The sequence below is a fragment of the Streptomyces sp. NPDC045967 genome, from assembly GCF_056430495.1.
On sequence record NZ_JBWKLE010000009.1, the window covers coordinates 170,561 to 225,428 of the forward strand.

The window sequence follows — 54,868 nt, forward strand, 5'->3', positions numbered from 1 at the left end:
TCCGCGGCGGCCTGACCATCGAATCCGGTCTGAACGACGGCCTGGCCCTTCCGTTCTTTGTCCTGGCACTCGCGGCGGCGGGGGAGGGCCACGACCATCCGAGCGTGGCCGAGACGTTTCTGCGCGCGCTGCTGCTGAGCAGCGCGATCGGAATCACGGCCGGCTGGACCGGGGCAAGCCTGTTGCGCTCGTCGCTCGCCCGGAGGTGGAGCAGCTCCGACTGGCGGCAGTTCCTGGTACTCGCAGTCCCAGTCATCGCGTACGTCCTGTGCGCAATGGTCGAGGGCAGCGGCTTCATCGGCGCCTGGGTCGCCGGCCTGGTCTTCGGTATCCAGCTGCGCCGCACCCCTGCCGACCTGGGCATCCCTCCCCAGAACTCGGACCCCGCGCAGAGCACCGAGTTCACCGAACGCCTCGGCCTCCTCCTCGCCTCACTGAGCTTCCTCGTCTTTGGCGCCGTCATCCTAGGACCGACACTGCAGCACCTGAACTGGCGCATGGTCCTCTACGCACTGTTGAGCCTGACCGTCATCCGGATGCTGCCCGTCGCACTCGCCCTGGCCGGCACAGGCCTGCGGCTTGCCACCATCGCGTACATCGGCTGGTTCGGTCCGCGAGGGCTCGCCTCCCTTGTGTTCGGCCTGCTCGCCCTTGAGGAACATCTGCCAGGGGGAACTCTGCTGAGCGAGGTCATCGCCGTGACCGTGGGTCTGAGCATCATCCTCCACGGAGCATCAGCTCCGACCCTGGGCGACCGCTACGGCGCATGGTTCACCAGGACACTCCGCGAGGAACCGAACCTGCGGGAGAACACCCTCGCGCAGGAAGGCGGCCCACACTGATGGGGGCAGCGGCCTTCTGGGGAAGGGACGCTGGCCGACTGCGAGGTCAAACCGCCGCCGAGCGGGCCGGAGCGGCCCGTCCCGCCCATGGCGAGGAGGAGTGCCGGACCGAGACTCCGGAGGCGACCGACAGAGCCACACCCCCGGAGAACAAGTCCCAGGGGCCTGATGAAGCGTGCCGCATACGCGGGCGAGTACCGATGGCTGAGACGGCGGCGATGATCGACGGGACGGACAGCAGCACGAAAAGCGCTGGGTAACCGCCGAGCGGCCCGGCTAGGACCGCGCCGGCGAACGGGGCGAGGGCTGCTGCGCCGAGGAGTCCGGAGAGTCACCCGTAGTGGGTGGTTCCCCAGCGGTCGGTGACAGAGGTGGTGGTCGATCCACCACCCGGGGAGCGGCAGTCCCAGAACCTCCAGAACGAGGCGCTCAGCGTCACTGACCGGCTCGGCCCTCGGCTGGTACGCCGATGACACGCGGAGGGTGAACCGGTCCCACTGGTGGGTCTCTTGTTCATGGGGCGGACGAATCGGTCCCGCAGGTGGTGCAGGAGGGGCGCAGGGGCCTGCTTGCGGACCGATAGAGTGTTCGACGCTCATGGCGGCGCACGCGTGCCCCACGGAGCGTACAGAGCACACGTGTTACCCGGGGGGGGCATCAAGTGAGCGGGAACAGAGCGGTATACGGGAACCGGTCGGCGCCCGGCGGCGCGCTGAGGGCGTTCTTCCGGGCCTGGGTAATGGATTTCGACACGGCGCCCATCGCCGGGCGCGTGGAGGACAAGATCATCGCCGGGATGCAGCTCGCGCGGACGGTGCTTGGCCTGGTCGCCGCCGTCTGGCTGCTCGTGGCCTATCCGCTGAGCAACGGCGGGCAGGAATTCGTCCTCGGCAAGCTCGTCGAACTGGGCTTCTCCTGCGGCATCCTGGCGGCCGGATGCGTCATCGGCATCACGGCCTTCCTCGTCGCGAGCACTCCGGACAGGCGCCGTGACTTTGCCGAGCGTCTGCGCAGGCCGATCATGGCGGGCGTCATGCTCGTCAGTGGCCCCGTCTGCATGTGGCTGTCCGTCAAAACGCTCAAGGGCGAACTGGTCAGCGCCGAGGACATGGGGACTTCTTCGCTGCGACCATCGGCCGCGGAGTCCTCTCCGCCGTGCTGGGCTTTCTGATCCTGGTTGTCGGCTGGCTCGCCGCCGTCGCCGTGCTGATCGGCTCGATCCCCTTCTCGCTCTTCTCCGCCTACGCCTGTGTCTTCACGTGCCTACGGGCTTCGGACGTGCACCAGCTCCTTCCGGCGCTGCTCTCGCCGCTGCTGGTCTGGTCGCTCTTCGGCTTCCAGCTCTTCAACGGTCCTGATGTCGCCGCGCCTCCGGAGGTGCTGTACACGTTCATGCTCGGCGGCCCGCTGTCGGTGACCGCGCTCTCGGTCTGGGAAGTACGGCGCCTGCGCAGCCACCACGGGATCACCCTGCGCGGCGCACTGGGCCGCTGAACGCCAGGGACAGTTGGGCCCGCGGGCGATGTTCACTGGCACTGCGCCAGGTGTTGCGCCCTTAGAGGTTGTTGTCTTTCCGGGCTTGAGGACTGCGTTCTCGATGGTCAGGCATAGGGGCGGCGGTCTCGTGGCAGCGGTGTCGTGTCGTTGCTTTGGTGGAGGTCGAGGATGCCGTCGGTCGTGGGACTGCTGGAACAGCGTGAGCTCACCGCTCGCCGTCGTGTCGACGATCTGCGGGAGGAGGCCGACCGCTTCCAGGCGGAGCTGGCCGTGGCTGAGCGGGAGTGGAACGAGTGGGTCATCGCCCGCTCACGCGTTGGCGAGGTACTGGCCCCGGGCAACGACGCCGTCGTCGGCCCCTCCGCCTCCGAGGGTCTGCCGGCTCCCGGTGTGCAGCCGGCGCGGCCCGAACCGGCGGAGGCGGCGAAGCCGAAAACAGTGGTGCGCGGGGCTGGCCTGGTCGGCGCTGTCGGTGGACTACCAGCGCATCCTGCAGGCCCTCCGTGACCGTAACCGACTCGGTCAAGGAGCTTTGACGTGCCAGGAGATGGCCGCCTGCTTCGGCCTGGACCCCGTACCGGGAAAGGTGGAGGCACTACGATCGAAGGCCAAGCGGCTGTCGGCGCGCGGCTGGCTGATCGAGCCGGCACCTGGCCGATTCACGCTCGCGAAGGACGTGCCCGGGCAACGCGGCGGCTCATGAGCATCGTCATCGACCAGTAGACCATCGCCTCCGCGCTGGCGATGGAACGCTCGAAGGCGCGCACGAGACGGCGACTTCGCATCAGGTGAGCGAAGAACCGCTCGACGATCCAACGCTTGGGCAGCACGACGAAGCCGCGCATGTCGTCGCTGCGTTTGATGATGGCGAGGACCAGGGCGAGGGCCGCGAGGCAGTACTCGACGAGGCTGCCGGTGTATCCGCCGTCGGCCCAGACCAGGGCCAGCAGGTGGTGCGCGGCAGTGACCTGGGTGAGCAGGACCTGGGCCGCGGCGCGGTCGCCCACATCCGCTGCGGTGACCATCTGGGCGGTGGTCCGGCCACTGCTGCCGGTGCCGGGCTGGCTGCGGGGCCGGGGCGGGCAACCGGAGGCATATTGCCACTGCGCGATGCTGGACGCGATCCGCTACCTGGTCGACAACGGCACGAAGTGGCGGGCCATGCCTGCCGACTTCCCACCGTGGGACCGGGTCTACTCGTTCTTCCGGCGCTGGCGCAACCACGATCTGGTCCGCGAGTTCCACGACCGGCTCCGCCGCCTGGTCCGCGAGCGGGCCGGGCGGGACTCGGAGCCGGGGGCGGGCGTGATCGACTCGCAGTCGGTCAAAGCGGACGCGGTCGTCGGCTCTGACAGGCTTCGACGACGGCAAGCTGATCAACGGGCGCAGGCGGCACGTCGTGGTCGACACCCTTGGCCTGCTGCTCGCGGTGTGATCGCTAGGACGGACAAATTCGCACTGCCATCCAGGTAGACGGTCGGCTTGGTGACGCCCCGAGGCCGCCTCGCGGGTTTGAGCCCGGTGCCGCGACTGACGAACCTGGCGAAGAGTCGTGTCCTACCAGCTCGAGGCGCGGCCAACCGCCCCCGCTACGTCCTACTTCTCCGCCGGCTCCCAGGCGCGGAGCAGGTCGAGCAGCCCTGCTTCTCCGTCAACGTGCAAGGAGTCGGCCTTGATCCGGTCGTACAGGTACAGGACCAGCTCGCTGGCCGTGCCGTGGACGGATGCGCCGGCTGCGTCCGAGTCTTCGCCGGTCGCGGCGGTGGGCGCGGGGATGCGAGTGATGCGTGCGCCGTCGCCGTCGACGGTGAGGCGCCAGGAGCGGCCCTCGGCGGCGTGGAAGTCGAAGGCCGTGGGCTTGTGCGGCCAGGCACTCGGCGTTGCGCAGACGGTGAACAGGAACTCCTCCACACCGTCGAGTGCCAGCTCGACCGGCAGCGGCTGCGGGGAGCCCCCGGCGAGCTGGGCGTCGTAAGTGTGCACCGCGGTCTCCTGGACCCGGTGCCGGGCGGTGCCGCCGGCGGTCTGCGGTGACTGCGACGCGGGCCACCACGTCCAGCAACCGCTCTCCGGTCCCGCCGCGCGCAGGGCGCCCAGCAGAAGCTGCGTCGACGCGTCCAGCCAGGCCAGCAGGGCCTCACGCTCCTGCGGCACTTCCAGCGCGGCGCGCGCGGCGACGGCCTCGGCCGGGGGAGCGTCGGCAGGTCCCGCGCCGACGATGGCGGCCCAGAAACGGTCTCCCCCACCCAGGTGCTTCACCAGATCGAACAGCGTCCACCCGGGGCAGGTCGGCACCTGCGCGTCGAGACCGGGCGCGGCGGCGACCACGGCGCGGAAGGCGGTCGACCGTTCGTCGATCAGTCGCAACAGGTCAGGGAACTCAAGATTCTTTTCCACGCCGGATGTCTATCACCGTGCTCCGGTGATCGGACAGCGGTTTTATAGTCGCCGCCGGCTGGCCATTGCGGATGTCCTCGCCTCCCACCGCTCGGGTGACAAGCTGCGCACTGCTGCGAGGACGCTGGTGGTGGCGGTAGGTCAGGCGTCGTGCCTGTGGGTGCTCTGGCCTCGCCTTGCGGCCGGGCACCTCGGCGACGTGACGTCCACCCGGTGCGCGCGGTCATGCTGCCGCTCGATGTGACGGACGCGGAGGTCACGATGGCGAGGGAGGACCGGTCGGGTCGGGAGTTCAGGTGACTCCCGTTCGACCAGCACTCCTCAAGTTCGGAACAACAACAGCCACTTACTTCGGCGTGGGCAACGAATGCAGGTCATGTCCCTTCGCGGCTGGCGGCTAGGGCAGGCCGACCAGCCCCCAGCCGCGGAGCGCAGCCTCCGCGGTCACGGCGCCCCATTCGCGCAGAAGCGCGGTGAAGTCCTCGAAGGTGTCAGGGCGGCCTGCCCAGCCCTCACACTCGGCGGCGAACGGTTCGCGCAATTCCACAAGGCGCGACTCCACCCGAGTCCAGGCGTGGGCCTTGCCAGGCAGGGCCTCGGGCGGGCATACCAGCAGGACGCGGGGGTGCCAGCGGTCGGTTGCCGGCGGGAGGAATCCTCCGCCGCCGGTCAGCGCAGGATCGTCGGCAGGGTCTGCATCCCAGATCAGGCCGGCGAGGAAGGTGTCCATCGCCTCGCGCATGAGTGCGTCGACGAGGGGGCGTATGTCATCCCACGCGTCACCCGCGCGGGCGTGGGGGCGATAGGTGCCGGTGGTGGTGAAGAAGTCGTACTCGGCGCACCATGCGGACTCCTGGTCCGGGAGCCATGTCCAGCCCCCGCCCAGCGTGCCCCTGTGGTCTTCGCCGTCAAGCTCCGATGACCAGACGGCATCCTGCAGTGCCTTGGTCCGTGCCTCGACGGGCATGGCACTCAAGTGCTTCCAGTCCGCCATGAACAGCGTGAGATCAAGACCCATGGCGGCAGCATAAGCATGCTCGGCGCAGGAATCCGAGATCGGCCGGCGCTCGCCGCGCATCCTCCCCAGGAGGACCCATGCCCAGCTGGCGTGCTCAGTCCCATGCGTTGTGACACTGCACGATAGTTGGCCCTTGGGGCCAGGTACGTGCTCAGCCCCCGAGAGGTCAGAGTGTGGGCGAGGCCTCGGTGAGTGCCATCCAGTCTCGGACCGTCTCCTGGTGTGAGCCGCTCGTCGTGCCTGCAGCCACTGCTTCAGCGTCCTCGGCGGAGCACGGCGTCCCTGCTCGGGTGAGCAGGACGAGTGGCCACGAAGGGCCCTCACCGACCGGCTCTCCATCGAAGGCAGTCCAGTCCCAGGGGCCGTCGAACCGCCATGCCCGGCCGATGACGTCGGCGACTTCGTCGCCCACCTGGAGAGACGTGTAGGGACGCATCAGCAGTTCGAAGGTGAAGGGGATCCCGTCGCCGGGGTGGATGGTGTACCCCGAGCCATCGAGATGGCTCTCATGGGGGAACTGTCGATGGGACAGGCCTCGGCGCAGCACGGTCACGGACTGGGTGGGGTGGGGCAGCCAGGCCGTCTCCAGCGGGGGATCGTGGTGGTCAACGGCCGTTACGTGCACCACAGGGGGCGGCACGCCGACCCGGCAGAGGTCTCCGGCCCTCAGCTGTTCGGGCGGAGGGTCCGTTCGGAACAGCTCGGCCTCCGCCTCAGGCGCGACGTGCCCGCTGCCGTCCACGCCGAGGGCCACGATTCTGTTCCACTGCGCGAACTCGTTGTCGCCGTCGATTTCCCACCACGCCATCGCACCGACACGTGATCCCACGTGACACCCTGCTGGACCCTGGTGTCCGTGAAAGGGCACGCGACCGACAGCACGTCACCGACCCGGAAGTCCCCCCTGATCAATCATTTGCCCAGGGTGCACAGGTCCCTTCAGCGGTCCCCAAGGGCTGACCAGCGAGGCGCCTGCTCGAGCGCATGGGCCACCTGCCGCGCACATCGGGCCAACCGGCGTGCTCATAGGCCACCTGAATGCTCAGATCCGCAGGCGCCAGCGAGGCATCAGCCACCGTGAAGGCCCCACTCGTCGAGGCCGCCGCAGACGTGCGTCTCAGGGCATTGAGGTGCGTCAAGGCCGATGGCCTCGCCGCGGTAGAGGGCGATGTGAGTCGTTTCCCGCCACTAAGCGTCAGTGAGGCCGTGCACTTCAAGCACCTGCTCGTACCCGTCGAGGTTCAGGCAGTCGACTGCCTTGCCGGTGATCTCGTGATGGTCTTGGCCCAGCGACTTGCGTGGGCGGCCAGCGCCCGGGACCCTACCCAACCGTCCGTACTTGCATGAGCGGTACCTATCGGGGCATGTGGATCCCGAACTCGCCCCGTGGTCCGACCGTGAATCCCTAGGCCATGGACACCGGACCGTCCTCAGCCGGAATCCACCAGCCCTCGGCAGCCGAGCTCTCGGGAACGTCCGCACCCGATGCGCGGGCCGCTTTCGTAGAACGGGGCCGGGGGGCAGCGCGAGACCGCCCCACCGGCCTTGGAAGGACGCGGCACGGGCGATCTCCGCAGCCGGGATCCCGCGCTTGATCCACACGTCGCGGGGACGCCCGAGGCCCTGTTGAGGAACGCGGATGCCGTCCAACTCCGCGAACCTCTAGGCCCTGCGGGTCAACCCGGCAGGCGGGACCGGAATCGGCGACATGGGAGTGGCGGACGTCAAAGCGCCGGAGTCCAGGGGCGAGGTACTGCGTCACCTCGGCTGGCGATCCCACCCGCCACCCTGCTGTGACTGAGCGCTCCAGCTGGGGGGACTCGCCAAAAGGGGTGCGCAGCCTTGAAGCCGTACGTCAGCCGGGTCGGCGGAGATCGTGTGGTGCTGTGTCTTCGCCGCGCCGACGAGCTGGCGCAGGAGGGGAGGCGGAACCGATCTTGTCCGGGCGATGTCTGACCAGGAATGGAGAGATTTCTGTTCCTCGTCGTGTTCTTCGCTCCGATCCTGGTGCCCTGCGTATGGGTGGGCGCTGCCGTCGCACTCGTCCGGCGGGTCCGTGAGCAACGGTCAACCGTCGGGCATCTGCCGAGCTTCGCCATCTGCGCTCTGGTTGCCGTCATGGCTGCCGCGCTCTCGTTCGGCGCCTACTCGTGGGGCGTGATGTCGGGGTTCTACATCCTGGACCCGGACCAGATGTGCGCAGCGCAGGGCGTGCAGGGCGATCGCATCGTGACGCGGTGGACGCTGCCGGTCAGTGCGCAGTGCGTCACGTCAGGTGGCGTGGGCACGGAGTTGGCGCCGGTTTGGGTGAATCCCGTGATCTTCACCGGTCTCACCCTGTTCCTGCTCGCCCTCCTCACAGGAGCCCTCGCAGGCGTACGGCGACGCCTCTCCCCGAGATGAAGCACTCACTCGCGCCGCTCGCCCATGAGGGCCACTGGTTTCTCATGCCGGGCGCGACCCTCGTCATGCTGTACCTCACGCCCCTGGGGATCCGCGTGCGCACCCCGGCGTGGACGGTGGAGTGGCCCTCCTGCTGGGCTGCACCGCCGTGATGGCTTTGCTGGGCCTGGCAGAACGTCTCACTGTTCCCACTGGCCGACGGCCGCTCGCTGACGACCCGATCCTGACACGGCACGGTCGCAAGAGCCTGTTGGATCAGCTCGTCCAGGTCTTGATCTGAGCGGCGACCTCCCGCACCGGAAGCCCGTCCCGGGCCGCACGCGCCAAGGGCAGAACGGAGTCCAGACCGGGGCTCACCGGGAGCCCGCACGCCGAGAGGTAGGCCGCAGCCACCGTGGCGGCGAACAACAGGTTCCTCACCTCCAGGCTGGGGTTCCTCGCCAGCTCGCACAACAGTGCTGCGGCCTTGTGATGGGGCTCGGGATAGACCTCATGATCCAGGACCTCCGCGCGATGACGCGCTTCCGCCGCCACCGGCACGCCGTAGTCGACGACCTGAGGATCGCCGGGGATCTGCTGCGCCACGGACAAGATCCAGGCGAGATCGACACGGAGATTCACGCGGCGTCCCTCGGCGCGCTCGGCGCCAGTCCGTCCGGAAGACCGGGGTACCGGTCCTCACCGACCTCCGCCTCGAACGCGTCCGCGTACCCGGCCAGGAACGTCGTTGCGCCGGCCATGAAGGCGGCACGTGTCTGGTCCACATCGGCCTTGATCAAGTCGGCAACGTACCCCTGCAGGCTCAGACCGCGGCGCTTGGCCCGGTCCTCTGCGGCGGCCTTGACGGCGTCGTCCAGTCGGATGTTCGTCTGCTTTCCCATACGCACACCATAGCTAGGTAGTGGTACCAGGGCCTAGCAAGCACGCGGTCCTCGGGCTCGGATCGGCCGGGAGCCCCTTTTTCCTGGCTCCGGCCGAATGCGAAGAAGGTCCCATTTCGACGTTCAGTAGCGGGGACAGGATGTGAACCTGCGACCTCTGGGTTGTGAGCCCAGCGAGCTACTGAGCTGCTCCACCCCGCGTCGGTGAACCCCGATCTGCGCCGTACTGCTTGACGAATATGGCGACGGCTTCGCGGGCCTGCTCCTTTGGGTCGACTTCGGCAGGGAATCGAGAGCATGTGAAGTCGCAGCGGGCGGGTGAGGGCCTCCCGTCGGTCGACGCGGCACCGGCGGTCCCGCCGGAACCCCGGACGGGGCAGGCCGTCAGCGCAGGTCGAGCCGCATCAGGCTCCGCGGATGGCCGGCCAGCACCGAGGTGGTGTCGGCGGCGTGGGTGAATCCGGCGCGTTCGAAGTTCTTCCGGATCCCGGCGTACGCCATCGTCAGGTCGACCTTGGCGTCGCCGCTGTCGAGGGGGTACGCCTCGATCGCCGGCGCGCCGTGCTCGCGGGCGAAGGCGACCGCGCCGGCGATGAGTGCGTGCGAGATGCCCTGCTTGCGGTGCCTCGGGCGCACGCGGATGCACCACAGGGACCAGACCGGCAGGTCGTCGACGTGCGGAATCTTCCGGCTGTGAGCGAAGGCGGTGTCCGAGCGCGGTGCCACGGCGGCCCAGCCGACCGGCTCGTCGCCGTCGTAGGCGAGCACCCCGGGCGGGGTCTGCGCCCGGCACAGCCCGGCGACGTACTCACCCCGCTCCGGCCCGCGCAGCTCGTTGTTGAGCTTCGACGGGATCCGGTAGCTCAGGCACCAGCAGACGTTGGCCGTCGGTGACTTCGGGCCGAGCACCGCACGCACGTCCCCGAACTCCGAAGCGGGCCGTACCTCAATGGTCATGGCACCACAGTGGCACGCCGGCGCCGCCTTTCAGAGCACTCCGGCCAGCCGGTCGGGCGGCGACAGGCGCCGTTCATGAGATGGAGTTGGCCCTTCCGGCCACTGGTAACGGCTCGGCCGTGCGTCGCGGGTGGTTCAGCCGCCGTTCGCGTGCGGGCGGGCAGTGGGGGCAGGCGGGGACGCGCCCTCGGCAAGCAGGGCGCGTACCTGCTCGGCGGTCGCGGGCGCGCAGCGTTCTGCGACCGGCCGCTCCTGAAACCTCTGTGCCGCCCGCAGAGTGCGGTCTTGGGAACGGCACTTCTGATCTTCCCGGCCTGCGCGGGCGCACCGTGGTGGGTGTGGGGTCCGCGGGGGAGGGCTTTTCGGTGGGTGAGGTGGGTGAGGTGGGCGTGTGGGGTGAGGTCGCGGCCGGGTGGGTGTTCGCGGCAGGTGTTGGTGGCGCGGCTGCTGGAGCTCGATGCTGTGGGGGCGTTGCCCCGCCCCCGGCGCATGTGCGTGCGGGTGCCCAGGTCGGTGGGCTGACTGCGGGGACGGTGTGGCGGTGGCTGGAGGCGGCGCGGGCCGCGGGCCGTGTGGAGCGCAGGCACCGGGGTGGCTGGAGTTGTCCGAGCAGGCGTGGGAGGTGCTGGCGCGGGCGGGCAGGAGCGTGTCGGTGCTGTACCGGTATTCGAAGGCTGCCGGGGGCGAGGTGCCTTCGCTGGCGTCGCTGTACCGGGTGGTACTCCGGGACCTTCAGGTCGGCAGGGTTTTGATGGATCGCCTGGTGGTGCCGGGGGTGTGGGAGGAGGAGCAGACGCGGCGGGCGCTGGCTGACGTCGTTGTATCCAGGCCGCGGGAGGGGGTGGTGTGGCGAGGGCGGTGGTGTGCCGGCCACCGTGGTCTGCGCCGGCGGCGGTCGCGGCCGCGTGGTCGGGGGTGGGCAGTGCGGCGGCGGGTGTGGTGTTGCCGGCGGTCGCGAGGCTGTTAGGGCGTCGTCGGTTGGGGCGGTGGCCGAGGCGGTCGGGCAGGCGGAGGCGGTCGGGTAGGCGGAGGGGGTTGGGGGCGCGGTGTGCGTGTTCGGGGACAGGGCCATCCGCACGGCGACGGTCTTGCCCCGGCCCGGGTCGCACGGATCACCCAGGGCTTGCCCGGGGTGATCCGTCAACTGGTGACAGGAGCCACGGGTGCTGATCGAGCCACTGCTGACCCGCCCGGGCTTCTGGTGGGCCTGACGGCTTCGTCAGGGGGCACTACCCCTGGGGCACGCTCAGCCCGTACCACATCCGCATGGAGGGGCGGTTGCGCACGTAGAGGTGGGGTCCGCGGCCGACAGGGCGGGTGTACCGGCGCACGGGATCGCCGTTCGGCCAGGTCAGCTCGCCCCTTCCGGTGATGATCGCCCCGCCGTCGGTCAGCCGGCAGTGGTGAACCTGCCGCAGGTGGGTGTGGGCCGTGCCGCGCTCGGAGCCTCCGAGCAGCAGCAGGCGGTCGTCCCGGACGGCGAGGCCCCACGCATCGGCGACGGGCAGCGTCCGGAACCGGACCGGCTGCCCGGCCCGCAGCTCGGCCAGGGGCGAGCCGGGGCCGTAGACGGCCCGGACGACCGAGTCCGTAACGTTGAGCCCGTCGATCTCGACCACGATGTGGTGGGGCTTCGGCGGGTGGAAGCCGTGTTGGTAGTTGCCATGGGTGTCCCACCGGACCAGGGCGCCCGCCCCGATGGGGTCCCCGTAGACGCCCTCGTCGTTGTAGCCGGTCCAGAGGGACGCCCGGCCGTCCGCCACCATGTGCACGATGCCCGAGCCCAGCGAGAAGCGCCGGCGAGAACGGCCCCGCGGGCTGAAGATCTGACCGTTGTGCCGGTCCCGGCCCACCGGGCCGAAGCCGTACAGGACGAACTCGTCCCGGGTCAGCGCGTCGATCTGCCACGGTGCCGAGGCCACGCCGTACAAGGTCTTCTCGCAGACGAGGTCCCCGTCACGGATGACGAGGAGCGCGTCGAAGGGCAATTGCGGTGGCTCGACGGAGCGCCAGCCATGGGGCCCGAGCTGGAATCGGGCGTCGTCACACATCAGCCAGAGGGCCCTTCCCCACGCGTCGATCGTGGAGGCCAGCACCTTCTGTTCGTCGTACTGCCGAGGCAACAGTGCGTAAGGCCGCAGCGCCACCTTGGTCAAGAAATCACCTCGCGGGCGAAGGAACAAGTAAGCCCATGATCACATACGCCGCATCGGGGTAGCGCCGGGTCGGGTGCCGGTCACGGCACAGCGATGTGCAGCGACGGGTGCCGAGCGGCCGATCCCGGAGTGGGCGACTGCTGCTTGAAAGGCGACGGTGCCGCACAGCTGGAGCCCGCAGAGCACGTCACCCGCCCAGCCGTGCAAGCGACTGAGCATCCCGGTTCCGCCTGTGATCCACATAGGACGGTCGCAGGCGAAACCAGGTCGACGGAGCTCCGTGCGGTACCCGATCATGCGTTCATGCCGGCGCGAAGGTGGACATGGCCGGGAGCGTAGGAGTCCCCGCTGACACGGTGTCTCCCAGACGGCAGACACCGCTGCTCCTCAGAGTGAGAAAGGTCCCCCCATCAGCCTCACTGGCCAGCCGGGGCTGCTACCCGCTGCTGATAACGACGCGGAAGCACCCTCGTCACGCCTCCGTGCCGCTGGGTCCTTTTCTCGCAGGCCACGTATAGGGCGGTCGCTTGGCCGGCGGTCCGGTTGAGGGCGAACCAGTCAGGAGCAGCCCGGCCGGTGGGGCGGTGACGCTCCAGATGGCCGGTGTGAAGGGCGTCCTCGCGAGTGGGGTGACCGCGGTCGTCATGCACGTGACCGCCGTCAGCCCCACCGAGGCCGGACACGTGGCGGTCTACCCCAACGGCCAGGCCGCGCCTGACGTCTCGAGCCTCAACTTCACGGCCGGGTGGATCGTGCCGAATCCGGTGACGGTCCCGGTGGTGGACGGAAGGGCGACCTTCTTCAACAGCGCCGGTTCCGCCGACGTGATCGCCGACCTGAACGGCTACTGCATCTCCTGAGGAACCCGGGAAGTGACACGGGGTCCGTCCGATCACATGATCGGACGGACCCCGTGCCGTTGCCGCGCGCCCCGCCTCGCCGGGGCGCTCAGGACCGCCACGGCGGCCCGTGCCTGCGCACGTACTCGGCATGGAGGTCGCGGTCCGAGCGGCGGCGCTGGCCGGCGGTGAACATCGTGCCGCCGACGAGGAGGAACAGAGCGCCGGTGATGCCCAGCCCGAGCGGGTCGAGCGCCCGGCTGCCCGTCTGCTCCATCCAAGGATCCAGGGCGCCGATCCTGTCCTTGAACAGGACGACCTGCTCGCCGGACGCGACCTGGCCGCGGCAGTTCTGGACCGCTTCCAGATCATGGCGCTCGCCCGTGGTGTCGACGACGCGGCAGGAGTACCGCACGTCGCCCTTGGCGTTGGTGCGCTCGTCGAACTCCAGCACCACGGCGCTGACCCGCTCGCCGAACAGCTTCATGTAGGACTCGTTCAGGTTGGAACCGGCGAATATGCCGAGCGCCATGGTCCCGAAGCCCACGATCGCCGCGGCGCCCGCCCGGTTCCAGTTCGAGCCCGCGACGGCCGCTCCGAGCCCCGCCGCGGCCAGGACGACGAGCACGCCGACGTACAGCATCCACGGGAACTGCGAGACGAAGCCGCCCAGCGTGCCGCCTCCCGCCACGAGCACGGCCCAGAACAGCGAGTTCCGGGTCCGCCGGAACCCCGATGGCGATGCCTTTCCCAAGGGTCCCGTTGTCCGGGCCGTGTCCATACCGATCTCCTCCGAGCCCCGCCGTGTACCGTCCCGCCCACCCTACGCAGGGGCCCGCGACGTCTGTTCAGAGATACTGGGCGAAGTCGTGCAGCGTGCGCAGGACCTCGTCCCGCGGCGCGGAGGGGAGCTGGAGGACGGCCTCCTCGATGCCCAGGTCGGCGTAGTGGGCGAGCTTGCCGGGACTTGGGCTCCACGGCGTACGCGACCACCTGGAGGGACTTGGGGTCGCGTCCGGCGGTCTCCCAGACCTGGGGAAGCACCGGCAGCGACGCGGTCAGGTGACGGGCTGGTGGTCGGGGCGGGCGCCCCCAGCAGGCCCAGGGCGCGCTGCACGGCGGGGCGAGGGATTCGCTGCGGGTCAGTCGGTGGACGATCACGGGGAGGGTGCCCGCCGAGAGGTGGGCGGTGGGGCGGCCGTGGCTCTGCGCGGCGCACTCCACGGCGAGAGGAAGGCGCGGTGTCCGGCCACGCCTGCGTTACGTGGACCTCGCGCAAGGGGTCGATGAGGTCGGGGAAGCGTTCCTCGCGGCGGGCTCGCCGACCGGTGGGCGACGGCCACCGCGGAGCAGTCGACACGGGATGCCGGTCAGCCCGGCGTACGGTTGCGCTGCTCACTGGACCTGCGCCGGCAGCTCACTGCGGCGCGCCGTGGTCGGCTCGATCATGGAGCCCGACCACGGCCCGGCCCTGACGGTCCGGGCAGCCCGCTGCCGGGCAGCCCGGGACCTGGGTCTGCGCTTCGCGACTGACGCGCTGAACAACATTGGCCGAATGGCCAGTGGGCGCCCACGGCCGGGCGTGGGCGGCGGCGGTGCCGTTCGCGGGCACGTTTCGAAAGCCTTCGAAAGGCTGTCGGGCCGGAGGGCCGCCCCGCGAGACTTTTCGGTACCGGGCAGGCCGCGACCGGTTCGCGGCCGGAAGGCATCGGGCCCTGGTGACCCACGTATGTCAGGAGCACATCAGTGATGAGGAGAGCGTTCTCCCGACGGCCGGGCCGGATCGGCCGGCGCCGGCTGACGACCACGGCGCTGGCGGGGACGGCCCTCCTCCTCGCCGTCACCGGCTGCGTAAGCGCCGGGGCACCGGCAGGCGAGGGCGGAGCCCCGGCACCAGCGGGGACGGGCGCCGCCACCACCGCCGCTGGCCGGAGCCTGCTGCACGACGCGGAACAGGAGCTCCAGCGCCGGTGCATGACGGCGGCCGGGTTCCGGTACTGGGCCAAGCCCGAGAACCCGCTGCCCGAGGCGCGCGACTTCCCGTACGTCGCGACGACGCGCAATGGGCCGGGCGGTACGGCTACGGCAGTGTCCTCGAACCGCGGGTAGAAGCACTCCACCGCCAGGACCCGAACCGGGTGCACCTCGGCGGCCTGTCCCCGGAGCGCCGCCACGCCGCCGTGACCGCCCTCAACGGCACCACCGACGGGCAGGGGCTGCGCGCCGAACTCCCCGGCGGCGCGGTCGTGGGACACAGCGGCAACGGCTGCCGGGTGACGGCCTGGCGCGCCCTGTACGGAGACGTCGCCGGCTGGTACGCGGCGAACACCCTCGTCGGCAACCTGGGCGGCATCAGGAGCCAGCGGGTCGCTGCCGAACCGGAGTTCGCCGGAGCCGTACGGGCCTGGTCGGCGTGCATGCGCGAGCACGGCTTCCCGTACCGGACCCCGCGCGAGGCCAGGGACGCCTTCCTCGGCGGGAAGGGCGCTTCCGACAGGGCCCGTGAGGTGCGCGTGGCCGTCCGGGAGGCGCGGTGCGCACACGACAGCGGCCTGGCGGCCGTCGCCCAGCGCCTCGACCACCACCACGACCGGGAACTCCGTCGTGAGCACCGCACCGCCGTGGAGCGGGTGGAGCGGCTCCGGGCCGCCGCCCTGCCGCGGGCGCGTGCCGTACTGGGCCGCTGACCGGCGGTCCGCCACCCCATGGCCCCCGTGCGCACCAGCGCGGGTCGCTCACCCCTGCACCGACAGCCGACATCACACGAGGAGAGTCCATGTCCAAGAACCGCATCACCCACCTCATGGCCACCGCGCTGGCCGCGGCCACGATCGGCCTGTTCCCGGCAGCGGCGCACGCCGAGACCGCGCCGACGGCCGACACCGCGGTGGCGGCCGGTACCGCGGTGGCAGCGGGCACTACCACCACCACCACCGCGGCGGCCGACGGGTACCTGTACGCGTGGGAGCACTCGTGGAAGGGCGGGCGACAAGCCACCTGGTCCGGCTACAGCGACAACTGGGCCGACCGGAACATGCGCAACCAGGCGTCGTCGGTGCACAACAACGGCTTCGCCGGCGCCTATGAAGACGTGCGGCTCTTCTGGCACACCGACCAGAGCGGGGCCTGGTACTGCCTGGGCAACGGCAGCTACCTGATGGACATGCGCTACGACCGCTTCCCGTACAACGGAAACGGTGGCGGCGAGCCGCTGAACGACAACATCTCATCGCACGACTGGGTCAACGCCTGCTGATCACCCCCACCACTCACCGGGCCCGACCGCTCACCGGCCCGCCCCCCTGCCCCCGCCGCCCGCGCGGCGGGGGTTTCGGTCGTTCGCCCCCACCATCCGGCCAACGCCCTTCCGGAAAGAAGCCGTTCCCCGAGGCTCCCAGCCGACCGGGGACGACCGGTCACCCAGGGGACCCATCGGGGGATGGCCATGCCCAAGGAACCGACCGTGCCCGTCGGCCGCACGGAAGACCTGCGACTGTCGGTCAGCAGGCTCCCGGGCACGACGCTCTTCTCCGTCATCGCCGACACCTTCGGCCACGCCTCCCACGGGATGCCACCGGAGTGGCGGCGCGTCATCCGCGGCGCGGCACCTCCCGCGGCCGCGGCGACCCTGCAGGCACTGCTCACCTCCAGCCATCCTTGGGCACCCGATTCGCTCGCCCTGACGTCAGGCGTCGGCACCGGGGGCGGAACGGGCACCGCGACCTCGATCACCGACGAGCTGGACCGCATCGAGCCGGACATCCTGCTCGGTGAGGTGGAGCACCGGTTCGGCAGCGCCGTCCCCGCGCCGTGGCAGCACGTGGCCGAACGGCCGGGGGAGTTCCTCGACACCTACCGGACCCTCACGCGCGCGGTCTGGGACGCCTTCGCCCCGTTGTGGCACCAAGCGGACGCACTACTGGGCCGCGAGGTGGAACGCGTCGGGGTCGCCTCCGTCACCGGCGCGCTCGACACGGTCATCAACGACCTCGGCGCCCCCGTCCGGTACGCCGACGGCCGGCTCCACCTGCCCCACCCGTGCCCGCAGCACGCCACCGGACCGGGGCGGCGCCGGTTCGTCCTCGTCCCGCTGGTGTCCGGGTTCGGCGCCTGCACGTACAGCGCGGAGGACCCGGACCTGATCTGGGTCGGCTACCCGCTCCCGGGGCTGGGCCGGCTCGCGCACCGGTCCACCGAACCGCACCCCGCGCCCGCGCAGGACCGCCTCGACCTCGTACTGGGACCGGTCCGCGCCGCCCTCCTGCGCCACGCGCGCCGGCGACCGTCCGTGTCGGAAGCCGCGAGTCTCGCCCACATCACCGTCAGCACCGCCACCTACCATTGCGACCGGCTCGCCCGCTCGGGCCTGCTGCGGCGCCTGCGCCACGGCCGGGAGATCCGCCTGTGCCTCACGGATGACGGTGCGGCTCTGCTCGACCTGCTGGCATGAGCGTCATCGGCGGGACGCGCGGTCCAGTTCGAGGAGCGCCGAGTGGTAGGAACGGCCCGGGGCGTGGTGCATGCCGAGCTCGCACATGCGGTTCGCCGAGAGGTACGCCTCGAACGTCCGGGCCGTCGCCTCCGCCGCCTCCCGGGCCGTCGCCTTCCGGCAACTCCGGGTGCAGCATCCCCCGGCACCCGCGAAGGCGCGGCATCCGGCGTCGTCCGGGACGACCACATCCTCGGCGCACGCCGCCGCGATCAGGGGCAGCCGGTCCTGGTCGTCGAGGTGCCGCATCGCGCGCGTGGGGTGGACGACTGCGGAGGCCGCGGGCGGTCATCCCGCAGCCGTCTGACCAGATCGCGCACCGCTTGCGCCGAGGCCGGCAAGGCGGCCGTCCACCCGGCTTCGACCGCGAGGCCTACAAGCAGCGGAACACCGTAGAGCGGTGCATCAACCAGCTCAAGCAGTGGCGCGGCCTGGCCACACGAACCGACAAGCTCGCCATCGCCTACGAAGCCTCCCTCCGCCTTGCCTCCGTCCTTGTCCGGATCCGAGGGACCTCAACGCTGGCTTGAGGTGTTGCGACGGCCAAGTCCTACATACCTCGCGGTGGACCGTGGACGACACGCGTCTGCTGCCCTGGTCCCGTGGGGAGGTGTTCGCGATGTACGGGGCCGGGATGGAAGACCGCGCTGTTCCCGCCGCACATCTCCTCACCGGTCAGGTAGCGGTACAGCCATTCGGCGAAGGGCAGGGCGTAGCCGGTCCACTCGCCTACCCTGTTCAGGACGGCGATCCCGTCTGGGACCTCGTGGACCTGCGGTGCCAAGAAGACGAGGTGTCCCTGGTCGGTGCCGGCAAGAGGGATGAGGCCCTGGGCTGTGCCGAAGGTGATGGTCGGAAGGCCGCGGATGACCCGAGGGTCGAGATGAGGTTCCACTCCCTGCCTCACCACCTCCTCCTGTGACCACATCTGGGAGGTACGCCGCATCCACGTGCCGAGATCCTGCCAGCCATCCGTCGGGCGGTCCAAGTAAAGGTGGTGGTTGATCTGGCAGGCCCCGTACCTATCGGCGATCGCTTTGTAGTCCGCAGGCAGCGACCGCCCCAGCTCACCCGCCAGCCGCAGCCAGGCGGCAGCGTCGGTACAGCGGTTATCCGAGGGGCCGATCATGTCGATGACTGCCCGCAAGTAGTCGGTCATGGCGCCTCAAACTGATGGAACGATGCAGGGCGCCCAATCATCGATCATTTCTCGGGTGGGACCGGCTTCCGGGGTCGGCAAGCCAGGCATCTCCTTGGTCGACATCAGGGCCGGTGCTGACCAAGGAGACAAAACCTAGGCGCCGGTGGGGGCGGCCCTCGGGTGTCGGCTACGCGAGCCAGAGCGCGCTACGCCGGTGACGCGCCGGCGGCACGTCCACCGCGTCCGCGGCGTCGTGTACGAGTGCGTCGGCGGGGGAGTTCACCAGCCGCAGGAGAAGTCCTATGCGGGCACGCAGTCGCTGCCGCGCCCGGCGTTCCTCCGTCGCGGCCGACAGAGCGACGGAACGGTCCTGCCGGTAGCGGGGAAGCGAGTAGACGTCCACTGTGCGGCGGACCGTACTAGGGGTGGGCCTCCTGGACTCCTGGGTCGCCTCGGTGACATCGCGAACGCTGTACCTGCGATCGTGCAGAACCACAGAACTCCAGGGACTCCCCGGCGACCAGTCGTACCTGTCCAGGCTGCGGGAACGGCGGTGGTGAGCGGTGCGTGCCATGGGACTCCATCGGTAGCGACCGCCAGGCATTTCCTGGCGGGGCTACCTGAAGCCCCTCGGCCCGATCCAACGTGCGTTCCTCATGTGCGTAACCGTATCCGTCAGTGCAGCGGTGATCCATAGGGTGAGAACGATCAGCGACCGGCCGGTGCCAGGGCGGCGCGGATGTCGGCGGCCGGAGCGGGATGGCGGCAGAGGTGATCCCGCCCGCGGATCTGCTGGCGGGCGGGGTGGCATATGAGCAGGAGTGCGACAGCCACCGGATGCTGGTTGCTCCAGACCGGGCGCGGTTCCCTGGTCCAGGACCGGTTCCCCGATCTCGTCGCACCCGCGGAGCAACTCCCTGTCGGCATCGTCCTGGACGGCGAGGTACTCGTCGGGGATCCCGAGACCGGCCGGCTGTCGTTCGAAGGGTTGCAGCGCACGGGCTGCTGCCCGCGCCCGCACCGCCACCGCGCTGGCGGCCCGCCTACTCGTCTACTTCGTGGCCTTCGACGTTCTCCAGAGCGAGGGCGATGTCGAGCTGCTCTCCCTGCCGTACCGGGAACGCCGGCGCAGGCTTGCGGTCCTGTTCGCGGCGCGGGAGCTGACTTCGCCGTGGACGCTGCGCCCGATGACCACGGACGCCAACAGCGCGGGAGTGGCTCGAGGACTGGACCGTCGTGTCCGGCGTCGAAGGACTCGTCATCAAGACACTGACCAGCACATGTCTCCCGGCATATCGAGGCTGGACCAAGGTGCGCCGCCGCGACACCACCGAAACGATCGTGGGCACACTCACCCGCCCGCGGTTGCTCATCCTTGGCCGGCCACGAGCAGGCCGGCCGCTTGTGCCCCGTCGGCCGCCCAGTGCCTCTACGCGCCGACCAGGCGCGCCAGGTCGCGGAGCACCTGACCCCGCCCGCCTGGGCACCCGTGGGAGGAGGCCCGGTTCACCGCAGCGTGGGGCTCCCGTGACGTCCTCGATGTCACCGTGGTCCGCCCCATGCCGGCGACCATGTGGTTGATGCCACGGCTGTCGTCGGCGTCGATCGAGGCGTGATGCTGAGGCTGGTCCGGCCGGGCCTCGATCGCGACGTAGGCTTCGCGGCCCTCGCCGTACGGGCGCTGGGCGTAGCGGCAGAACAGCAGGCTCGCTTCGTCCGTCTGCCGGCGGCGCTCTCGCAGGTCGAGGTCGACGGCATGCTGAAGGTCAACGAGACCGGCCTCCTCGACCGCCTGGTCACCAACCTTCAAGACCCTGGCCGCACCGGACCCCCGACCTCCACAACCTGACCCCTGCTCCCCGGCCGACACCGGCGCCGCAGTCGTCCTGACGCTGCTGATCGCGCTCGTGTGCGTGCGGGGGCGGTGGAGGCCGCCGACGCACAGGAGGTGGGGCGCGGGCGACCCCGGTTCCTCGGCTGCGCGGGCTGGTGCAGCGGTTGTGCGGCCTGCCGCCATGCCTGCCAAGGCATGGGCGGTGGAGGGCCGTGGTCTTAAGGCTGCCGGGTCACCGCCCGGTGCGGCGCACCTCCCACCGTGAGACGCCGCCGCGTTCCTCGGCAACGTACAGCGTGCCGTCCGGGCCGAAGACCAGGCCGTGGGGCTCGCGGTCGGGGGCTGCGAGCGGGTGCTCGGTGATCTTGCCGTCCGGAGCGACGGAGCCGGTCCGGCCGGTGCCCCACTCGGTGAACCAGCAGGTCCCGTCCGGGGCGACCGCGACGGCGTGGGGGCGGCAGTCGGACTCGGGCAGCGGGAACTCCGTGATCTCCACGCCTGCCTCGCCTGTCGTGAGCCGCCCGATCCGGCCGGCGCCGATCTCGGCGAACCACAGGCTCCCGTCCGGGCCTGCCGCGAGCCCGACCGGGGCGCCGCCAGGGGTGGGCAAAGGGTGGAGCCGGACCTCGCCGGAGACGGTGATCCGGCCGATCGCGTTCGCCTGGTTGAGGGTGAACCACAGGGCTCCGTCGTGTCCCGCCGCGAGGAACGACGGGAATCCCCCCTCGCACGGCAGCGGGAACTCGCGGACCTCGCCGTCCGTGCCGATGCGGCCGATGCGGTCGGTGTTTGTCAGGGTGAACCACAGGGCCCCGTCGGGCCCGGCCGCGATCCCGTACGGTCCGCCCGCGCCGCCGGGAAGCGCGTACGAGCGGGTTTCGCCGGCCACCGTGATCCGGCCGATCCGGTGGTCGCGGTACCGGGTGAACCACAGCGCGCCGTCCGGTCCGGCGGTGATCAGGGTGGGGCCGCAGTCGGAGGAGTCCAGCGCGAACTCCTCGACGCAGCCCGTCGACGGGGTGAGGCGGGCGATGCGGCCGCAGTGGACGAGAGTGCACCACAGGTGGCCGTCCGGCCCGACGGCCAGCGCGTACGGGCCGGAGCCGCCGGTGGGGAGGGCAAGGGTGCCGAGCGGGCTTACGGAGGTGGTCAAGCGAGGCGTCCTTTCGACGGCAGGGGGAGGAGGGGCGGAGCGGCTGTCGGTCGTCACGGGCAGATGCCGGCCGCGGCGGCCACCGGGGCGTGCAGTGCGAGCCGGTCACCCGGCCAGCGGGCGCACAGCCGCCGGTCGTGGCTGACGACGACCACCGCGCCCGCGAATTGGGCCAGCGCCTCCTCCAGCTCCTCCGCCAGCGCGGGGGAGAGGTGATTCGTGGGCTCGTCCAGCAGCAGGACGTCGGCCGGTTCGGTGACCAGGCGGGCCAGGGCCAGCCTCTGCCGCTGTCCGACGGACAGGGAGCCGACCGGAGCGGACAGCCGGTCGCGGGTGAACAGGCCCAGCGACAGGAGCCGTTCGGCGTGCTCCTCGGGAGTTCCGGGGCGGCCCTCGGCGTAGGCCGCGAGCAGTGTCCCGCGGCCTGCTCCCACGTCGGCCTGCTGGGCCAGCAGGCCGACCCGGCCGTGCCGTCGAACGACCTGCCCGAGGTCGGGGGCCAGGACGCCGGCCAGAACCTGCAGCAGGGTGCTCTTGCCCGCCCCGTTCGGGCCCGTGACCAGCAGTCGGCCGCCCGCCGGCACGGTCAAGTCCACCGGCGCGAGCCTCCCCTCGACCGCGACGCCCGCTGCGGCCAGCAGCACCCGTCGCGCGTCGCCGGACCGGGCCGGCCCGGCGGGCGTCCCGGGTTCGGCGGCGCCGGCGGTGGCGGTGCGCGGTACTGCGGTGAACCGCAGGGGGTCCACGGGCGCGGGCACTGGCCGGGCCAGCAGCCGGGCGAGCCGCTCTTCGGCGTTGCGGACCCGGCTTGCGAGGGACTGCTGGACCCGGCCGGCGGCGCGGTCGTACGCCATCTTGTTGCCGTCTCTCATGGCCCGGCCGGGTGCCACCCGTCGGGCGGTGACGGCGGCGGCCTCGCGCAGTCGGGCTGCCTCGGCCCGCCAGGCTGCGTGGGCCTCGGCGCGGCGCCGCCGCTCGGCGGCGCGCTCCGCGAGGTAGCCGGCGTAGCCGTTGCCATACCGCACGGTCCGGTGCATGTCGCCGTCGACCTCCAGGAGGGAGGTGGCGACACGTTCCAGGAAGACCCGGTCGTGGGAGACGACGACCGTGATGCCGCGTCGGGCGCGCAGGTGGTCCTCCAGCCAGGTCAGGGCGGAGCCGTCGAGGTGGTTGGTGGGCTCGTCGAGGAGCAGTACATCCGGGGCGGCGGCGAGCAGTACCGCGAGGCGCAGGCGTACGACCTCGCCGCCGGACAAATCGCCGACGGCGGACTCGCGGGGCAGGCTCAGCAGACCGAGGCCGTGCAGGGACCGCTCCACCCGGGCGTCCGCGTCGTACCCGCCGCGCAGTTCGAAGGCGGTGAGGGTGTCGGCGTACGCGGTGAGGGTCTCGGCAGTGGCGTCGCCGCCGGCCATGCGGGCCTCCAGCCGGCGCAGGAGCCGTTCCGACGCACGCAGCTCGGCGAGGGCGCGGTCGACCACCTGCTGGACGGTCATGTGCGGGGCGAGGTCTTCCTGTTGCGCGAGGTAGCCGACGCCGCCTTCGGCGCGCAGGACGACCTCGCCGCGGTCAGGCCGCTCGGCCCCCGCCAGCAGGCGGAGCAGGGTGGACTTGCCGGAGCCGTTCTCGCCGACGATGCCGAGGCGTTCGCCGACGGGGACGGAGCAGTCGACGGAGTCGAGGATCAGGCGGCCTTCGTAGGACTTGGTGAGATCAGACGCGGTGAGCTGTGCGGTCACAGGGCGGCTCCAGGAGTTCGGGGGCGGGGATCGTCGTCGCGACGGTGAAGGGGTGGGTGGGGACGCGGTGAATGACCACGGGAGCTCTCCTTTAAAGCGACAGAAGTTGCGTTAAGATTTTGGCATGCATTCCCGTACGCAGGCAAGCGAAGATTCCGGCCGACACGAACCGGCCACGAGGCGACGCCGGACGGGCGGCCGGAGTGCCCGCGTCCGCAGCCAGGTCCTGGAAGCGGTGGGCGCACTGCTTTTGGAGGCGGGGTACGACGGGCTGACCGTCGACGCGGTCGCGGAACGCGCCGGCGTCCACCGCACGACCGTCTACCGGCGCTGGCGCGACGTCGGGTGCCTGCTCGCCGACGTACTCGACGCCGCGTCCGACGACCCGTGGAGCCCCCCGGACACCGGGTCGCTGGAGGACGACCTGACCGCCCTCAACCAGGAGGTGTTCGAGGCACTGGCGGGCGGCGGGCCGAACCTGACCACGGCCCTGATCGCAGCCGGGTTCCGGTCTGCGGAGGCGGCGACGGCGCTGTCGCGGTTCTGGGAGGACCGCTACGCCCGGTGTGCGGTGGTCGTCACCCGGGCGGCCGACCGGGGGGAGCTGCCCGGTCCCACCGACAGCCGCGCGCTGCTCGTCGCCGCGACCGCCCCGCTCTACCACGAGCTACTGCTGCTCAGAGCATCCCCCGACCCGACGCTGCCGCGCCGCGCCGCCGCGGTCGCCGCCGCGGCTGCCGGCGCCGGCGCCTTCGGCACGCCCCACTGACCCCGGACGCCGCGCTGCCGGCAGTGGCCTGGACCAGCTGGAGCAGACGCTCTCACGTCCCGTCGCCCGACCACAGCCGGTGCCGTTCGTAGACGGTCTTCCACGGGCCGAACCGTTCGGGCAGGTTACGCCAGTGAACGCCGGTCCGGACCCGGTGCAGAATCCCGTCGATCACCTGCCGATGATCCCGCTACCTGCCACAACGCCTGTTGCTGACCGGCAGGAACGGCCGTAGCCGTTCCCACTCGGCATCGCTCAGGTCACCCCGCCCCATGTCCACATCAACGCCCCGGACACGAAGTAGCTACATGATCGGCCGGACAAGTCCCAGACGACGCATGACCACGAGGACCGTAGCTATCAGCCAGACAAACGCCCACCCAATTGCATGGCCGCTCGACCGAGGTCGCTGACGCATGGCAGGAAGCGCTGCAGGATCCCGCCGGTCACCTGACACGCGCCACGACTTCACATGGGAGGAGCGGTGAACGGTGGGGCGCAGGTAGGCCGGTTACCGATTCCACAGGCTGCGTTCCGATCCGCTGCCTGGCCTCCTGGGGCAGCTCAGAGCACCAGGGAGCCGGAGCCGGCTGAGCGGGTGTCAGTGGCGGATGCCAAGCTTTGGCCTGCACCTGAGGGCTGACGAAGGGAGCAGGCCGTGCCGGGACTATATCCCTGATCGGCCGCCTGTCCTGCGGTGTGTGTCTGACCAATCCGACAACGGGGAGCGCTTCTTCCGATGCCTGTACAGCCCACACGTCCCGAGAGCACTCCTGCGCCCGTATCGGGCATGGATGTCTTGCCGTTCACGCCTTCTCTCGTCAAAAGGGTCTTCAGGGACGTGACCGCCATGCGCGTATCCCGGTCGGCCGCGTGCGCGGCTGCGTCGGTGGTGCGCACAGTGCTGACGGAGATCGTCGATGGATGTAGAAGGGCGGCGGCTGAGCAGGCGCGGACGAAGCTGCTTCCCGTGGACCTTGTCTCATCGCTCGGCCGCAACGTCGAAGTCACGGTGGGGGACAAGTGGTACGAGCACAGCCCGACGTTCAAGGGCCTGAACGGTGTCACCTACGACGCCGAGGGTGTCATCGTGCGTGCCCCCCGGCGCAGCCAGTCGCGCAAGCCGAGTGCCATGGTCGGAGCTCACAGGTTCGAGGCCGAGGTCAAGAAACTGCTGCGAAGCCGGGGGGTGACGGCCGTCCCTGCGCTGGTCCGCGACCTGGACGGACTCGCAAGCAACTTCCTGACAGACCTCGCCCGGGACGCGGTGATGGTCGTCCGTGAAGGCGGGGTCAAACGGTACGGCACGGTGACCCTCGTCCTGCCCGGAGAGCCGACCCCACCCCCGTTCCTCAAGGAATCCATCCCGGCCCTTTACTCCCGCAAGGGGGATGCCCGGACCGTCGGCAGGGACGACATCCTGGCCGCCACCACGATCCAGTTGTTCGGAGACATCCGACAGCAAGCCCTCACCGAGGCGCACGAGGCAACGCGGAACACTTCGGCCGTCTGACCGGCAGCCCCCTGGCCATCCACTGCCAGATCACGCCCCGCCCCGCCCCTGGAGCTGCTGGTCAGGTGAGCGGGGGCCTGGCGATCCTCGGGCAATCCACGACAGATATCAAAGCCAGGTCGTGGTCAGACTCAAGATCCGCAGGTTCTTCTGCGACCGAAAGTCCTGTCCGCGTCTCATCTTCGTTGAGCAGGTCGCAGGACTCACTGAACGACCCGGGCGTCTCGCCGACGACCGCACCTGCTGCGCGGGCTTCTGACCCGCCAGCCAGGGACAGGCCAGACGGGCGGCCTCTATCGAGTGGCCGGAGCATGGGTAGCGGGCACTACGCACGCGTCAGCCCTCCGCCGCGTTTCCACAGGTCAGAGGCGTCTGAGATTTAGGGTTCTGGTTGTCCGGCGGGGCCAACTACAGCGCTGAGTCACATGGGCGTACACGTCGGGACCGCCACCGTCTTGCTCGATGAAGCCGAAGCCCTTTTCTGAGTTGAACCACTTCGCAGTTCCGGTAGCCATGTGGTGCGTGGTCCCAGTCCCAGCGGGCATGGTGACCAGGCCGTAGAGGTGTGACGACCATGGCGTCGGTGGTGGTGCCGCCCGTCACCGTTGCCTCTGGAGGGATGGCCCTACTGCTGGCGGGCGATGGGCCCCGCCGCATCGACCACGACCTCAACAGCGGATGATCATGTGATCATTTCGGGTAGCACGCTCGTGACGGAAGGCTTCGATACCGATGAACATCCCCATGCAGGAGGGCCAGCACGAAGGGTTGGCCCCCACTCGGAGCAAGTACTCGCCCTCCGTCCAAATAGCCGGCTATGTGTTGGGGACCGTCGGGTTCACCCTCCTGTCCCTGTCGGACGAACGGCCCGGCTGGCTGAGGGCGGCCTACGCCGTTGTGGCACTGACATTCGCCGTTGGTGCTGCCGCGACCACGGTCAAGTGTTTTCGGGACGGGCGCCGCGAGGGCGGCACCGCCTGCTGATCTTGCGGCAAGACGGCTGCAGCGGGACGGCCCGCCGGAAGAACCGGCGGGCCGTCCCGGGAAGAGCGGGATCAGAGAGTCAGGCGGCTGGCCAGGGAACTGACGGGTGCGAGGAGCGCAGACGCTGTGCTGGTCCCCAGGAGGTTCCCGAGATTGATGGCGCCAAAGCCTTGGTACGCCTACGTGTTGTTGTTGATGTTATTGATTTCGGTCTGACCGCTGTCTTGGCCCTGGTCATCGGCATGGGCCATGGGTGCGCTCATTGTCGCGATTACCGCTCCGCTGACGATCAGTGCACGAAGCATTAGGTTCGCAGAGTTTTTCATTTCCTTACCTCCTGTGATCGTGTGAATTTGAGATGAGGTGATCAGTCGCACCGGGTTTGGGGGCATGGCTATTTCGGTGGGCACATCGGCATCATTGTCTTTCCGGCCGTATCCGTTGATCGCCGTCCGGTAGTGCTTCGGTGGCGGGCGGCGTACCCGCTGAGGCAGCACCCGGATCAGGTGGCCCGGATCTCGTCGAGCGGTCGATAGCCCGTCCAGCAGGGCGTGTCCAGGCGCAGTGTGCCGGTGCCGCCCGCGCCGCCGTCGCAGTAGGCGGAGGGGGCGGTGGAGTTCAGGAAGACCCCGTTGGGGTCGATGTCCGTTCCGCGGTACGGCGCTCGGGCGAAACTGAAGGCGCCGAGGTTGAGCGCGTCGTATCCGCAGCCTGGGTCGGAGGCGTAGCAGGCGGTGTCGATCAACGAGGCCTGTCGGCGAGTGTCACGTCGCCGAGTGCAGCCGCGTGCACTACCCGAGCAGAGTTCACCCGCATGCCATGCCATCCACCTGTCTGGAAGCGACGGACTGTGGGTGGTCGCGTGCGCTGCTTGGTGCCATGGTGGGGGTAGCGGCCGTGACTGGGTGCCGTTGTTTTCCGCGCGCGGGAGGTGCCGGGTATGGCGACTGAAAAGGATGCCGCCCAGGCCAAGACTCCGGGGCAGCGTGTGGGCGACAGCCGCGCCATGGAAGTTGCGTCCCGGGTCGGGCTCTGCGCGCGGGGAGTGATCTACGTTCTGGTCGGTCTCCTCGCCGTGCGGATCGGTTTCGGCGGCGGCGGTGGTAAGGAGGCCGACCGGTCCGGGGCGGTGCGGACCATCGGCGAGCAGCCCTACGGACAGGTGCTGTTGTGGGCGCTGGTGGCGGGGTTGGCGGCGATGGCGCTGTGGCGCCTTTCCGAGGCCGCCTTCGGGCAGGCGACGGAAGGCGGTGACAAGTGGACCCGGCGCCTGGGCTCCCTGGGGCTGGCCGTCTTCTACCTGGTGATCTGTATCGGCGTGGTGCAGACCGCGCTGGTCGGCGGGTCCGGCGGCACCCGCGCCAGTGACCAGGCGTCGAAGGACTACACCGCCCGCGTGTTGGAATGGCCCTACGGCCGGGTACTCGTGGGCGTGTTCGGCGCCGTGCTGGCCATCGTGGGCGTAGTGATCGTGGTGCGCAGCCTGATGCGCAAGTTCGAGAAGAACCTTCGCACGGAGCGGATGAGCCGGACGACGCGTCGCATCGTCGCGGCGCTCGGCATCATCGGCGGCGTGGCGTGCGGGGTGGTCGCGGTGGCGACCGGCCTGTTCGTTCTCCTGGCCGCGGTGCGCTTCGACGCCAGCGAGGCAAAGGGGTTGGACGAGACGCTGCGTTCGTTCGCAGGCACGCCGGCCGGGCCGGTGCTGCTGATCGCCGCGGCGGTGGGTCTTCTGCTGTTCGGCCTCTACTCGTTCTGCGAGGCCCGCTGGCGCAAAGCCCCTGAACACGACGCCTCGGCAGAGCAGCCGATCAGCCGCGATGCCGGCTGATCGTCCTGCTCGCGCCGCCCCCGCCCCACTGCCGACCGCTCAGTGCACCACGGGCCGCCTGTCCGTCCTGAACATCCTCTGGCTCGGCTGGTACTCGCTACGGCGCGCACCGGCTGCGGCAGATGGGAAACCGTTCGCCCTTCTTCCCAGACGGCGCGGCGCGCCTCCACGACCGCCGCCCCCATGAGGAAACGCGCCGTGACCGCTGACACCTGCCCACAGCGGCTTCGCCTCAGCGGCAACGCCGGGTCGGCCCCGGCCGGCGTCCGGTCGCCGGGAGTGGGAACGGAAGGGATGAACCGAGGTGTACGTCGATTCCGTTATCCCGGGTATGCGCGGTATGGGGAGCGCCACCCGCGCGCCGGGTGGCGCCCCGGGTAGGGCTCTCCGCCCGCGCACCTGGCCCCCTCTCCCGTCCGACGGAACGGAAAGTGGCTTCTGATCATGAATTCCTCCGAGACGATGCGTCTCCGTCCCGTACGGGCGGATAAGGGGAGCGACTTCGCCCGGCTCTCCCGGAAGATCCAGGAGGCCGGGCTCATGGCCCGACGCCCCGGCTATTACGCACTGCGCATTTCGGCCGTGACGGCCCTGTACGCCGCCGGGTGGACGGCCTTCGTTCTGATCGGCGACAGCTGGTGGACGCTGCTGGTGGCCGGTTTTCTGGCCTTCGTGTTCGGGCAGGTGGCGTTGCTCGCGCACGACGTCGCCCACCGGCAGGTCTTCCGGCTGCGCAAGGGCAGCGAGGTGTCCGGGCGCGTCGCCGGCAACCTCGGCATCGGCATGGGGTACGGCTGGTGGCAGGACAAGCACACCCGTCACCACGCCAACCCCAACCACGAGGACCTCGATCCCGACCTCGACCCGGACATCTTCGTCTGGACGCAGGACCAGGCCCGCGCGGCCAGGGGGCTGCCGCGCCTGCTCGGCCGCTCGCAGGCGTTCCTGTTCTTCCCGTTGCTCACGCTGGAAGGGTTCAACCTGCACGTGTCCGGGGTGCGCTCGCTGTTCGACCGCTCGCTCAAGCACCGCATGGGGGAAGGGGCCCTGCTCACGGCGCACCTCGCCGCCTACCTCGGCGCGCTGTTCCTGGTGCTGCCGCCCGGTAAGGCGGTCGTGTTCCTCCTCGTCCACCAATGCCTCTTCGGCGTCTACCTCGGCTCGATCTTCGCCCCGAACCACAAGGGCATGCCGATCCTGACGGGCGCCGAACGGCCCGACTTCCTCAGGCGCCAGGTCCTGACCTCCCGCAACGTCCGCGGAGGCCGGTTGACCGACATCCTTCTGGGCGGTCTCAACTACCAGATCGAGCACCACCTCTTCCCGAGCATGCCCAGCCCGCACCTGCGCAGGGCTCAGACCATCGTCCGCGCGTACTGCCAGGAGCTCGGGGTCAGCTACCTGGAGACCAGCCTGATCAACTCCTACCTGCAGACCCTCGCCAGCCTCCACGCGGCGGGAGCCCCCTTGAGAAGGCCGCGGACCACCTGACGCCACCAGCAGCCGACAGGCGGGTGGCCGGCTGGTCGGAGGGACACCGGCCGGAGCCAGGGGCACAGCGGCCGGCGCGGGTCGGACAGGAGACAAGGAACACAGGTGGTTGCCGCCGGACGGTCTCCAGGCGCTCGGGCGCAATCGTCCAGCCCCGTTCCGTCGCCGGGACGTCTCGCTGGAAGGCCGGCTGGAGGACAGCACGCCGGGCGGTGAGCGTCGGGGCCGTTACCGTACGCCGGTGATCAGCCACCGGGCCGGCCCCGGTGCTCTCGCCGATTCGGTCCTGTTCCTGGACTGGCACGGCGACGGCCACGGATACCGGCGCCACGACTACCCAGGCTCCCCCGTCGTCTGACCCGCTCGGGCCGGCCGGCCCGAGCGAAGTGGGGTCACCCGCGGTCGGGGTGCCAGTCGGCGGGGCCGCCCCCGCGCCATTCGATGATGTCCCCGCCCCCTGCCGTGACGTCGTCGAGGTCGAGGCCGGCCCGCCGCAGGAATTCCAGGACGTCGGCGGGGCTGTAGGCGCGTCCGAGACCTATGCCGTCGCAGCGGACGCGGCGGGCGCCCTGCGGGTCGGGCGGAAGGACGGTCACACGGCGGGTGTTGCCCGCTTGCTCGGGGTGCTGCGGGCAGTTCATTCGCGGACTCCCAGGATGGTGTCGGGGCGGCAGTGGGGCAGGCGGGGATGCCTTCGCCAAGGAGGGCGCGTACCTGCTCGGCGGTGGCGGGCGCGCAGCGTTTGCTGAGGTCCCAGCAGCTAGCGGCCTGGACGCAGACCGGTCGCATGCCCGCGCCGATCCCGCGCACTACCAGCCATGCGGGGGGCTCCGGCGGGGGCAGCCGGCGGGCTGCCTGGGCTCCGGCTTCCTCGGCCTCGATCAGCGCCCTCTCCGCCCTGCCCGGCTCGCCTCGCAGGTAGGTGACCAGCGTCCGCAGACGCGGCGGGTCAGGCGGCAGCACAGACACGGGTTCAGCCCCCGTACTGGGCCTGCCATACGGCCCCGCACGCCTGACACAAGGGGTTGGCGGGGGCCCCGTACCGCGCGCATGGCGAACCGCATCGCGCGCATGGGCCGGTCTGCGAGGGCGACCAGGTGGCGACCTGCGGTCTGGCGGTGGGGGCGGGGGAGGTCATGGCGCTGCTCCTCGGTACGGGGGTCTCCCCATTCCACCACGTGTTCGAATCTTTGTGCGAACGGAGGGCCGCAGGTCAGCGGTAGGGGTGGTGGCACAGCGAGGCGACGGCGGGGCTCGTCTATAGCGACAAGCGACCGCAACGCCCTGCCCGGCCGTGTTACACCGGCGCTGCGACGCGCCTGCGCGTTGCGCCGTTGACCCGCACAAACGCGAACCAGCAGCCATTAGTTGCTACCGCTGACGTGGGGCGTGTGTTGCCGAAATTCGAGGCAAGAGGGCCCGTGTGTCATCTGCACCCTAGGAACTCGTGTCACGGGTGCGGCATGCCCTGATCCAAGCGGGATGCCACCTGGTCGGTGAGGTGCAAGGCGGCAGGCCCGGGCTTCAGGTGGTGGAGGACCCGTCGGGGGCTTTGATCAGGTGGACCACGTCGGGCGGGTTCGCTTCGCCGGCTGCTGGCCAGCCGGGAGCTTCGGGGGACAGTGTGTAGGCCATCGTGCAGGCGGCGGTCTCGGGCTTGCTGGTGCAGCTCGGACACACGGTCACAGAGCCGTCCGGCGACGGGGACCGGTTTGTTTTCGCCGTCGGGCATGGGTCGGAAGAGTAGGTCAAAGCCGCTCGTTGTAGCGCTCTGGGAGTGTCGGGCAACAGGGCTGTGTCGGGCGCCGAGAGCAGCAGGCGCCTGGTCAGCGCAGGGGTGGGAACGGTTCGGGGGTCTTGCGTCCCTTGGTGAGCCTGCGGTCACGAGCGTGATGGCTGCCTAGGTGATGAGGGTTTCAGGGTGTTGAACGAGTCGTGTCGGGGCTGCCTCAGCTCGATGGGCGAAGGGTCTGGACTGGCTTCCGCTGCCTTCCTCTCCATGCGTGGGTGGACGGCCGAAACATGGGCAGGCGCTGGCTGGGCGGGGGACTTCGATCCTTCGATTGACCAGGAGGAGCCTTGAGTGACTTCCAGGAATCGAGCCGCCGGCAGGAAAGCAGCAGGGCGGCGGTAGGGCATACGGCTCAGGACAAGGCGAGCGAGGGTGCCGCACTGGTCGGCGGGAAGGCCGCCGAGGTGGGCGGAACGGCGAGGGAGCAGGCGGCCAACGTCGTTGGCGAGGCCACCGCCCAGGCACGGAGCCTTGTTGGGGACCTGCGTGGTCAGCTCCAGGGGCAGGCGCAGTCCCAAACCGGGCGGCTGGTGGAGAATGTGCGTCGGCTTGCGCAGGAGCTGCGGGAGATGGGTGAGGGCGGCAAGCGCGATTCCACGATGGCGGGCGTGGCCCGTCAGTTGGCTGATGGTGGCGACCGGGTCACGGACCGCATCGAGCAGCGCGGTCCCGGCGGGCTGGTCGACGATGTGAAGAACGTTGCCCGCCGCCGTCCGGCTGCCTTCCTGGCGGGTGCGGCTGTTGCCGGGTTCCTCGTGGGTCGGGCCGAAAAGGGGGTAATCGCGGCCGCCTCCGCCGGCAGCGGTACGGGCGATGGCAGCGGCGGCTCCCCGGCCGGGGACCGGCCTGCTGGAGACGTTCCTACTGTCGCGCGCGCTGGCGTATCTGCCGGCTACGACGACCTGACCGACGCTTACGGCCAGTCGCGGCCCCCGCACGTAGTGGCGACACCGCCGTCCTCCCCACCAGCGGGCGGTCCGCCGCCGTACGGCGGCTCGTCGCAGCCTGTGGAAGGGATGTGACCTGTGTCCACCGAATACCGGGAGCGGCCAATCCGCCACGTCCCGCCCCATCCGGATGGGGTCGAGCCGTCGATCGGTGATCTGGTCGATGCGATCGGCCAAGATCTGTCCGCTCTGGTCCGCACCGAGATCGAACTGGCGAAGGCCGAACTCACGCAGGAGTTCGCCAAGGCGGGCAAAGCGGCCGGGATGCTGGGAGGCGCGGGCTACGCCGGCCATCTGGCCATGCTATTCGGAAGCCTCACAGTCGTCTTCGCGATGTCCAACTTGATCAACATCGCGTGGGCCGCGCTGATCATCACCGCCCTGTGGGCCGCTATCGGTGCAGCGCTCTACGTGAGCGGCCGTGCAGGCTGGCGCAATGTCCACCTCAAGCCCGAACAGACCGTGGAGTCACTGAAGGAGGACGCGCGATGGGCCCGACACCCGACGAGTTGAGGACCGACGCGGAGTACCAGCGCGCGCACCTGGCGCGCAACGTCGACGCCCTCGCGGACAGGATGACCCCCCGCAGGATGGCGCAGCGCAAGGTCACATCGGTGCGCCACCGGGTCAGCGGAGTGAGGGAGCGTGTGATGGGCACGGCACAGAGCACCGCCCACGGGGCCTCCGAAGGTCTGAGCCAGGCCACCGGCACCATCGCGGAGACCGCCAAGGGCGTCGGCGGAACCGTGAGCGACACCCTCCAGCAGGCGCCTTCGCAGGTGAAGCGGCAGACCCAGGGAAGCCCGCTGGCCGCGGGGCTGGTCGCCTTCGGCGCCGGCATGCTGACGGCCGCGATCCTGCCGACCACCGAGGCCGAGGAACGTGGCGGTCAGAAACTGCGGGAGCACTCCGAAGAGCTGCTGGAACCCGTCAAGCAGACGGTCGTCGAAGCAGCCCAGGAGGTCAAGGAGGAGATGCGGGAGCCCGCGGCCCAGGCCGCGGAAACCGTGAAAAGCACCGCCCAGGACGCCGCGCAGACCACCAAGGAGCACGCCCAGAGCGCCGGCCAGGAGACAGCGCAGGGGCTGCGCCAGGTGGGCGGGGATGCTGCGGTAGAAGTGCGCCCCACCCCCGGCACCTCCGGTTCTCCTTGAGCCCAGCCCACCCTCGATCGATGGGGACTTCTGGGAACGGATGCGGGCTCGCGGCCTTCCCGCCGCGGGCCCGCATTCGCGCGTCGGGTGAGCGGGAGCCGATGACGTCGTCAGTCCGCTCGGTCGGGGCAAGGAGCCGGCCGGCCGAGCGGACGTACAGAAATGGTTCGCCTCGACCGGTGTCAGCGGTCGCGCATGTCGTCGTCTGTGTCGGCTTCGATCTTCTCCTTGCGGATCTCGCCGGTGACGGTTTCCTTGTCGGTCTGTTCCTCGGTGGTCAGGCGGACGCGTTCTACAGGGACGGCTTCGGTCTGCACGACGGGCCTCTCCTCGTGGAGGATCACCTCGTGTTCGGCTTCGGTGATGTCGGGCCCGGACATGGCAGCGTCGCGGTTCTCGTCGGTGATCGGTTCGCGTTCGACGCGGACCTCTCCACGGCGGACGGGGACGGTCTTTTGCACCTCGTCGGTCACGACGTACTTGCACAGCCTGGCCCGGCCGACCTCCTGGCGTTCGGGACATCCGCCGCGAGGGACAGGGCGACTCCTCCTACCAAGTGCCTCTGGACTTCTGACCCTGCTGCAGGGCTTTGACGCACTGCTCCCCGACCTTGGTTCGGATTGCCGAGGCCGAGCGGGAAGGCTGGCTCGCGGGATCGAGGGGCTCCGCGTCAGCCTCGCCGGCGCAGAAACCAAGATCGCCCAGGTCGACTCAGCGGCATCCGCCGGGCCGGTCCTGCTGGGGCTGCCGGCACCCCCGTCGCCCTGACAGGGGTGAAGCTCAAGTGCCATGCCTGGCTCGCGCACCTCCTCCTCGGCGAGGTCGCCGGCAGCTGCTTCCTCCGGGTCAGGACTGGTTCGCATCCGTGCGAAGGCGCGCCGAAAAGTTCATTGTGCAGCATGAAACCTCAGGGTCGTTCCACGCTATGCAGGACGGAACTGTTTTCCGATTGATCTACGGATACGATCCACGAAGTAGTCCGCATATTGATAAGGGGGAGTTTTCGATGGCTGAGAAATTGGCTGTACTGGCAACTGGGGGTCGGGGCAGGATAGAGGGGGTAAAAGGAATAATGATGAAGCGCCGCGTCGCCGCACTGATAGCGTCCACCACGCTATTCGTTGGGGGAATGGGCACAGTCGGCGCCGGAACGGCAGCCGCGGATCCTGCCTTCACTTTCAAGTGCAGCAGTGTGGGCCCCAACGGGGGCTTCACCGCTGCCGTGTACAACAACGGCCGCTACGCAGGGCTGGCCGAGTGGAACGCTGACCCCGTCTCCGGCCATCCGGGCGATGCCATGCGGGCAGGGGATGTCCTCTCGGACGGCTGGTACGTCGAGGCGATCCTTCAGAGCCCCTATCGTGTCGCCACGACCAAGGGCCATTACGCGACGTACCTGACCCCTTGGAAGACCGGCGATCTCCCGGAGGGCCAGAGTGTGAAGATGCGGGTCGCTATAAGCAACGGAACCTCCACTTACCTCTCTTCGTACTGCACCGGCCACGCGTAGGTGGCGACCGCTAACCCTGCAGATCACCGGACCTGCAGATCTGTGGCTTTCCCGAGGCAGCGGACATGACCGCAGCGCGCTGGTGGGCGCGGGCGCGGCTCAATGCCATCCCTTTCGATCCTCTGATCGTTGGTTGCTGTGTGCCCTTGACTGACATGCCGCCGCTAAGGCCCCGCCTCGCGTAGGCCCCTGACGGGAGCCCATGCGAGGTGACCCACCCGTAGCCGGACCATGCGGCCACCGCCGCTGACCGGCACGCGCACGGGCCGTCGCCCCACCGGGTGGCGGCCCGACTGCTGCAGGAAGACCGGAAGCGGAGTGCAGTGGCGTTTCGTCGCTCATGCCCGCGCTGAGACCGCGGGCCACGCGGCGGCCGAAAGGGAGATGCGACGGCCGGTGTTCGGCGCCTGCGCGAAGTTCACCGACGAACGTTGGGCTCGCCTTCGACGGCTGGTTCTCCGCCCGCCGGTAGCCCCAACCACCCTGCCTCCGTCCTCCGATTGGCAGACCGAAAGCGGTACAGGGGACGTCCAATCCGCATCACGAGAGCGTTCGGTATGGCTGGTGCCCCGTGACGAGGGCTCTGCCTGGTCGCCGAAGCGCCATCCGTCACCCGTACCTCAGAGCGGTGGTGCGCAACTGGGTGCGAAGAAGCGGCAGGAGCGCCTGTTACAGAGCCCTGCACCCATTCGGCGCACAGCACACGGCATGGCGCGAATGAACTGCTTATGTGGCCTAAACATCCTTGCTCCGACATCGGACGGACAGCTCCCACCCCGACCTCGCCCGCGTCAACCGGATCTTGACGCTTGCATCCTGCAAGGGAGAGTTACGGACATGTCCGCATTGGGCAACGCGAGTTCTGAGTTGTGGCGGTTGATGGCGGCCGCGGGCCAGAGTGTGGCTCCTCGGCAAGGACGCCGGGAACCCCCGCCCGGCTTGCACGAGGCCGGGCGGGGCCTCCTGTTGCAAGGAGTTATCTGCATGTCTGCTTCTCTCGCCACTCGCCGTCTCCTCGCCTCGGTCCTGGCCGCCGGCGCACTGATCGGCGCGGCCGCCGTCCCGGCCGCCGCCCACGACGACGACCGGCGCGGCCACCGCGGCCAGCACTCCTCGATCGTCATCGGCGACATCCAGGACGACAGCCGCGGCCGCGGCCACGACAACCGCGCCCTCAACCGCGAATGGGTCGAGGTGAAGAACACCGGCCGCCACGCCGTCAACCTGCGCGGCTTCACCCTCTCCGACCGCGAGGGCAACCGCTACCGCTTCGACCACCTCCGTCTGGACGGCCGCTCCAGCGTCAAGGTCCACACCGGCCAGGGCCGCGACACCGACCGCGACGTCTACCAGGACCGCCGACACCAGATCTGGGACGAGCGCGACACCGCCACCCTCCGCGACGACCGCGGCCGCGTCATCGACACCGAGACCTGGGGTCGCAACAGCCACCACGGGCACCACGACAACCACCACCGCTGACCCAGGCCGGCAGCCACGCCGTCGAGGACAGTGACCTGCCTGCCTGCCTGCCTGCCTGCCTGCCTGCCTGCCAGTCAGCACAGCAACGGCGTACCGCGGCAACCCTCCGCGACACGCCCCACCCCGACCGGCCCCGGGGCGCCTGACCTGCCTAATCCGTCAGCCTGCACTCCACCTCTGCGACACAGGAGGGCGGCCAACTACAGGCGGCGCCCCGAGCTCATTGGAAACAACAGCGGCACATCCGACCCCCCGGGAGGTTCGTTGTGGAGTTCTGGCAGTATTCCCCGTCCGGAGTCACGGTCCCTCAGCTGGACCTCGACCCTTACCGCTTCCCCGGTGCAGACACCGTCGCGCCCGCGGCCTGCGACGCCCCGCCGCACAGCCGCCCAGGTGACACGGACTGGCAACTGCCTCACCGTGGCGAAGAGCATCCTCGCGCCCGCTGGCCTGCGTCCGACCCCCGCCTCGCCTGGCGCCTGCCGCCCTTGGATCGGCGCCGCTTGGACCTCCAAGCGGCACTGACCACCGTCGGCATCCCACCACTCCCCGGCGACCTGGAAGCCATCCACACCTTGTCCGCACTCGACGACACCACCAACGCAGCCCTCGTACGATGGATCACCACCAACCGCTGAACCCGCACAGCGGCACTGCCCCCCACTACAAATGGGCCCCGGACACTTGGTGCGCCTGGCCGCGCTCGGCGTAGGCCTGCTGCCACGCCCGGTGGAGCGTGGCGGCTTCCGACGATGCGGACAGGGCGGGACGGGCTTGCGGTGGGCAGCGGGCCGGCGGCTCCCTTCGGCGGCATCGCAGACGACGTCACCACGTCAGCGGTGAGCTGGCGAGACCTTTGCGCCCAGGAGCCTTCGGACTGGCGGCTCGGCTCCTCACCGTCCAGCTCCCGCCCGACCCGCTGAGCAGACGGTCGGGTGGTGTGGCGGTGGCCACGGGCAAACCGGTCGGGTCCAGGGGTAGTCAAGGTGAAAACGGACACCGGTCGACGGCGATCGTCAGACCGCGGTCAAGGGGTTGGTCCTCACGGTGGCTCCGGCCGGTGCACAGATTCGCGGACGGACGGACGGACGACCGCCGACGCGGCCTGCAGGCCGGAGGATCCAAGGACACCGTGCGCCGCCGACCACATGCCCACTCCCGCTTACGAACACACCTAGCCGACGACCAAGAGCCCGTCGAAGACCTGGACCAGGCCTCGCAGCACCCCTCCACGGGGTCCCTCCATCGCCCCCCACGGCCGCCGCGCCCGAGCGGACGGTTCCTGCAGGTCAGCCTTGGTGGCCGACTGCTGCTGCAGACCCGCCGCGGCTCCCTGGCCAGGACCGATTCACCGAACTGGTGGGGGACGCTGCCCAGTTGCCGGACGGCCTGGTCCTCGATGGCGGGCTCGTCGTCTGGGACACTGCAGCCGGCCGGTTGTCCTTCGAAGCCCTTCAGCGCCGCGCCGCCGCCCGCGGCCGCACCGCCACCGCGCTCGCCGCGACGAGCCCGGCGTTCTTCATCGCCTTCGACGCCTTGCAGATCGACGGCATCGAGCTGCTGGCCCTGCCCTATGCCGAGCGCTGAGGGGAAGTTATGGCCGAAGTTGGTGGATGGATCTTGGAACGCAACTTGCGGCCGTTCCTGGAGTTGCTGTCGCATTACGTTGGCTATGACTTCGAGGCCACCGACTGGGAGACCGTTGCACGGGCGATTGTTAGGAGGTTCGGCTTGCCCGCTCGGTAGGCGGCGAGGAGGTCTCCGTGAGCGTGAACGGACCTACGACGACCGAACTGGAGGTCCGGGCAGACACACTGCTGTCCGCATTCGCGACTTGTTGAGCCCACTCAGGGCAAGGTCAACGTGACCCGCTAGCTGCATGAGGTGTCTGTCGACCGGGGCGGCGTCTACCGGCATCCGATCCGGTACGTGCGCCTGCGCCTGGGCGCGGCCGTGGAGGACGTGCCCCGGTTCGGCGGTGACCCGGCCGCAGCCGCAGGATGACCTGCTGCACGCGCGCAAACGGTCCCTGGTCGAACAGCGGCATGGAATCCGCACAGGAGCCCCGCAGCCACCCCGTCATGGGACACCTGAGTTGGCGGTCGTGGCTGGTCCATGCCTGGTGGTAGGCGGAGTGCGGGCCCCAGCGCAGGGCGGGAGGTGCCGGTCATTTTGAAGTCGCGTTCTTGTTGTAGTTCAGTGCTTCCTGGATCCAGGAGCGGAAGGCTTTGTCGGATGCGAGGGCAGAGGCATCGATAACGATCCATCCTCGGCTCATCGGTTTGCCCCGCATCTCGGGCCAGTGGGCACCTTGCCGCTTCAGCAGTTCTGTAACTCGCTCCGGGTCGCAGCGGACCATCAACTGGCCGTGGGCATTGGCCGTGGCTGCCATCTTTCCGTTGATCATGAAGGAGAGGCCGCCGAACATCTTCACCTCCCGGGAGTCGGCACGGCCGGACAGCGCCTGCCGGATGCGGTCGGCCAGATTGGGGTCGTATGCCATGGTCGGACTGCTCCTGCCGGTGTCTGGGAAGGGGAGCATCGGGGTTACTGGGCGGAGCCGTTTCGTTCACCGCGGAAAACCGCAGCGCACAGCCCGGTACGGGAGTCGGCCTGCCCTTGGACGATGAGGGGGAGGTCAATCGGTACCGGGCTGTGCGCTGCGGCTGGTTCACATGGCGCTCTGGGGGTGACGGCGCGAAGTGCGCCGGGTCCAGGGCCTGGTGCTCGTCAGTATTCGCCGTGCTGCTGGCCCTTGTAGTGGTCCTTGAGGCCGCCGTTGTTGATGCAGGTGTTGCCGAAGGCGGGATTGAGGAGGCCGACAGCGTTGATGGTGTTGCCGCAGATGTTGACGGGGATGTGGATGGGGACCTGGACGACGTTGCCGGACAGGACGCCGGGCGAGCCGATGGCGGCGCCTTCGGCGGTGGCGTCGGCGGCCGCCATGCCGGCCCCGCCTGCCAGAACGGCGCCGACGGCGGCGGTAACGGCTACGGCCTTGGTGACACGGAACATCGAAATCTCCTTGGGCTTTCACAACTTGCCGGGGAAACGGCACGGACGACGCCCCCCACAACGCCCTGAGCCACCCGCCCGTCACGGGCAGTGGGCCGAACCAGTGACCCGAAACCGGTGTGACGGTGGGACCGCAGGCGCCGCACTCCTCTGATACGGCCCCACCACACCCCCGAAAGAGGACACCGTCCTCGATGTCATTGACGGGACGGGGGTGTCGGCGGCTGTGGTGCCGGTGTCACCAGCGCGGGCAAGGCGATAGCCCCCGGGATTGACCGCAGGTCTGGCGGTGCGTGTACGGGCACGCATCCTTGGCTTTACCAGTGGGCTTACCTCGGGTTAATCCGGTCAATCTCGGTTCAGGAGCTAGGTGCGGCGGCGATCTTGACGCGGCTTTCCCCCGCCTCCCTGGTAGGGGAGACTCAGGCGCTTCGCACGACGGAACCGATACCTACCCATGAGGAATGTGAACCCGGCCCACCACGCCGCAGATAACGACCTGGCCGCGCACCGGCCCCGGCGACTTTCGACCGCGACGAAGTCGGCCTTGGAGACCACCGAGTTCTTCGTCTACCTGGCTGCCGTGGTGGCGGTGCTGATCGCTTCCGTGGTCGTGGGCAGGGAAGACGGCCACGGCGACTACTTCCGTGCCGACCAGGCATGGCTGTACATCGTGATCCTGACCGTGGGATACATGATCAGCCGTGGACTGGCCAAGTCCGGCAGCCGTGACTCCTACGACGAGGACTCCTCTGCCGCGCAGGCCCGTCACCTCTGAGCCGCCCTGCACATCCCTCGCGACAGCCGCAGGCCCCTGCGATGCCCACGCCCACAGGAGCTGAGCGGTGTAGTGGGCCGGACAGGCCAACTACACCGCTCAGTCGCGGTTGTGACTGAGCGTTCTCGTTGTCCACTACGCGTCGTAGTCGGCCAGCTGAGCGTTCGGCTGCTGCCAGTGCCCCTCGTGCGAGGTGCGGGCGACGCCAGCGCAGGTCAGCACGGTCGTGGCGGCGGCGTTGAGGAAGAGCATGAATGTCCATGCCCGATCTGCCGTCTGTCGTCACCCCGGACAAGCCAGACCATTTCGACTTAGCGGACATCTCGAAAGAATGCCGCCGCTTGCGAACTGTTCTGACTCATGGCCACCGACCCTACCGGTCCCGAACACCCATTCCGTTAGGAGTTTTTAACGCCCTCTTACGCGAGCAGGTCGGCGTACAGGATGATGTTGTCGGGCCGGTGGCCCTCCGTGAGGTCACCGCCGCAGGTGATCAGGCGCAGCTCAGGACGCACAGTGTTCCCGTAGACCTTCTCGGTGGGGAAGGTCTTCTTACTCACCTGCTCGATCTCGCGCACCCGGAAGTCCGCGGTAGTGCCGTCGGCCCGGGAGACGCTGATGGTGTCGCCGGCCTCGACCCGTGAGACGTTCTTCATGACGGCCGGACCCTTGGCGGTGTCGAAGTGACCGACGAGGACGGCGGGGCCGGTCTCCCCGGGCGTCACGCCCTTGTCGTACCAGCCGATGCGGTCCGCCTGGGCGACCGAGGGCACCTCGATCGTGCCGTCGGCGGCCAGCCCCAGCGCCAGTACGGGCTGGGTGTCGACGCCCGCGGAGGGGATCCGCACGCGCAGGGGTCTGGACGCGGACATGGGCCGGGCGTCGGCCGCCGACGGCGCCGGCGCGGCGGTCGTGGGGCGGACGTCCGCCGGCGGACCGGACGGCTCCGGCCCCTGGTTCCTGCCGCAGCCGAGTGCCACGGCTCCGGCGAGGAGGGTGAACAGCACGGCGGCGGCACGGTGAGAGGACATGGTCTTCCAAGGAGCGTAAGGAGTGCGAGGAGCGTGGTGGAACGGGCGGGTCCGCCCAGGGCAGGCGGTGCGCCTCGCCGGACGCCCGGCCGCCGACGCGTCGCCGGCCAGGCTTTCGGCGGGTGTCAGTGGCTGCGGCGGCGGGCGACGACGGTGAAGGCGATGCCGGCTGCCGCGATCGCCGCGGCGCCGGCCGCCGAGGCGACAAGCACCGTGCCTGCGCCGTCGGCCGACGACTCCGCGCCCGCGGCCACACCACCCTTCGGCACGACGGTGGTCTGGGCTGTCGTGGTCCGGGTGGTGGCCGCAGCGATGGCACCGGTCTGCGGCTCGGCGCCGTCCTCGTCGTCGACGAAGACCGCGGGGCCCTGCTTTGCGCCGCCCAGGAGGTGGTTGCTGAAGGAGCCGTCGGGGTTCAGGACGATGACGGTGCCGTCGTCCTGACCGACCGCCGAGCGGTTGTTCTCGGCCCGGATGGTGCCGATCGACAGACCGCCCCGGTAGGCCTTCAGCCCGTAGACGCCGTTCTCGCGAACCAGTTCCACCAGCTTGCCGTTCGGCAGTTCGTACGTGCCGAGCCTGGCGCCCCCGGTGGTGTTACCGGTCCAGTGGTAGGTCTGACCGTCAGGGGTGAGCACGAGGTAGAGGCCGCCGCGCCGGCAGGCGGCGGAGTGGTCCGAGGCGTTCAGGACACAGACGGCACGCCCGTCGACGAGGTTCTCGGCCCGGTGGTGACCGGACTTGAGCCGGTACACCTTGAGGAGCGAGCCGTCGGGCAGCGTCTCTGTGCGCAGGAGGGTGCCCTTGCCGTCGTCGGCCGACTCGCTCGTGACTTTGCCATCAGAGTGCAAGGTGACGCGTACATCGCCAAAGACCTTGGTGTCTGACGCGTCGGCGCCCGTGCTCGTGCCCGCCTGGAGCGTTCCGAGGACGGTGCTCCCGCCCTTGCTGTGGATGGTCGCGTTGAACAGTCCCGGGTTCATCTTGAACACGCGGGCGGTGAGACCGCCCTGCAGCGCGTGTGTCCCTACCAGTTCGCCCATCGGGTCGCCAGGCTCACTGTAATGTGACGTCAGGGTGCCGTCGGAGGCGAGGACGACCTGAACATTCCCGAAGGTGCGGTAGCGCCGGACGACGATGTCGGACTCGCTGGTTACGTGCAGCACGCCCAGCATCGAGCCGTCCTTGTGGATTTCTGCGGTGTAGGTGCGCTCGGCATCCTTGTAGATCTTGCCGGTCAGCCCGTCGAGCAGCGTCTTGGTGCCGACCGGTTCACCCGCGCCAGCAGCAGGAGCAGCCGCAGGGGTGTCGTCAGTCGCGAAGGCGGCAGTTGTCGGGGCGAGGACCGCAGCGCCGAGGGCGGCCGCGGTGATGGCAGTGTGGAGGAACGAACGACGCATGACGACTCCAGATCGGGGTCAGGCAGGTGAATGAGAGAGCCGCATGCCGCCTGCACTGAACTCCCTGAGAAACGGGGCGTGGGGTCGGCTGCAAAAACAATCTAATGATCTTGCAAGCCGGATTCGTCCGCACCATGTCACCGTCCTGTAACCGGATCCTCACCCGGCTCCAGTCACTGGCCGACGCGCAAGGCGCGATCGTGTGGGATCTGAGCGTCGACTCCACGGTGTGCCGCGCCCATCAGCATGCGGCCGGGGCCCGCAAGCAGGGCGACCTTTAGAAGGAAGCAGCAGGCGGAATCTTCGTCGAGCCTGGTGATCACGCCTTTGGACGCTCGCGCGGCGGGTTCACCACCAAGCTGCACGTGGCCGTCGAGCAGGGCCAGAAGCGGATGTCGATCGTGCTCACGGCGGGACAGTGCGGCGACTCGCCGCAGTTCGAAACCTTGCTGGAGAAAGTCCGCGTGCCCCGCATCGGGCCGGGCCGGCCACGCGTCCGCCCCAACCGAGTCCGGGCGGACAAGGCGTACGCCTCCCACAAGAACCGCGCCTACCTGCGCCGCCGCGGGATCCGCCGCACCATCCCCGATACGGCCGACCAGGTGCGCAACCGCCAAGAGCTCGGCTCCCGCGGCGGCCGGCCGCCGCACTTCGACTCGACCGACTACCGCGAGCGCCATGCGGTCGAGGGCGGGATCAACCGCCTCAAGAGACACCGTGCCGTCGCCACCCGGTACGACCAGCTCGCCGTCCGCTTTGAGGCGACCGTGCTGGTCGCAGTCCTTAACGAGTGGTTGTGGCGGGCGCTCTGCTGGGACCATGCGCCGGTGAACTCGGAACTCCCCGCCGGATGGACGATCGAGCGCGTGCGCGCGCTTTCCGGAGACCCAGGCGCGGCCCCGCTCTCCTTCGATCGGCTCGTAGTCGTCGAGGTGGCTGGCCAGGGCGACTACGAGCCGCTCCGGCCTGATGTGATTCTTGCGTTCCACGAGTTGTGCCTCGTGAGGGACGACGGTGAGTGGTTCATGGGGCAGCTCGACGATGGCGGCTCGGTGATTTGCTGGGCCTCCTACGGATCAGACCTGGCCGAGGCCATCCGCAGTCTCTGAGCGACACCCCGCATCTTCAGCCACTTTCGCAACAGGCCCTTGAACGCAGGGACCGCCAAGGGCTTTGTCATGCCTGCGGGCCAGACAGGCAGGATCGTCCGCCGCCGGCGACGCCTGGTGGATCACGGGCAAGGCCATTGGTCGGGTGACGGTGGTGGGTGGTGTGAAGGACTGCCGGAGAGCGATGACATTCGCATCCGGCCCGAGGCCGCTTCCCGCCTGGCGGGCAACCGAGAAGAGAGTTCGGCCGCTTCTCCCGTCTGACGGGACGTACGACTGATCGGCCTTTCCTTGCAGGTCAGAGCTATGTGGCGTGGTCTGCATGACGGTATATCGCGATCATTCGAGCCGGTCAGATGTACCGCTATTACCTGCGCCAGATCGTCGTCGGTGATCCGCCCGGCCCGCACGCCGCTGCGCGAGGCCCAGGAGCAAGCCGGTGTCCCGGCCGGGCGATGGATGGGCCGCGGCCTGGCCGTGCTCGGACTGACGGCGGGCGAGGAGGTCACCGAGCAGCAGCTGCGGAACCTGTTCGGCGAGCGGGGCCGGCACCCGTACGCGGACCGCATCGAGGCCGAAGAACTCGCCGCGGGGAAGTCCCCGAAGCAGGCGGTGCGAGCCGGTGCTCTCGGGCGCCGGGTCACGGTCACCGGGTTCGATCTCGTCTTCCGGCCGCAGCCGACGATCTATCTCCTGTGGGCGCTGGGGGATGAGGAGACCCGGCGGGTGATCGAGGCCGCGCACGAGCGGGCGATCGAGCGGGTGCTGGAGTGGATCGAGGAGACGAGGACATCGTGCGCACCGCGCTCGCGACGTACTGCCTGGACATCAACGAGCCGAAGACCACACGCGGCCGGCTGGCGTACTACCGGCTCTACACCGCCCGGTGGGCGGTGTCCGATCTCGCCCCCGCCCGGCGCCCACCGACCCCCGTGCCCGACCCGGACCGGCTGCCACCGACCGACCCGGCCTCCTCCTTGACCGCGCCAGGCCCCCCGGCCAGGGCTCGAACCTGTAGCCGCCGCGGAGAAGCCCCGTGAGGACTGCGATTGGCGGCCACGGTGCCCACTTCCGGGTGACCCCCCGGTCCGGCTTCGCCGGCACCGCGTCGTGCGTGCTTGAGCATCACCAGCAGGTCCGGTCTCGTCCTGGCCGTGAAGTCGCCGGTCACCGGGAGCCTGCCGATGCACATCTTGCTCATCGCGAGCGCATTCAACAGCCTGACGCAACGGGCTCACGCGGAACTGCGTGACCACGGGCACAGCGTGACCGTGGAGCTGGTCCTCCAGGGCGTACCCCTGTGGGACGCCGTCTCCCGTCACCAGCCCGATCTCGTCGTGGCGCCCATGTTGAAGAGTGCCATCCCGCAAAAGGTATGGGAGGCGTACACGTGCCTCATCGTCCACCCGGGCCCCGTAGGTGACCGCGGACCGTCCTCCCTCGATTGGGCGATCCACGAGAAGGTGAGCCGCTGGGGAGTGACCGTCCTGCAGGCCAACGCCGAAATGGACGCAGGCGACGTCTGGGCGTCGGTCGCCTGCCCGGTGCCGCCCGTGGGCAAGAGCGACCTGTACCGCAACGAGGTGTCCGACGCCGCGCTGGCCGCGATCCTCCTGGCCGTCGAGCGCTTCGCCTCGGGTACGTTCTCTCCTCAGCCTCAGCCTCAGCCTCAGCCCCAGACCGGCGGCGGCGAAGAGGGCGTCTCCCGCAGTCGGGCCTACTTCGACCAGGGGCTCCGTCGCATCCGCTGGGAGTCGGATGCGACCGAAACCGTGGTCCGCAAACTGCGCGCGGCCGACTCGTTCCCTGGCGTGCTGGACGAACTGCTGGGCCGGGAGTGGTATCTGCACGGCGGCCACCCGGAGGACGGCCTTCGCGGCCGCCCGGGGGAGCTGCTGGCCACCAGGTCGGGGGCAATCTGCCGGGCGACCGCCGATGGCGCCGTGTGGATCCCGGAGCTGCGGCCGCGGCGCGTACCCGGCGGCCCGGCCACGTTCAAGCTCCCCGCCGTTGTGGCCCTGGGCGACAGCCTGCCCAGGCTGCGCGAACACCCCGCGCCGCCGGACGCCGACGTCTCCTCCCGAACCTGGGCCGACATCCGCTACCGGGAGGACGGTCCCGTCGGCTTCCTCTCCTTCTCCTTCCCGAGCGGCGCCATGAGCACCTCGCACTGCCGCCGTCTACTGCGCGCCTACCGGATGGCCTCCTCTCGGCCCACGTCCGTGCTGGTACTCGGCGGTGGCCGGGACTTCTTCTCCAACGGGATCCACCTGAACGTGATCGAGGCGGCCGACGACCCCGGCGCGGAGTCCTGGGCCAACATCAACGCCATGGACGACCTGGTGGAGGCCGTTCTGACGAGCACCGACCGGCTGGTTGTGTCCGCCGTGGGTGGCAATGCGGCCGCGGGCGGGGTGATGCTGGCCCTGGCTGCGGACGAGGTGTGGTGCAGGACGGGCGCGGTGCTGAACCCGCACTACCGCCTGATGGGCCTGTACGGCTCCGAGTACTGGACTTACACACTGCCCGGCCGGGTGGGCCCTGCGGTGGCCGACAGGCTCATGCGGGAGGCCCTCCCGGTGAGCGCCGCAGCCGGACTGGGGCTCGGCCTGGTGGACCGTACGGTCGAATGCGGGCCACAGGACTTCGCCGCCGCGACCGGTCGCCTGGCCGCGCAGCTCGCGTCCTCATCCGCGACGCAGGCGCGGATCGCGGCCAAGAAGGCCGAACGGGAGCGACGCGAGGCGGCCAAGCCGCTGGCCTCCTACCGGGAGGAGGAGCTGGCCCACATGCTCCGTACCTTCTCGGACCCGGACGCCCCGTACCACGCGCGGCGCAGGGCCTTCGTGCGCAAGCACCCCGCGGCCCGGACACCGCCGCACATCGGCGTGGCCGTCCCCGGCAGGAGGGCGGCGCCTCAGGCGTCCTCACGCGGAGGCGGCGCCGGATCCGGCCTCAGCGCTGTCGCGGGGTGACCGGCTGCCTGCTATCAAGAAATGCGAAGGGGATATGAACCGCTTCATCGTATTCCTCCCCTAGGAGGTTTGGCCCCATGGATACAGCAACGCCGACCCCGGCTCCGTCCGAGACCGTCCCCGGCACACCCGATGGGGATGAGTCCCCGATCCACATCCTCTGGATCAACGCGGGGCTGAGTTGCGATGGCGACTCGGTGGCCCTGACGGCCGCCATGCAGCCGAGCATCGAGGAGATCGTGCTCGGCGTGCTGCCCGGCCTGCCGAAGATCGCGGTCCACTGGCCCCTGATCGACTTCGAGTGCGGACCGGTGGGTGGGGCGGACACGTTCATCGAGTGGTTCTTCAAAGGCGAGCGCGGTGAGATCGACCCGTTCGTGCTGGTCATCGAGGGATCCATTCCCAATGAGTCGATTAAGCAGGAGGGGTACTGGTGCGGATTCGGCGACAACCCCGAGACCGGCCAGCCGATCACGACCAGCGAGTGGATCGACCGCCTGGCGCCCAAGGCGTTGGCGGTTGTCGCCATCGGAACGTGTGCCACGTACGGCGGCATCCACGCGATGGCCGGCAACCCGACCGGTGCCATGGGAGTACCCGACTACCTGGGCTGGGACTGGAAGTCGAAGGCCGGCATCCCGATCGTGTGCGTACCGGGCTGCCCGATCCAGCCCGACAACTTCTCCGAGACCCTCACCTACCTGCTCTACCAGGCCGCGGGATCCGCTCCCATGATTCCGCTGGACGACAAGCTGCGTCCGACGTGGCTGTTCGGGGCCACGGTGCACGAAGGGTGCGACCGCGCCGGCTACTACGAGCAGGGCCAGTTCGCCACCACGTACGACTCGCCCCAGTGCCTGGTCAAACTCGGCTGTTGGGGGCCCGTCGTCAAGTGCAACGTGCCCAAGCGCGGGTGGATGAACGGCATCGGCGGCTGCCCGAACGTCGGCGGCATCTGCATCGCCTGCACCATGCCGGGTTTCCCCGACAAGTTCATGCCGTTCATGGACGAGCCGCCCGGCGGCAAGGTCTCCAGCGCGGCCAGCGGTGCGTACGGAGCCCTCATCCGCAAACTCCGCTCCATCACGGCCAGGACCGTGGACAAGGAGCCGAAGTGGCGTCACACGGGAGACGAGCTGACGACCGGCTACCGGCCGCCCTGGTGACCGGGCCCCGGACGCGCGACGCGCACAGCACCACCCCGGCCGCCACCTCGGCTCCGGACTCGGCCGCCCCCGGCTGGTCATCGCGACCTGATCCGACCCCATCCGTAACGAAGTCTTGAAGAAGGGCGCTGCGCAAACGATGGCACCGACGACGAAGGCCAGCGACGACGGCAGTGGCCTGGTGGAGATGGCCTGGGATCCGATCACCCGGATCGTGGGCAGTCTCGGCATCCACACGAAGATCGACTTCAAGCAGAAGCGGGTGGCGGAGTGCTACAGCACCTCGTCGGTCTTCCGCGGCTACAGCGTCTTCATGCGGGGCAAGGACCCCCGTGACGCGCACTTCATCACCAGCCGCATCTGCGGCATCTGCGGCGACAACCACGCCACCTGCTCGGTGTACGCGCAGAACATGGCCTACGGCGTCAAGCCGCCGCACCTCGCCGAGTGGATCATCAATCTCGGCGAGTCCGCCGAGTACATGTTCGACCACAACATCTTCCAGGAGAACCTGGTCGGGGTCGACTACTGCGAGAAGATGGTCCGCGAGACCAACCCCGGGGTCCTGGAGTTGGCCGAGCGCACCGAGGCCCCGCACGCCGGCGACCACGGCTACAAGACCATCGCCGACATCATGCGCTCCCTCAACCCCATCGAGGGCGAGTTCTACCGCGAAGCGCTGCAAGTCAGCCGGTACACGCGGGAGATGTTCTGCCTGATGGAGGGCCGCCACGTGCACCCCTCCACCCTCTACCCGGGTGGCGTGGGCACCATCGCGTCCGTCCAGCTCTTCACTGACTACCTCAGCCGCCTCATGCGTTACGTCGAGTTCATGAAGCGCGTCGTCCCGCTCCACGACGACCTCTTCGACTTCTTCTACGAAGCTCTTCCCGGGTACGAGGAGGTCGGCCGCCGGCGCGTGATGCTCGGCTGCTGGGGCGCCCTCAACGACCCCGAGTACTGCGACTTCACGTACGCCAACATGACCGACTGGGGACGGAAGATGTTCGTCACCCCGGGCATCGTCGTGGACGGCAAGCTGGTCACCAACGACCTCACCGAGATCAACCTCGGCATCCGCATCCTCCTGGGCAGCTCCTACTACGAGGACTGGGCCGGGAAAGAGCAGTTCGTCACGCACGACCCGCTCGGCAACCCCGTCGACCCGCGCCACCCGTGGAACCAGCACACGATCCCGGCCCCCCAAAAGCGGGACTTCAACGGCAACTACAGCTGGGTGATGTCGCCGCGCTGGTTCGACGGCAAGGACTACCTCGCGCTCGACACCGGAGGCGGCCCCATCGCCCGCCTGTGGTCGACTGCCCTGTCCGGCCTCGTCGACGTCGGCTACGTCAAGGCCACGGGGCACAGCGTCGTCATCACCTTGCCCCGCACCATGACCAAGCCCGAGACCCGCTTCGAGTGGAAGATCCCGAAGTGGAGCAACGCGCTGGAACGCAACCGCGCCCGCACCTACTTCCAGGCCTACGCCGCGGCCATCGCGCTGCACTGCGCGGAGCAGGGCCTGGCGGAGGTACGCGCCGGACGCACCCAGACCTGGGAGAAGTTCGAGGTACCGGACGAGGGCCTGGGCGTCGGCTTCACCGAGGCGGTACGCGGTGTCCTCTCGCACCACATGGTGATCCGCGACGGCAAGATCGCCAACTACCACCCGTACCCGCCGACCCCGTGGAACGCCAGCACCCGCGACACCTATGGCACCCCTGGGCCCTACGAGGACGCCGTGCAGAACACGCCCATCTTCGAGGAGAACCCGCCCGAGAACTTCAAGGGAATCGACATCATGCGCGCCGTCCGCAGCTTCGACCCCTGCCTGCCCTGCGGCGTCCACATGTACGTGGGCGGCGGCAAGACCGTGCAGAAGATGCACATGCCCACCGGCCTGAGCGGCCTGGCCGGATGAGCGCGACCGAGGCTCCGCGGTCCCCGAACGCGGAGGAGGCCGGGCGCCGCGTCGAAGAGATCCTCGACCGACTGACCGCCGGCGGGGACCCCGCGGCGGCTGCGGCGGCCGAGGAACTGGTCCGGGTCCTGATGGACTTCTACGGCGCGGGTCTCGCCCGGGTCGTCACGCTGCTGCAAGCCCCTGCGGCGCGCACGGCGCAGGGCGGCCCGCTGAGCGGGCTGCTCGGCGACGAACTGGTCTCCAGCCTGCTGGTCCTGCACGACCTGCACCCCGAGGACACCTCGGCGCGGATCTCCCGCGCCCTGGAGAGCGTTCGGGCGGGCGGTGTGGAACTCCTCGGACTCGACGAAGCCACCGGCACCCTGCGGCTGCGCTTCACGGCCGGAGCAGGCGGCGGCTCAGGCTGCGGTTGCCCGAGCACCGGCTCGTCGGCCCGGCAGGCCGTGGAGGACGCCCTGGCCTGCTTCGTCCCGGAGGTGAGCCACGTGGAACTGGAAGAGGCCCAGTCCTCTCAAGAGCCGGCCCTGCTCCAGATCGGCACCCGTCCGCCCACCGGCACCGCGGGCCGGCCGGCGCCGGCTACGGCGCCGTGAGCGCGCCGCAGGCCCGGCCGCAGCGCCCGGCAGCCGGCACCCGGCCCCAGGGCCTGCGCCGGTTCGCGGGACCGCGTACGCCACAGCCGGAACGGTGCGAGCTGTGCGGGGTGACGGTCGCCGACGACAACCACCGCCACCTGGTGGACACCGAGAAGCGCTCCCTGGCCTGCGCCTGCACCTCGTGCTCCCTCCTCTTCGCACAGCACGGCGCCGGCGGCGGCCGCTTCCGCACGGTCCCGGACCGCTACCTGGCCGACCCGGGTCACGCCTTCGACGCCGCCGCCTGGGACCTCCTGCAGATCCCGGTCGGCGTCGCCTTCTTCTTCCGCAACGCCGCACTGGACCGGCTGGTCGCGCTCTACCCCAGCCCGGCCGGTGCCACGGAGAGCGAACTCGACCCGGCGACCTGGCAAACCGTACTCGGCACCAGCCGGCTGGCCGGCATGCTCGAACCCGATGTGGAGGCGCTGCTGCTGCGCCGCAACGAGGGCCGCACCGAGTGCTACCTGGTGCCGATCGACATCTGCTACGAGCTGGTGGGCCGAATGCGCCTGCTGTGGCAGGGGTTCGACGGCGGAACCGAGGCACGGGCCGCTCTGCAGGCGTTCTTCGCGCACGTCGGGCAGCGGGCCCGGGCGGTCACCGAGGGAAGCAGGCCATGACCGAGCTCTCCTTTGCCTGCACGGGCGTGCGCGCCGACCCGTACGCCGCCGGTCCCACCCTCGTCTTCCGGCTGCGCGTCACCGCGTCAGACGAGACCCGGGTGCACGCCCTCGCGCTCCGTTGCCAGATCCGCATCGAACCGGCCCGCCGCGGTTACGAGGAGCAGGAAGCGGGCAAGCTGGCCGACCTCTTCGGCGAGCGCTCGCGCTGGGGCACCACACTCCAGCCGGTGCAGTTCGCGCAGGTCTCTCTCATGGTTCCCAGCTTCACAGGGGAGACGCAGACCGACCTCGTCGTGCCCTGCACCTACGACCTGGACGTCGCCGCGACCCGGTACGCCGAGGCCCTCTCGGGCGGGGAGGTGCCGCTGCTCATGCTCTTCTCGGGAACGGCCTTCACCGGCGCCGGCGGGTTCCACGTCGAGCCGGTGCCCTGGGACCGCGAAGCGACCTACCGGATGCCCGTGGAGGTATGGCGGGAGATGCTCGAACAGCACTTTCCCGGCTGCGGCTGGATCCGTCTGCCCCGCGACACCATGGACGCCCTTCTCGCGTTCCGCTCGCACCGGGCGCTGCCCTCGTGGGAGGCCACCCTTCGGGCACTCCTGGACGAGGCCGCCCCGGCGGCTCCCCGGCCACCGGCCCGTAGCCTGCCCCGTTCCGGTGCCGTACTGCCAGGCGTCACCGAGAGGACGGCGACATGACCACGACGGCCGTGTTCAGCCCCGAGGTGGAGTCCCGTTTCGCCGCCGCGCGGCAGGTGGCCGACGCCGTCCTCTTCGAAGGCTACGTGCTCTATCCCTACCGGGCCTCGGCGGCCAAGAACCGCCTGCGCTGGCAGTTCGGCGTGCTCGTGCCACCCGCCTGGGGTGCCGACCGCGAGGAACACGCCTTCCAGCAGACCGAATGCCTGATGGAACCCAGAGCGGGCGCCACGCTGGCGGCCGAGGTGCGGTTCCTGCGCGCACAGCGGCGCACCGTCCAAGAGGCCCGACCGGACGGCACGTTCGAAACGGTGCCGGAACTGCACCTCGACGACCGGGTCCTGGTCCCCTGGGACGAAGGCACCGAAGAACGCGTCGAGATCGTCGCGACCGTGGCCGAGCTGACCGGAGATGGAATCGTCGTCCCCTTCACCCGGCCCGCCGGTGAGGAGACCGAACCGGTCCACGACACGGACGGCACGCTGGTGGGCCGGTTGGTCCGCCGGTACGACGAAGCCGTCGGCGTCGTACGCCTGTCCGCGGCCGAACTCGACGGCCCGTACCGGGTGATGCGGCTGACAGCCGTGGTGGAGAACACCACCACGTGGGCCCCCGTCGACGGGGGCGGCGACCGCGACGCCGCACTGCCCCACTCGCTCGTCTCCACGCACCTCATGCTCTGCCTCGACACCGGCTCGTTCGTCTCGATGACGGACCCGCCGGAGTGGGCCAAGGGGGCGGTGGCGTCCTGCCGGAACCGGAACACCTGGCCGGTGCTGGCCGGCGAATCCGGCCGCGCCGACGTGGTGCTGTCCTCCCCGATCATCCTGGAGGACCACCCCGCCATCGCCCCGGAGAGCCCGGGGGCGCTCTACGACGCGACCGAGATCGACGAGATCCTGGCCCTGCGCACCGCGGCCCTGACCGATCAGGAGAAGCGCGAGGCCCGCGGGACCGACGCGAAGGCCGCCGCCGTCATCGACCTGGCCGACTCCATGCCGCCCGAGGTCCTGGAACGACTCCACGGAGCGGTCCGGGCCCTGCGCGAAATCACCGAACCGGGCCCGTCCGGTCTCTCCGGTAACGGCCCGCCCATCCCGCCCGACCCGTTCGACGCGCCCGGTGTCTCCCGTCCCGACACGCCCTGGTGGGATCCCGCGGGCGACGCCGGTCTGGACCCGGCCACGGACCAGGTCCTGGTCGACGGCCGCCCGGTCGCCGCGGGCAGCCGCGTGCTGCTGCGTCCCGGCCTGCGCCGCACCGACGCGCAGGACCTGTTCCTGCACGGGCGCAGCGCTCGGGTCGAGGCCGTACTCCACGACGTGGACGGGGGAGTGCACCTCGCCGTGACCGTCGAAGGCGATCCCGGCGCGGACATCCGCCGTGAACAGGGACGGTTCCTGTACTTCCAACCCGACGAGGTAGCACTCCCGGAGGACGCGTGAACCCCGCCCCGCCCGGCAGCGGCCGGACCCTGGTCGCCGGAGTCGGCAACATCTTCCTCGGTGACGACGGCTTCGGCGTGGAGACGGTGCGCGCGCTGGCCGGCCACCAACTTCCCGAGCACGTCGAGGTCGTGGACATCGGAGTACGGGGCGTGCACCTCGCCTACCAGCTGCTCGACGGATACGACACGCTCATCCTCGTCGACGCCACGGCACGCGGCGGGGACCCGGGGACCGTGTACCTCATCGAAGCCGGAGCGCCGGGCGGCATCCAGCCCGAGGGGGCCGTGCTCGACGGGCACCACATGTCGCCCGACGCGGTCCTGGCCCTGCTGGACACCCTGTGTGCCGGAACCGGTGCGACGCCGCCGCGGCGCACACTGGTGGTGGGATGCGAACCCGCGTCCGTCGAGGAGGGCATCGGCCTCAGCCCCGAGGTGGCCGCCGCCGTACCCGAGGCCGTTCGATGCGTCCTGGACCTCGTACGCCAGAACACCCATGAAGCGCCCGCACACAGTGCTGCGGCCCGACCGGCCGGGACATGAGGAGCAGACCATGAAGAAGTCCATGATCGGCAGCGCCGTCGTCGCCGCCGCCCTCCTCGCCCTGGTCCGGCAGGTCCTGCCCGACATCAGGCGCTACCTGCACATCCGCAAGATGTGACGCGGCCGCTGCACCGAACGGGGGCACGCGGGGCGCGGCCTCGGCGAGCCACGGAGCCCGCCCCCGCAACCCGCCGTGTAATGGTGCCCAGCGGACCGGCCACAACCTTACCGGCCTCCGCCAGGACGGAGACCGATGCACGAGATGTCCATCGCGATGGCCGTCGTCGGCCAGGTGGAGGAGGCGGCCGCCAGAGCCGGCGGCGTCACCGCCGTCACCTCCGTGCGGCTCCAGGTGGGAGAGCTGGCCGGGGTCGTCCCGGCCGCACTGGCCTTCTGCTTCGAGCTCGCCTGCGCGGGGACCGTCCTGGAAGGCGCCGAACTGATCACCGAATCGGTGCCCGGCCGTGCCCGCTGCGCGACCTGCGTGGACGAATGGGCGGTCGGGGTGCCTCCGCAACTGTGCTGCCCGGCGTGCGGTCAGGCGACAGCGGAGCTTCTCTCCGGCCGTGAGCTGCAGATCGCCAGTGTGCGGTGGGAAGACGGTCCGGCCCGTGACCGCACCCGAGAACCCCTCTCCGAGGAGCGCTGACCATGTGCCGAGTCGTCGACCTGCAACAGGCGGTCCTCGCCAAGAAC

The 54,868-nt window shown here is 69.9% G+C and carries 59 protein-coding genes, 1 tRNA gene and 9 pseudogenes (2 of these 69 cut by a window edge); 40 read left to right on the top strand and 29 right to left on the bottom strand.

Features of this window, described 5'->3' with window-relative positions; translation table 11 throughout:
* From AC07FY_RS19610 to AC07FY_RS19625, 4 genes and pseudogenes are all read left to right on the top strand, one after another.
* On the top strand, positions 1–842 hold the 3' portion of the coding sequence (locus AC07FY_RS19610) for a cation:proton antiporter (RefSeq protein ID WP_479007821.1). Its footprint begins 442 nt before the window's first position; 842 of the gene's 1,284 nt are visible here — the last part of the coding sequence; its start codon lies off the left edge, out of view; it ends in the stop codon at positions 840–842.
* A gap of 739 nt (positions 843–1,581) precedes the next feature.
* On the top strand, positions 1,582–2,013 hold the full coding sequence (locus tag AC07FY_RS19615) for a hypothetical protein (RefSeq protein ID WP_479007823.1): 432 nt from the start codon (positions 1,582–1,584) through the stop codon (positions 2,011–2,013).
* Complete coding sequence (locus AC07FY_RS19620) at positions 1,998–2,336, top strand: hypothetical protein (protein ID WP_479007825.1); 339 nt, start codon at positions 1,998–2,000, stop codon at positions 2,334–2,336. Before AC07FY_RS19615 ends, AC07FY_RS19620 begins: the two co-directional genes overlap by 16 nt.
* Positions 2,337–2,507: 171 nt before the next feature.
* A pseudogene (locus AC07FY_RS19625) lies at positions 2,508–3,042 on the top strand (hypothetical protein).
* On the opposite strand, the gene AC07FY_RS19630 reads toward AC07FY_RS19625, so the two are convergent.
* On the bottom strand, positions 2,999–3,364 hold the full coding sequence (locus tag AC07FY_RS19630; RefSeq protein ID WP_479007827.1) for a transposase: 366 nt from the start codon (positions 3,362–3,364) through the stop codon (positions 2,999–3,001). The pseudogene AC07FY_RS19625 and the gene AC07FY_RS19630 overlap by 44 nt on opposite strands.
* Between AC07FY_RS19630 and AC07FY_RS19635 the strand changes: the two genes are divergently transcribed.
* Positions 3,357–3,812: a transposase gene (locus AC07FY_RS19635; protein WP_479007829.1), complete on the top strand. Its 456-nt coding sequence runs from the start codon at positions 3,357–3,359 to the stop codon at positions 3,810–3,812. The genes AC07FY_RS19630 and AC07FY_RS19635 overlap by 8 nt on opposite strands.
* A 123-nt stretch (positions 3,813–3,935) precedes the next feature.
* On the opposite strand, the gene AC07FY_RS19640 is transcribed toward AC07FY_RS19635, so the two are convergent.
* From AC07FY_RS19640 to AC07FY_RS19650, 3 genes are all read right to left on the bottom strand, one after another.
* On the bottom strand, positions 3,936–4,736 hold the full coding sequence (locus tag AC07FY_RS19640) for a maleylpyruvate isomerase family mycothiol-dependent enzyme (RefSeq protein ID WP_479007831.1): 801 nt from the start codon (positions 4,734–4,736) through the stop codon (positions 3,936–3,938).
* A gap of 397 nt (positions 4,737–5,133) precedes the next feature.
* Complete coding sequence (locus AC07FY_RS19645) at positions 5,134–5,754, bottom strand: hypothetical protein (RefSeq protein WP_479007833.1); 621 nt, start codon at positions 5,752–5,754, stop codon at positions 5,134–5,136.
* A 166-nt stretch (positions 5,755–5,920) separates the two neighbouring features.
* On the bottom strand, positions 5,921–6,583 hold the full coding sequence (locus AC07FY_RS19650; protein ID WP_479007835.1) for a hypothetical protein: 663 nt from the start codon (positions 6,581–6,583) through the stop codon (positions 5,921–5,923).
* A 1,133-nt stretch (positions 6,584–7,716) separates the two neighbouring features.
* Between AC07FY_RS19650 and AC07FY_RS19655 the strand changes: the two genes are divergently transcribed.
* A complete protein-coding gene (locus AC07FY_RS19655; protein WP_479007837.1) occupies positions 7,717–8,157 on the top strand; it encodes a hypothetical protein in 441 nt (146 codons plus the stop codon).
* The gene (locus AC07FY_RS19660) at positions 8,154–8,309 is read left to right on the top strand and encodes a hypothetical protein (protein WP_479007839.1); all 156 of its coding nucleotides are present in this window, start codon (positions 8,154–8,156) and stop codon (positions 8,307–8,309) included. The genes AC07FY_RS19655 and AC07FY_RS19660 overlap by 4 nt, the downstream gene beginning before the upstream one ends.
* Before the next feature lie 103 nt (positions 8,310–8,412).
* Here the strand turns inward: AC07FY_RS19660 and AC07FY_RS19665 are convergent, their stop codons facing one another.
* The 5 genes from AC07FY_RS19665 to AC07FY_RS19685 all read right to left on the bottom strand — a co-directional run bounded on the left by AC07FY_RS19665 (position 8,413) and on the right by AC07FY_RS19685 (position 12,151).
* Entirely contained in the window at positions 8,413–8,742 is a 330-nt protein-coding gene (locus AC07FY_RS19665) for a hypothetical protein (protein WP_479007841.1), read from the bottom strand.
* A gap of 32 nt (positions 8,743–8,774) precedes the next feature.
* Entirely contained in the window at positions 8,775–9,038 is a 264-nt protein-coding gene (locus AC07FY_RS19670) for a hypothetical protein (RefSeq protein ID WP_479007843.1), read from the bottom strand.
* A gap of 127 nt (positions 9,039–9,165) precedes the next feature.
* Positions 9,166–9,239: transfer RNA gene (locus tag AC07FY_RS19675), tRNA-Val, on the bottom strand.
* A 183-nt stretch (positions 9,240–9,422) separates the two neighbouring features.
* On the bottom strand, positions 9,423–9,995 hold the full coding sequence (locus AC07FY_RS19680; protein WP_479007845.1) for a GNAT family N-acetyltransferase: 573 nt from the start codon (positions 9,993–9,995) through the stop codon (positions 9,423–9,425).
* A 1,229-nt stretch (positions 9,996–11,224) separates the two neighbouring features.
* Positions 11,225–12,151 (bottom strand): hypothetical protein, encoded by a 927-nt coding sequence (locus AC07FY_RS19685; protein ID WP_479007847.1) that lies wholly within the window; start codon positions 12,149–12,151, stop codon positions 11,225–11,227.
* Positions 12,152–12,735: 584 nt separating this feature from the next.
* On the opposite strand from AC07FY_RS19685, the gene AC07FY_RS19690 reads away from it, so the two are divergent.
* Complete coding sequence (locus AC07FY_RS19690; RefSeq protein ID WP_479007849.1) at positions 12,736–13,011, top strand: hypothetical protein; 276 nt, start codon at positions 12,736–12,738, stop codon at positions 13,009–13,011.
* Between the two features lie 88 nt (positions 13,012–13,099).
* On the opposite strand, the gene AC07FY_RS19695 is transcribed toward AC07FY_RS19690, so the two are convergent.
* The 3 genes and pseudogenes from AC07FY_RS19695 to AC07FY_RS19705 all read right to left on the bottom strand — a co-directional run.
* On the bottom strand, positions 13,100–13,744 hold the full coding sequence (locus AC07FY_RS19695) for a hypothetical protein (protein WP_479007851.1): 645 nt from the start codon (positions 13,742–13,744) through the stop codon (positions 13,100–13,102).
* Positions 13,745–13,838: 94 nt separating this feature from the next.
* Positions 13,839–14,058, bottom strand: a pseudogene (locus AC07FY_RS19700) (LLM class F420-dependent oxidoreductase); the annotation flags it as partial.
* Positions 14,052–14,220 (bottom strand): annotated as a pseudogene (locus AC07FY_RS19705) (ADP-ribosylglycohydrolase family protein); the annotation flags it as partial. The pseudogenes AC07FY_RS19700 and AC07FY_RS19705, both read right to left, overlap by 7 nt.
* A gap of 135 nt (positions 14,221–14,355) precedes the next feature.
* On the opposite strand from AC07FY_RS19705, the pseudogene AC07FY_RS19710 reads away from it, so the two are divergent.
* The 5 genes and pseudogenes from AC07FY_RS19710 to AC07FY_RS19730 form a co-directional block, all read left to right on the top strand.
* Positions 14,356–14,523, top strand: a pseudogene (locus AC07FY_RS19710) (hypothetical protein); the annotation flags it as partial.
* A 216-nt stretch (positions 14,524–14,739) separates the two neighbouring features.
* Complete coding sequence (locus AC07FY_RS19715) at positions 14,740–15,099, top strand: hypothetical protein (RefSeq protein WP_479007853.1); 360 nt, start codon at positions 14,740–14,742, stop codon at positions 15,097–15,099.
* Between the two features lie 29 nt (positions 15,100–15,128).
* On the top strand, positions 15,129–15,677 hold the full coding sequence (locus tag AC07FY_RS19720) for a hypothetical protein (protein ID WP_479007855.1): 549 nt from the start codon (positions 15,129–15,131) through the stop codon (positions 15,675–15,677).
* An 89-nt stretch (positions 15,678–15,766) separates the two neighbouring features.
* Complete coding sequence (locus AC07FY_RS19725) at positions 15,767–16,246, top strand: hypothetical protein (RefSeq protein WP_479007857.1); 480 nt, start codon at positions 15,767–15,769, stop codon at positions 16,244–16,246.
* A gap of 189 nt (positions 16,247–16,435) precedes the next feature.
* Positions 16,436–17,440, top strand: coding sequence for a hypothetical protein (locus tag AC07FY_RS19730; RefSeq protein WP_479007859.1), 1,005 nt, complete (start codon positions 16,436–16,438; stop codon positions 17,438–17,440).
* 3 nt (positions 17,441–17,443) lie between these two features.
* Here AC07FY_RS19730 and AC07FY_RS19735 read toward each other — a convergent pair.
* Positions 17,444–17,758 (bottom strand): annotated as a pseudogene (locus AC07FY_RS19735) (FAD-binding oxidoreductase); the annotation flags it as partial.
* Here AC07FY_RS19735 and AC07FY_RS19740 point away from each other — a divergent pair.
* A pseudogene (locus AC07FY_RS19740) lies at positions 17,686–18,009 on the top strand (IS5/IS1182 family transposase); the annotation flags it as partial. The pseudogenes AC07FY_RS19735 and AC07FY_RS19740 sit on opposite strands and share 73 nt — an antisense overlap.
* Positions 18,010–18,029: 20 nt before the next feature.
* On the opposite strand, the gene AC07FY_RS19745 reads toward AC07FY_RS19740, so the two are convergent.
* The 5 genes from AC07FY_RS19745 to AC07FY_RS19765 all read right to left on the bottom strand — a co-directional run bounded on the left by AC07FY_RS19745 (position 18,030) and on the right by AC07FY_RS19765 (position 23,346).
* Entirely contained in the window at positions 18,030–18,638 is a 609-nt protein-coding gene (locus AC07FY_RS19745) for a hypothetical protein (protein ID WP_479007861.1), read from the bottom strand.
* A 169-nt stretch (positions 18,639–18,807) separates the two neighbouring features.
* A complete protein-coding gene (locus AC07FY_RS19750; protein WP_479007863.1) occupies positions 18,808–19,023 on the bottom strand; it encodes a hypothetical protein in 216 nt (71 codons plus the stop codon).
* Positions 19,024–20,049: 1,026 nt separating this feature from the next.
* Positions 20,050–20,430 (bottom strand): hypothetical protein, encoded by a 381-nt coding sequence (locus tag AC07FY_RS19755; RefSeq protein ID WP_479007865.1) that lies wholly within the window; start codon positions 20,428–20,430, stop codon positions 20,050–20,052.
* Positions 20,431–20,686: 256 nt separating this feature from the next.
* Positions 20,687–21,607, bottom strand: a complete 921-nt coding sequence (locus AC07FY_RS19760) for a Vgb family protein (protein WP_479007867.1) — start codon at positions 21,605–21,607, stop codon at positions 20,687–20,689.
* Between the two features lie 53 nt (positions 21,608–21,660).
* Entirely contained in the window at positions 21,661–23,346 is a 1,686-nt protein-coding gene (locus AC07FY_RS19765) for an ABC-F family ATP-binding cassette domain-containing protein (RefSeq protein WP_479007869.1), read from the bottom strand.
* Between the two features lie 124 nt (positions 23,347–23,470).
* Between AC07FY_RS19765 and AC07FY_RS19770 the strand changes: the two genes are divergently transcribed.
* On the top strand, positions 23,471–24,115 hold the full coding sequence (locus AC07FY_RS19770; RefSeq protein ID WP_479007871.1) for a TetR/AcrR family transcriptional regulator: 645 nt from the start codon (positions 23,471–23,473) through the stop codon (positions 24,113–24,115).
* Positions 24,116–24,167: 52 nt separating this feature from the next.
* Here the strand turns inward: AC07FY_RS19770 and AC07FY_RS19775 are convergent, their stop codons facing one another.
* On the bottom strand, positions 24,168–24,290 hold the full coding sequence (locus tag AC07FY_RS19775; protein ID WP_479007873.1) for a transposase: 123 nt from the start codon (positions 24,288–24,290) through the stop codon (positions 24,168–24,170).
* A gap of 564 nt (positions 24,291–24,854) precedes the next feature.
* On the opposite strand from AC07FY_RS19775, the gene AC07FY_RS19780 reads away from it, so the two are divergent.
* Complete coding sequence (locus AC07FY_RS19780) at positions 24,855–25,628, top strand: hypothetical protein (protein ID WP_479007875.1); 774 nt, start codon at positions 24,855–24,857, stop codon at positions 25,626–25,628.
* A gap of 425 nt (positions 25,629–26,053) precedes the next feature.
* Here the strand turns inward: AC07FY_RS19780 and AC07FY_RS19785 are convergent.
* The 3 genes and pseudogenes from AC07FY_RS19785 to AC07FY_RS19795 all read right to left on the bottom strand — a co-directional run.
* Positions 26,054–26,143 (bottom strand): annotated as a pseudogene (locus AC07FY_RS19785) (cold-shock protein); the annotation flags it as partial.
* A 648-nt stretch (positions 26,144–26,791) separates the two neighbouring features.
* Positions 26,792–27,022: a hypothetical protein gene (locus AC07FY_RS19790; protein WP_479007877.1), complete on the bottom strand. Its 231-nt coding sequence runs from the start codon at positions 27,020–27,022 to the stop codon at positions 26,792–26,794.
* A gap of 92 nt (positions 27,023–27,114) precedes the next feature.
* On the bottom strand, positions 27,115–27,357 hold the full coding sequence (locus tag AC07FY_RS19795) for a hypothetical protein (RefSeq protein WP_479007879.1): 243 nt from the start codon (positions 27,355–27,357) through the stop codon (positions 27,115–27,117).
* 195 nt (positions 27,358–27,552) lie between these two features.
* Between AC07FY_RS19795 and AC07FY_RS19800 the strand changes: the two genes are divergently transcribed.
* Both AC07FY_RS19800 and AC07FY_RS19805 read left to right on the top strand, forming a co-directional pair.
* The gene (locus AC07FY_RS19800; protein WP_479007881.1) at positions 27,553–28,443 is read left to right on the top strand and encodes a DUF1206 domain-containing protein; all 891 of its coding nucleotides are present in this window, start codon (positions 27,553–27,555) and stop codon (positions 28,441–28,443) included.
* A 444-nt stretch (positions 28,444–28,887) separates the two neighbouring features.
* Entirely contained in the window at positions 28,888–29,934 is a 1,047-nt protein-coding gene (locus AC07FY_RS19805) for a fatty acid desaturase family protein (RefSeq protein ID WP_479007883.1), read from the top strand.
* 392 nt (positions 29,935–30,326) lie between these two features.
* Here AC07FY_RS19805 and AC07FY_RS19810 read toward each other — a convergent pair whose 3' ends face one another.
* On the bottom strand, positions 30,327–30,575 hold the full coding sequence (locus AC07FY_RS19810) for a hypothetical protein (protein WP_479007885.1): 249 nt from the start codon (positions 30,573–30,575) through the stop codon (positions 30,327–30,329).
* Positions 30,576–30,666: 91 nt separating this feature from the next.
* A pseudogene (locus AC07FY_RS19815) lies at positions 30,667–30,723 on the bottom strand (hypothetical protein); the annotation flags it as partial.
* A gap of 1,290 nt (positions 30,724–32,013) precedes the next feature.
* On the opposite strand from AC07FY_RS19815, the gene AC07FY_RS19820 reads away from it, so the two are divergent.
* From AC07FY_RS19820 to AC07FY_RS19830, 3 genes are read left to right on the top strand one after another with little or no spacing between them, the layout of a single operon-like run.
* Positions 32,014–32,748, top strand: a complete 735-nt coding sequence (locus tag AC07FY_RS19820) for a hypothetical protein (RefSeq protein WP_479007887.1) — start codon at positions 32,014–32,016, stop codon at positions 32,746–32,748.
* Positions 32,749–32,751: 3 nt separating this feature from the next.
* Positions 32,752–33,186, top strand: coding sequence for a phage holin family protein (locus tag AC07FY_RS19825; RefSeq protein WP_479007889.1), 435 nt, complete (start codon positions 32,752–32,754; stop codon positions 33,184–33,186).
* On the top strand, positions 33,162–33,827 hold the full coding sequence (locus AC07FY_RS19830; protein WP_479007891.1) for a DUF3618 domain-containing protein: 666 nt from the start codon (positions 33,162–33,164) through the stop codon (positions 33,825–33,827). The genes AC07FY_RS19825 and AC07FY_RS19830 overlap by 25 nt, the downstream gene beginning before the upstream one ends.
* 182 nt (positions 33,828–34,009) lie before the next feature.
* Here AC07FY_RS19830 and AC07FY_RS19835 read toward each other — a convergent pair.
* Positions 34,010–34,345, bottom strand: a pseudogene (locus AC07FY_RS19835) (YsnF/AvaK domain-containing protein); the annotation flags it as partial.
* A 488-nt stretch (positions 34,346–34,833) separates the two neighbouring features.
* On the opposite strand from AC07FY_RS19835, the gene AC07FY_RS19840 reads away from it, so the two are divergent.
* The 4 genes from AC07FY_RS19840 to AC07FY_RS19855 all read left to right on the top strand — a co-directional run bounded on the left by AC07FY_RS19840 (position 34,834) and on the right by AC07FY_RS19855 (position 38,406).
* On the top strand, positions 34,834–35,337 hold the full coding sequence (locus AC07FY_RS19840) for a hypothetical protein (protein ID WP_479007893.1): 504 nt from the start codon (positions 34,834–34,836) through the stop codon (positions 35,335–35,337).
* A 984-nt stretch (positions 35,338–36,321) separates the two neighbouring features.
* Positions 36,322–36,819 (top strand): lamin tail domain-containing protein, encoded by a 498-nt coding sequence (locus AC07FY_RS19845; protein ID WP_479007895.1) that lies wholly within the window; start codon positions 36,322–36,324, stop codon positions 36,817–36,819.
* 503 nt (positions 36,820–37,322) lie between these two features.
* Complete coding sequence (locus tag AC07FY_RS19850) at positions 37,323–37,457, top strand: hypothetical protein (protein WP_479007897.1); 135 nt, start codon at positions 37,323–37,325, stop codon at positions 37,455–37,457.
* A 721-nt stretch (positions 37,458–38,178) separates the two neighbouring features.
* A complete protein-coding gene (locus tag AC07FY_RS19855; RefSeq protein ID WP_479007899.1) occupies positions 38,179–38,406 on the top strand; it encodes an ATP-dependent DNA ligase in 228 nt (75 codons plus the stop codon).
* Positions 38,407–38,986: 580 nt separating this feature from the next.
* Here AC07FY_RS19855 and AC07FY_RS19860 read toward each other — a convergent pair.
* Together AC07FY_RS19860 and AC07FY_RS19865 are read right to left on the bottom strand one after the other, a co-directional pair.
* On the bottom strand, positions 38,987–39,322 hold the full coding sequence (locus AC07FY_RS19860) for a TfoX/Sxy family protein (protein ID WP_479007901.1): 336 nt from the start codon (positions 39,320–39,322) through the stop codon (positions 38,987–38,989).
* A 227-nt stretch (positions 39,323–39,549) separates the two neighbouring features.
* Positions 39,550–39,834: a chaplin gene (locus AC07FY_RS19865; protein WP_479007903.1), complete on the bottom strand. Its 285-nt coding sequence runs from the start codon at positions 39,832–39,834 to the stop codon at positions 39,550–39,552.
* Between the two features lie 457 nt (positions 39,835–40,291).
* On the opposite strand from AC07FY_RS19865, the gene AC07FY_RS19870 reads away from it, so the two are divergent.
* Positions 40,292–40,612 carry a hypothetical protein gene (locus AC07FY_RS19870; RefSeq protein WP_479007904.1) on the top strand — a complete coding sequence of 107 codons (321 nt, stop codon included), beginning with the start codon at positions 40,292–40,294 and terminating at the stop codon, positions 40,610–40,612.
* Positions 40,613–41,031: 419 nt separating this feature from the next.
* Here AC07FY_RS19870 and AC07FY_RS19875 read toward each other — a convergent pair whose 3' ends face one another.
* Both AC07FY_RS19875 and AC07FY_RS19880 read right to left on the bottom strand, forming a co-directional pair.
* Positions 41,032–41,643, bottom strand: a complete 612-nt coding sequence (locus AC07FY_RS19875; protein WP_479007906.1) for a class F sortase — start codon at positions 41,641–41,643, stop codon at positions 41,032–41,034.
* 125 nt (positions 41,644–41,768) lie between these two features.
* Positions 41,769–43,043, bottom strand: coding sequence for a hypothetical protein (locus AC07FY_RS19880; RefSeq protein ID WP_479007908.1), 1,275 nt, complete (start codon positions 43,041–43,043; stop codon positions 41,769–41,771).
* 104 nt (positions 43,044–43,147) lie between these two features.
* On the opposite strand from AC07FY_RS19880, the gene AC07FY_RS19885 reads away from it, so the two are divergent.
* The 14 genes from AC07FY_RS19885 to hypB all read left to right on the top strand — a co-directional run.
* Positions 43,148–43,324, top strand: a complete 177-nt coding sequence (locus AC07FY_RS19885) for a hypothetical protein (protein WP_479007909.1) — start codon at positions 43,148–43,150, stop codon at positions 43,322–43,324.
* An 18-nt stretch (positions 43,325–43,342) separates the two neighbouring features.
* Positions 43,343–44,152 (top strand): IS5 family transposase, encoded by an 810-nt coding sequence (locus AC07FY_RS19890; protein ID WP_479008005.1) that lies wholly within the window; start codon positions 43,343–43,345, stop codon positions 44,150–44,152.
* Positions 44,153–44,542: 390 nt separating this feature from the next.
* Positions 44,543–45,133, top strand: coding sequence for a relaxase domain-containing protein (locus AC07FY_RS19895; protein ID WP_479007911.1), 591 nt, complete (start codon positions 44,543–44,545; stop codon positions 45,131–45,133).
* A gap of 203 nt (positions 45,134–45,336) precedes the next feature.
* The gene (locus AC07FY_RS19900) at positions 45,337–47,127 is read left to right on the top strand and encodes a hydrogenase maturation protein (RefSeq protein ID WP_479008007.1); all 1,791 of its coding nucleotides are present in this window, start codon (positions 45,337–45,339) and stop codon (positions 47,125–47,127) included.
* 77 nt (positions 47,128–47,204) lie between these two features.
* Positions 47,205–48,293: an NADH-quinone oxidoreductase subunit B family protein gene (locus tag AC07FY_RS19905; RefSeq protein ID WP_479007913.1), complete on the top strand. Its 1,089-nt coding sequence runs from the start codon at positions 47,205–47,207 to the stop codon at positions 48,291–48,293.
* A gap of 139 nt (positions 48,294–48,432) precedes the next feature.
* Entirely contained in the window at positions 48,433–50,217 is a 1,785-nt protein-coding gene (locus AC07FY_RS19910) for a nickel-dependent hydrogenase large subunit (RefSeq protein ID WP_479007915.1), read from the top strand.
* Positions 50,214–50,813: a hypothetical protein gene (locus AC07FY_RS19915; protein ID WP_479007917.1), complete on the top strand. Its 600-nt coding sequence runs from the start codon at positions 50,214–50,216 to the stop codon at positions 50,811–50,813. The genes AC07FY_RS19910 and AC07FY_RS19915 overlap by 4 nt, the downstream gene beginning before the upstream one ends.
* A complete protein-coding gene (locus AC07FY_RS19920; protein WP_479007919.1) occupies positions 50,810–51,478 on the top strand; it encodes a DUF5947 family protein in 669 nt (222 codons plus the stop codon). Before AC07FY_RS19915 ends, AC07FY_RS19920 begins: the two co-directional genes overlap by 4 nt.
* Positions 51,475–52,182: a DUF6084 family protein gene (locus AC07FY_RS19925; RefSeq protein ID WP_479007921.1), complete on the top strand. Its 708-nt coding sequence runs from the start codon at positions 51,475–51,477 to the stop codon at positions 52,180–52,182. Before AC07FY_RS19920 ends, AC07FY_RS19925 begins: the two co-directional genes overlap by 4 nt.
* Entirely contained in the window at positions 52,179–53,627 is a 1,449-nt protein-coding gene (locus tag AC07FY_RS19930) for a hypothetical protein (protein ID WP_479007923.1), read from the top strand. Before AC07FY_RS19925 ends, AC07FY_RS19930 begins: the two co-directional genes overlap by 4 nt.
* Positions 53,624–54,172 carry a hydrogenase maturation protease gene (locus AC07FY_RS19935; RefSeq protein ID WP_479007925.1) on the top strand — a complete coding sequence of 183 codons (549 nt, stop codon included), beginning with the start codon at positions 53,624–53,626 and terminating at the stop codon, positions 54,170–54,172. Before AC07FY_RS19930 ends, AC07FY_RS19935 begins: the two co-directional genes overlap by 4 nt.
* Before the next feature lie 10 nt (positions 54,173–54,182).
* Entirely contained in the window at positions 54,183–54,290 is a 108-nt protein-coding gene (locus AC07FY_RS19940) for a DUF6893 family small protein (protein ID WP_479007927.1), read from the top strand.
* 135 nt (positions 54,291–54,425) lie between these two features.
* Positions 54,426–54,821: a hydrogenase maturation nickel metallochaperone HypA gene (gene hypA, locus AC07FY_RS19945; protein WP_479007929.1), complete on the top strand. Its 396-nt coding sequence runs from the start codon at positions 54,426–54,428 to the stop codon at positions 54,819–54,821.
* Between the two features lie 2 nt (positions 54,822–54,823).
* Positions 54,824–54,868: the beginning of a hydrogenase nickel incorporation protein HypB gene (gene hypB / locus AC07FY_RS19950; protein ID WP_479007931.1), read on the top strand. 786 nt of this gene lie beyond the right edge of the window; 45 of the gene's 831 nt are visible here — the first part of the coding sequence; its start codon is at positions 54,824–54,826; the stop codon falls past the right edge of the window.

Coding starts and splice junctions, on each gene's coding strand:
- AC07FY_RS19680 (WP_479007845.1), bottom strand. CDS start 9,995: ATGACCATTGAGGTACGGCCCGCTTCGGAGTTCGGGGACGTGCGTGCG.
- AC07FY_RS19900 (WP_479008007.1), top strand. CDS start 45,337: ATGCACATCTTGCTCATCGCGAGCGCATTCAACAGCCTGACGCAACGG.
- AC07FY_RS19860 (WP_479007901.1), bottom strand. CDS start 39,322: ATGGCATACGACCCCAATCTGGCCGACCGCATCCGGCAGGCGCTGTCC.
- AC07FY_RS19915 (WP_479007917.1), top strand. CDS start 50,214: ATGAGCGCGACCGAGGCTCCGCGGTCCCCGAACGCGGAGGAGGCCGGG.
- AC07FY_RS19845 (WP_479007895.1), top strand. CDS start 36,322: ATGTCTGCTTCTCTCGCCACTCGCCGTCTCCTCGCCTCGGTCCTGGCC.
- AC07FY_RS19925 (WP_479007921.1), top strand. CDS start 51,475: ATGACCGAGCTCTCCTTTGCCTGCACGGGCGTGCGCGCCGACCCGTAC.
- AC07FY_RS19805 (WP_479007883.1), top strand. CDS start 28,888: ATGAATTCCTCCGAGACGATGCGTCTCCGTCCCGTACGGGCGGATAAG.
- hypA (WP_479007929.1), top strand. CDS start 54,426: ATGCACGAGATGTCCATCGCGATGGCCGTCGTCGGCCAGGTGGAGGAG.
- AC07FY_RS19865 (WP_479007903.1), bottom strand. CDS start 39,834: ATGTTCCGTGTCACCAAGGCCGTAGCCGTTACCGCCGCCGTCGGCGCC.
- AC07FY_RS19885 (WP_479007909.1), top strand. CDS start 43,148: ATGATCTTGCAAGCCGGATTCGTCCGCACCATGTCACCGTCCTGTAAC.
- AC07FY_RS19725 (WP_479007857.1), top strand. CDS start 15,767: ATGTCCAAGAACCGCATCACCCACCTCATGGCCACCGCGCTGGCCGCG.
- AC07FY_RS19875 (WP_479007906.1), bottom strand. CDS start 41,643: ATGTCCTCTCACCGTGCCGCCGCCGTGCTGTTCACCCTCCTCGCCGGA.
- AC07FY_RS19840 (WP_479007893.1), top strand. CDS start 34,834: ATGGCTGAGAAATTGGCTGTACTGGCAACTGGGGGTCGGGGCAGGATA.
- AC07FY_RS19780 (WP_479007875.1), top strand. CDS start 24,855: ATGCCTGTACAGCCCACACGTCCCGAGAGCACTCCTGCGCCCGTATCG.
- AC07FY_RS19715 (WP_479007853.1), top strand. CDS start 14,740: ATGAGGAGAGCGTTCTCCCGACGGCCGGGCCGGATCGGCCGGCGCCGG.
- AC07FY_RS19770 (WP_479007871.1), top strand. CDS start 23,471: ATGCATTCCCGTACGCAGGCAAGCGAAGATTCCGGCCGACACGAACCG.
- AC07FY_RS19930 (WP_479007923.1), top strand. CDS start 52,179: ATGACCACGACGGCCGTGTTCAGCCCCGAGGTGGAGTCCCGTTTCGCC.
- AC07FY_RS19880 (WP_479007908.1), bottom strand. CDS start 43,043: ATGCGTCGTTCGTTCCTCCACACTGCCATCACCGCGGCCGCCCTCGGC.
- AC07FY_RS19800 (WP_479007881.1), top strand. CDS start 27,553: ATGGCGACTGAAAAGGATGCCGCCCAGGCCAAGACTCCGGGGCAGCGT.
- AC07FY_RS19655 (WP_479007837.1), top strand. CDS start 7,717: ATGGAGAGATTTCTGTTCCTCGTCGTGTTCTTCGCTCCGATCCTGGTG.
- AC07FY_RS19630 (WP_479007827.1), bottom strand. CDS start 3,364: ATGGTCACCGCAGCGGATGTGGGCGACCGCGCCGCGGCCCAGGTCCTG.
- AC07FY_RS19745 (WP_479007861.1), bottom strand. CDS start 18,638: ATGACCGACTACTTGCGGGCAGTCATCGACATGATCGGCCCCTCGGAT.
- AC07FY_RS19870 (WP_479007904.1), top strand. CDS start 40,292: ATGAGGAATGTGAACCCGGCCCACCACGCCGCAGATAACGACCTGGCC.
- AC07FY_RS19670 (WP_479007843.1), bottom strand. CDS start 9,038: ATGGGAAAGCAGACGAACATCCGACTGGACGACGCCGTCAAGGCCGCC.
- AC07FY_RS19730 (WP_479007859.1), top strand. CDS start 16,436: ATGCCCAAGGAACCGACCGTGCCCGTCGGCCGCACGGAAGACCTGCGA.
- AC07FY_RS19905 (WP_479007913.1), top strand. CDS start 47,205: ATGGATACAGCAACGCCGACCCCGGCTCCGTCCGAGACCGTCCCCGGC.
- AC07FY_RS19910 (WP_479007915.1), top strand. CDS start 48,433: ATGGCACCGACGACGAAGGCCAGCGACGACGGCAGTGGCCTGGTGGAG.
- AC07FY_RS19660 (WP_479007839.1), top strand. CDS start 8,154: ATGAAGCACTCACTCGCGCCGCTCGCCCATGAGGGCCACTGGTTTCTC.
- AC07FY_RS19810 (WP_479007885.1), bottom strand. CDS start 30,575: ATGAACTGCCCGCAGCACCCCGAGCAAGCGGGCAACACCCGCCGTGTG.
- AC07FY_RS19830 (WP_479007891.1), top strand. CDS start 33,162: ATGGGCCCGACACCCGACGAGTTGAGGACCGACGCGGAGTACCAGCGC.
- AC07FY_RS19645 (WP_479007833.1), bottom strand. CDS start 5,754: ATGGGTCTTGATCTCACGCTGTTCATGGCGGACTGGAAGCACTTGAGT.
- AC07FY_RS19615 (WP_479007823.1), top strand. CDS start 1,582: ATGGATTTCGACACGGCGCCCATCGCCGGGCGCGTGGAGGACAAGATC.
- AC07FY_RS19940 (WP_479007927.1), top strand. CDS start 54,183: ATGAAGAAGTCCATGATCGGCAGCGCCGTCGTCGCCGCCGCCCTCCTC.